This is a genomic window from Flavobacterium ardleyense, from assembly GCF_042686085.1.
GTDB lineage: Bacteria > Bacteroidota > Bacteroidia > Flavobacteriales > Flavobacteriaceae > Flavobacterium > Flavobacterium ardleyense.
On sequence record NZ_JBHUOL010000010.1, the window covers coordinates 57672 to 115342 of the forward strand.

At 31.4% G+C, this 57671-nt stretch carries 44 protein-coding genes and 1 CRISPR repeat array (1 of these 45 only partly in view); of the genes, 29 read left to right on the plus strand and 15 right to left on the minus strand.

What is annotated here, in order from left to right:
• Positions 1-67: 67 nt before the first annotated feature.
• From ACFSX9_RS04230 to ACFSX9_RS04260, 7 genes are all read left to right on the plus strand, one after another.
• Positions 68-631, plus strand: coding sequence for a hypothetical protein (locus ACFSX9_RS04230; protein ID WP_379804814.1), 564 nt, complete (start codon positions 68-70; stop codon positions 629-631).
• A 1209-nt stretch (positions 632-1840) separates the two neighbouring features.
• Positions 1841-2536, plus strand: a complete 696-nt coding sequence (locus ACFSX9_RS04235; RefSeq protein ID WP_379804816.1) for an SLATT domain-containing protein — start codon at positions 1841-1843, stop codon at positions 2534-2536.
• A gap of 649 nt (positions 2537-3185) precedes the next feature.
• Positions 3186-4454: a Shedu immune nuclease family protein gene (locus ACFSX9_RS04240; protein ID WP_379804818.1), complete on the plus strand. Its 1269-nt coding sequence runs from the start codon at positions 3186-3188 to the stop codon at positions 4452-4454.
• 194 nt (positions 4455-4648) lie between these two features.
• Positions 4649-5620, plus strand: a complete 972-nt coding sequence (locus tag ACFSX9_RS04245) for a hypothetical protein (protein ID WP_379804820.1) — start codon at positions 4649-4651, stop codon at positions 5618-5620.
• Between the two features lie 296 nt (positions 5621-5916).
• Positions 5917-6489 carry a DUF6705 family protein gene (locus ACFSX9_RS04250; RefSeq protein WP_379804822.1) on the plus strand — a complete coding sequence of 191 codons (573 nt, stop codon included), beginning with the start codon at positions 5917-5919 and terminating at the stop codon, positions 6487-6489.
• A gap of 158 nt (positions 6490-6647) precedes the next feature.
• A complete protein-coding gene (locus tag ACFSX9_RS04255) occupies positions 6648-7457 on the plus strand; it encodes a hypothetical protein (protein ID WP_379804824.1) in 810 nt (269 codons plus the stop codon).
• Positions 7458-7977: 520 nt separating this feature from the next.
• Entirely contained in the window at positions 7978-9027 is a 1050-nt protein-coding gene (locus tag ACFSX9_RS04260) for a CNNM domain-containing protein (protein WP_379804826.1), read from the plus strand.
• A 534-nt stretch (positions 9028-9561) separates the two neighbouring features.
• Here the strand turns inward: ACFSX9_RS04260 and ACFSX9_RS04265 are convergent.
• Both ACFSX9_RS04265 and ACFSX9_RS04270 read right to left on the minus strand, forming a co-directional pair.
• Entirely contained in the window at positions 9562-10293 is a 732-nt protein-coding gene (locus ACFSX9_RS04265) for a DUF3891 family protein (protein ID WP_379804829.1), read from the minus strand.
• 144 nt (positions 10294-10437) lie between these two features.
• Positions 10438-10626, minus strand: a complete 189-nt coding sequence (locus tag ACFSX9_RS04270; protein ID WP_379804831.1) for a hypothetical protein — start codon at positions 10624-10626, stop codon at positions 10438-10440.
• Between the two features lie 418 nt (positions 10627-11044).
• On the opposite strand from ACFSX9_RS04270, the gene cas9 reads away from it, so the two are divergent.
• From cas9 to ACFSX9_RS04290, 4 genes are all read left to right on the plus strand, one after another.
• Positions 11045-15646: a type II CRISPR RNA-guided endonuclease Cas9 gene (cas9, locus tag ACFSX9_RS04275; RefSeq protein WP_379804833.1), complete on the plus strand. Its 4602-nt coding sequence runs from the start codon at positions 11045-11047 to the stop codon at positions 15644-15646.
• The gene (gene cas1 / locus ACFSX9_RS04280) at positions 15643-16539 is read left to right on the plus strand and encodes a type II CRISPR-associated endonuclease Cas1 (protein WP_379804836.1); all 897 of its coding nucleotides are present in this window, start codon (positions 15643-15645) and stop codon (positions 16537-16539) included. Before cas9 ends, cas1 begins: the two co-directional genes overlap by 4 nt.
• The gene (gene cas2, locus ACFSX9_RS04285) at positions 16532-16879 is read left to right on the plus strand and encodes a CRISPR-associated endonuclease Cas2 (RefSeq protein ID WP_379804839.1); all 348 of its coding nucleotides are present in this window, start codon (positions 16532-16534) and stop codon (positions 16877-16879) included. Before cas1 ends, cas2 begins: the two co-directional genes overlap by 8 nt.
• Positions 16880-16994: 115 nt before the next feature.
• Positions 16995-19239: a CRISPR direct-repeat array (repeat unit 46 nt; unit sequence GTTGGGAATTATAAGTAAAAATACAATTTTGAAAGCAATTCACAAC).
• Between the two features lie 430 nt (positions 19240-19669).
• The gene (locus tag ACFSX9_RS04290; protein ID WP_379804842.1) at positions 19670-20518 is read left to right on the plus strand and encodes an RteC domain-containing protein; all 849 of its coding nucleotides are present in this window, start codon (positions 19670-19672) and stop codon (positions 20516-20518) included.
• A 121-nt stretch (positions 20519-20639) separates the two neighbouring features.
• On the opposite strand, the gene ACFSX9_RS04295 is transcribed toward ACFSX9_RS04290, so the two are convergent.
• Entirely contained in the window at positions 20640-21344 is a 705-nt protein-coding gene (locus ACFSX9_RS04295; RefSeq protein ID WP_379804844.1) for a hypothetical protein, read from the minus strand.
• A 368-nt stretch (positions 21345-21712) separates the two neighbouring features.
• Here ACFSX9_RS04295 and ACFSX9_RS04300 point away from each other — a divergent pair, with 368 nt between their 5' ends.
• From ACFSX9_RS04300 to ACFSX9_RS04320, 5 genes are all read left to right on the plus strand, one after another.
• The gene (locus ACFSX9_RS04300) at positions 21713-23383 is read left to right on the plus strand and encodes an AraC family transcriptional regulator (protein WP_379804846.1); all 1671 of its coding nucleotides are present in this window, start codon (positions 21713-21715) and stop codon (positions 23381-23383) included.
• 105 nt (positions 23384-23488) lie between these two features.
• The gene (locus tag ACFSX9_RS04305; RefSeq protein WP_379804849.1) at positions 23489-23812 is read left to right on the plus strand and encodes a helix-turn-helix domain-containing protein; all 324 of its coding nucleotides are present in this window, start codon (positions 23489-23491) and stop codon (positions 23810-23812) included.
• 65 nt (positions 23813-23877) lie between these two features.
• Positions 23878-24750 (plus strand): transcriptional regulator, encoded by an 873-nt coding sequence (locus ACFSX9_RS04310; protein ID WP_379804852.1) that lies wholly within the window; start codon positions 23878-23880, stop codon positions 24748-24750.
• 140 nt (positions 24751-24890) lie between these two features.
• The gene (locus ACFSX9_RS04315) at positions 24891-25517 is read left to right on the plus strand and encodes a P-loop NTPase family protein (protein ID WP_379804855.1); all 627 of its coding nucleotides are present in this window, start codon (positions 24891-24893) and stop codon (positions 25515-25517) included.
• A 338-nt stretch (positions 25518-25855) separates the two neighbouring features.
• Positions 25856-26473, plus strand: a complete 618-nt coding sequence (locus ACFSX9_RS04320; protein ID WP_379804858.1) for a hypothetical protein — start codon at positions 25856-25858, stop codon at positions 26471-26473.
• Positions 26474-26549: 76 nt separating this feature from the next.
• On the opposite strand, the gene ACFSX9_RS04325 is transcribed toward ACFSX9_RS04320, so the two are convergent.
• The 6 genes from ACFSX9_RS04325 to ACFSX9_RS04350 form a co-directional block, all read right to left on the minus strand.
• The gene (locus tag ACFSX9_RS04325) at positions 26550-27527 is read right to left on the minus strand and encodes an FAD:protein FMN transferase (RefSeq protein WP_379804860.1); all 978 of its coding nucleotides are present in this window, start codon (positions 27525-27527) and stop codon (positions 26550-26552) included.
• 9 nt (positions 27528-27536) lie between these two features.
• Positions 27537-29735 carry a PepSY domain-containing protein gene (locus ACFSX9_RS04330; protein WP_379804863.1) on the minus strand — a complete coding sequence of 733 codons (2199 nt, stop codon included), beginning with the start codon at positions 29733-29735 and terminating at the stop codon, positions 27537-27539.
• 12 nt (positions 29736-29747) lie between these two features.
• Positions 29748-30230: a DUF2271 domain-containing protein gene (locus ACFSX9_RS04335; protein ID WP_379804865.1), complete on the minus strand. Its 483-nt coding sequence runs from the start codon at positions 30228-30230 to the stop codon at positions 29748-29750.
• A gap of 6 nt (positions 30231-30236) precedes the next feature.
• The gene (locus ACFSX9_RS04340) at positions 30237-31700 is read right to left on the minus strand and encodes an ankyrin repeat domain-containing protein (protein ID WP_379804868.1); all 1464 of its coding nucleotides are present in this window, start codon (positions 31698-31700) and stop codon (positions 30237-30239) included.
• 84 nt (positions 31701-31784) lie between these two features.
• Positions 31785-33143, minus strand: a complete 1359-nt coding sequence (locus ACFSX9_RS04345) for a hypothetical protein (protein WP_379804871.1) — start codon at positions 33141-33143, stop codon at positions 31785-31787.
• 13 nt (positions 33144-33156) lie between these two features.
• Complete coding sequence (locus ACFSX9_RS04350) at positions 33157-35556, minus strand: TonB-dependent receptor (protein WP_379804873.1); 2400 nt, start codon at positions 35554-35556, stop codon at positions 33157-33159.
• An 887-nt stretch (positions 35557-36443) separates the two neighbouring features.
• On the opposite strand from ACFSX9_RS04350, the gene ACFSX9_RS04355 reads away from it, so the two are divergent.
• The 6 genes from ACFSX9_RS04355 (at position 36444) to ACFSX9_RS04380 (ending at position 47108) form a co-directional block, all read left to right on the plus strand.
• Positions 36444-38069 carry a T9SS type A sorting domain-containing protein gene (locus ACFSX9_RS04355; RefSeq protein ID WP_379804875.1) on the plus strand — a complete coding sequence of 542 codons (1626 nt, stop codon included), beginning with the start codon at positions 36444-36446 and terminating at the stop codon, positions 38067-38069.
• Positions 38070-38498: 429 nt separating this feature from the next.
• On the plus strand, positions 38499-41432 hold the full coding sequence (locus ACFSX9_RS04360) for a hypothetical protein (RefSeq protein ID WP_379804877.1): 2934 nt from the start codon (positions 38499-38501) through the stop codon (positions 41430-41432).
• Positions 41433-41481: 49 nt separating this feature from the next.
• A complete protein-coding gene (locus ACFSX9_RS04365) occupies positions 41482-45069 on the plus strand; it encodes a DUF6443 domain-containing protein (protein WP_379804880.1) in 3588 nt (1195 codons plus the stop codon).
• A gap of 11 nt (positions 45070-45080) precedes the next feature.
• On the plus strand, positions 45081-45806 hold the full coding sequence (locus tag ACFSX9_RS04370; RefSeq protein ID WP_379804882.1) for a hypothetical protein: 726 nt from the start codon (positions 45081-45083) through the stop codon (positions 45804-45806).
• 245 nt (positions 45807-46051) lie between these two features.
• Positions 46052-46294: a hypothetical protein gene (locus tag ACFSX9_RS04375; protein ID WP_379804885.1), complete on the plus strand. Its 243-nt coding sequence runs from the start codon at positions 46052-46054 to the stop codon at positions 46292-46294.
• Positions 46295-46352: 58 nt separating this feature from the next.
• Positions 46353-47108, plus strand: coding sequence for a hypothetical protein (locus ACFSX9_RS04380; protein ID WP_379804888.1), 756 nt, complete (start codon positions 46353-46355; stop codon positions 47106-47108).
• Positions 47109-47638: 530 nt separating this feature from the next.
• On the opposite strand, the gene ACFSX9_RS04385 is transcribed toward ACFSX9_RS04380, so the two are convergent.
• Positions 47639-47839 carry a transposase gene (locus ACFSX9_RS04385; RefSeq protein WP_379804890.1) on the minus strand — a complete coding sequence of 67 codons (201 nt, stop codon included), beginning with the start codon at positions 47837-47839 and terminating at the stop codon, positions 47639-47641.
• Between the two features lie 105 nt (positions 47840-47944).
• Between ACFSX9_RS04385 and ACFSX9_RS04390 the strand changes: the two genes are divergently transcribed.
• From ACFSX9_RS04390 to ACFSX9_RS04405, 4 genes are all read left to right on the plus strand, one after another.
• Complete coding sequence (locus ACFSX9_RS04390) at positions 47945-48178, plus strand: hypothetical protein (RefSeq protein WP_379804892.1); 234 nt, start codon at positions 47945-47947, stop codon at positions 48176-48178.
• Positions 48175-48666, plus strand: a complete 492-nt coding sequence (locus ACFSX9_RS04395; RefSeq protein WP_379804895.1) for a hypothetical protein — start codon at positions 48175-48177, stop codon at positions 48664-48666. Before ACFSX9_RS04390 ends, ACFSX9_RS04395 begins: the two co-directional genes overlap by 4 nt.
• A gap of 1580 nt (positions 48667-50246) precedes the next feature.
• A complete protein-coding gene (locus tag ACFSX9_RS04400; protein ID WP_379804898.1) occupies positions 50247-50744 on the plus strand; it encodes a DUF6882 domain-containing protein in 498 nt (165 codons plus the stop codon).
• Positions 50745-51521: 777 nt separating this feature from the next.
• Complete coding sequence (locus ACFSX9_RS04405) at positions 51522-51941, plus strand: DUF6943 family protein (protein ID WP_379804900.1); 420 nt, start codon at positions 51522-51524, stop codon at positions 51939-51941.
• Positions 51942-52023: 82 nt separating this feature from the next.
• On the opposite strand, the gene ACFSX9_RS04410 is transcribed toward ACFSX9_RS04405, so the two are convergent.
• From ACFSX9_RS04410 to ACFSX9_RS04425, 4 genes are read right to left on the minus strand one after another with little or no spacing between them, the layout of a single operon-like run.
• Positions 52024-52239, minus strand: a complete 216-nt coding sequence (locus tag ACFSX9_RS04410) for a hypothetical protein (RefSeq protein ID WP_379804902.1) — start codon at positions 52237-52239, stop codon at positions 52024-52026.
• Positions 52190-52465, minus strand: coding sequence for a hypothetical protein (locus tag ACFSX9_RS04415; protein ID WP_379804905.1), 276 nt, complete (start codon positions 52463-52465; stop codon positions 52190-52192). Before ACFSX9_RS04415 ends, ACFSX9_RS04410 begins: the two co-directional genes overlap by 50 nt.
• Positions 52466-52485: 20 nt before the next feature.
• Positions 52486-52878, minus strand: coding sequence for a DUF5675 family protein (locus tag ACFSX9_RS04420; RefSeq protein WP_379804908.1), 393 nt, complete (start codon positions 52876-52878; stop codon positions 52486-52488).
• A gap of 35 nt (positions 52879-52913) precedes the next feature.
• Positions 52914-53669 (minus strand): hypothetical protein, encoded by a 756-nt coding sequence (locus ACFSX9_RS04425; protein ID WP_379804910.1) that lies wholly within the window; start codon positions 53667-53669, stop codon positions 52914-52916.
• Positions 53670-54556: 887 nt separating this feature from the next.
• On the opposite strand from ACFSX9_RS04425, the gene ACFSX9_RS04430 reads away from it, so the two are divergent.
• The 3 genes from ACFSX9_RS04430 (at position 54557) to ACFSX9_RS04440 (ending at position 56893) form a co-directional block, all read left to right on the plus strand.
• Positions 54557-55408: a L,D-transpeptidase gene (locus tag ACFSX9_RS04430; protein WP_379804913.1), complete on the plus strand. Its 852-nt coding sequence runs from the start codon at positions 54557-54559 to the stop codon at positions 55406-55408.
• A 24-nt stretch (positions 55409-55432) separates the two neighbouring features.
• The gene (locus ACFSX9_RS04435) at positions 55433-56491 is read left to right on the plus strand and encodes a flavin monoamine oxidase family protein (RefSeq protein WP_379804915.1); all 1059 of its coding nucleotides are present in this window, start codon (positions 55433-55435) and stop codon (positions 56489-56491) included.
• Positions 56492-56578: 87 nt separating this feature from the next.
• Positions 56579-56893, plus strand: a complete 315-nt coding sequence (locus ACFSX9_RS04440) for an HPF/RaiA family ribosome-associated protein (RefSeq protein WP_379804918.1) — start codon at positions 56579-56581, stop codon at positions 56891-56893.
• A gap of 67 nt (positions 56894-56960) precedes the next feature.
• Here ACFSX9_RS04440 and ACFSX9_RS04445 read toward each other — a convergent pair whose 3' ends face one another.
• Positions 56961-57671, minus strand: the 3' end of a protein-coding gene (locus ACFSX9_RS04445; RefSeq protein WP_379804921.1) for a valine--tRNA ligase. It continues 1917 nt past the right edge of the window; 711 of the gene's 2628 nt are visible here — the last part of the coding sequence; its start codon lies beyond the right edge, outside the window; it ends in the stop codon at positions 56961-56963.

A 57671-nucleotide genomic window follows, 5' to 3' on the forward strand; every position in this document is an offset into this window, starting at 1 on the left:
CACTTTATAAAGCCACTAAACGTTGTAGATAAGTTTACCTCCGAAACCAAAAAAAAACTTTTAATCTATGAAACATTTAACTGATTCAGTAAAAAAGTCCTTAGAAACATCGAATTGGTATTCTGCAATTGCGATTAGTTTAGCCATTCCAGACATTTGCGTAAAAATCACTGATGGTACGAAAACTACTGGCAAAAAATATGCAAAATGGTTTGATAATTACGTTGGAGAGAATTATAAGACAAATTACAGTTCTAATCAGTTAGAAATGACTAAAAAATATGCTAGTATTGAGGAATATGAAAGGTTACTTAAAGGAACAAGATTAAGTGGAAATGATTGTTATGCTTTAAGGTGTGCTTTTTTACACGAAGGAAGTGGTGAAATTAATTCGCAAAGTGCAAGAGAAATTTTGGATGAAATAAAATTTTTAGAACCAAACTACCAAATGAATGTTCACGGGAGTATAATAAATAATAAACTTGTTTTACATACAGATGAATTCTGTTTGCATATTCTTCAAGGAGTAGAAAACTGGCAAAAAGAACTTACTGAAGAACAAAAAGAAAGGTTATATACTTTTCTTAAAGTAAAAAATGTTTTTGGCTTTATAAATGAAAAAATTGAATAAATAAAAAACCTACCTACAACAGCGGTAACCGTTGCACAACATCATTTTAAATCAAATTTCCTGATAAAAATAATAAAACCAACCTCTTTTAAAGACATTTAAGCGAGGTTGGTTTTTACGTTTTGCATTAATTGTGAACTGCTTAAAAAGGCTGTTTTTAGGTCATAAAAATGCGTTTTGAGTAAGCTGTGTGCTTTCTGCAGTGCTAGTTGCATTTGTTGCACATGTAGTGTGGGTTTTTTAACGTAAAATCGTGAATATTTCTTTAAGTTATAAGTCAAGGACGCCATCAAGACATTTTTGTTGGCGTTTTTGATTCCTCTAAATTACTGTCCTTTCAAAAATCTAAAAACCAGCATTAAAAACCCAACTAATGAGTGGTATAAATTGATATAGTTTATTAATAATGTACCAAGTCTACTAAATTAACAATACACCATAGTCCAAATTTAATTTTAAAATAATGCATTATATCGATTAAAGAAAGACTTACGTCGAAAAGTCTGATTTTCATTAGTTTACAACTATTTTAATATCGATATTCGGAATATTATTAATTATTAAACCAAGATAAAATGGCAAAAGTACGTGCTTTTAACAGCAAAAAACAAACTGTACACCACAACAATAGTAGCTGTACAGAAGGGAACAACATTGAAAAGATTAATTTACAATTAGGTACTGGAGGTAAACCTCTATGTAAACACTGTTCAAATCTCTAATAAAATAGCCACTTAAATTGAATGGCTATTTTATTAGATTTGGGTATATTTAGCCTACAACTTCAGAAAAAAGGAACAAGAGAAAATAACATACAAGTCAACATATTAAAAAATATGCAAACCCAGAAATATCTCGTTCTCATATGCTTTTTAAAACTGATTAATTACTAAAAATTAAAAGACATAGCATCATATCATTTTTTATGCTTTATAGTCAAATCTAAAAACCCAAAAATGGATAGTACTTGAAGGATGATTGGAAGCAGAATAAGTAATAAATGAAAGTTTCGGTAACTATAAAAATTTCAATTATAGACGTAAAGAATTTAGATTTTAAAAAATAACACGAACTTCGCTTTACCGAATACATTTTAATAATTAATTAGAAAGCAACTGTTTACGAATTTTTAATTTTAGAGGTTCGTGTATATATGAGTTAGCAACAATTATAAGAAAAACCGTATAAATAAGTAATTTAGTATAACAAATGATAAACTATATTTGTAATAAGTGGAAAGCTATAAAGAGAGCAAAAAATATACTAAAAAATAAAAACAAAATTCCACCATATCTTAAAAAAAATAGTTTTGAAGAAGAACTAAATTATAAACTATGGTCAACAAAAGGAGCTAGATTTTCAGCGAGTCACAGAAATCATACTTTGAACAAATTATCTTCTAAATCAATTGGATATTTATCAGCATATTTAATAATTATTGGAATTGTTAATTTGTATGATATTAATTTACTCGGCATAAAAATACTTAACAATCAAGTTGGATTTATTTCTACTGCATTTTCTGTTCTTATTCTTCTGTTTAGTCAACTTGAAAGTTCTGAAAACTTTTCTTTAAAATCAGAAAGATATCATAATTGTTCTCTAGATATTGCTGAACTATATACAAGAGCAAGATTTATAAAAAACTTCACAATAAATCCTATAACTAAACAAAGTGAATTACTGCAAATAAGTATTGATTACGACGCAATCCTTAAAAAATATGAAAATCATTTACCAATAGATTATTTACAATTTCAACTAACTAAACCTGAATATTTTGGATTGAATTTTATTAAAATAAAATGGATTTGGTTAAAATATTACATAAAGGTTTATGCTATTTATCACATCTTAATATTTGGACCATTACTTACCTTATTTTATATAGCATATCTAAAATAATAACTGTTGCTAACAGTGGTTCCTATGTAAAGCACCTTAAAGTAATTAACAACTTTTGAGAGGATTATATGTTAGTTTTTCTCGAGTGATTTTAATCGCAACAAGGCTTGCTGGTAAAGTTGGCAACTAACTTTTGTCCGCCAAAGGCAAGGACAGAAAAGTTAGGCTAACTTTATCAATGATGCCACGATAATTCTTCTCAGTTCTTCGAAGTATACCGACTTCGATTATAGTATTAGTTTTCCCAATATCATTGTTTCAATTTTGAATTAAATCAAGACAACCTTCCTTGATTTAAAAGCAACTATGGAGTGGTATAAAATAGTATTGATTATTCCGGTAATAATCTTGGGAGCTTATCTAAGAGGTAAACTTTATGAGCACAAAAATGGATATTATTGGAAGGATGATTGGAAGAAGAAAAATAAGTAGTAAAATAAAAATCCGATAACTATAAAAAAATAATTTATATTCGTAAAGAATTTATATTAAAAAAAATAACACGGATATCGCTTTTTTAAATATATTTTCATAAACAATTAAAAAACAAGTATTTACAAATTTTTAAATTTTAGAGGTTCGTGCATATATGAGTTGTGCGTCATTCTAAAACTTACCGCAGAAAAACAAATACAGTAACAAATAAATTATGGCAGACTTTAAAGGCGAAAAGCTAGTTAAAACGTTAGCGACAAAAAAGGTTTATGATTATATTGACACTGAAAAAGGAATTAATCAAATTTCGCGAGAAATATTTTTAAATAAAGACCAAATAGTTCACTATCCAAGAGGTTTTGATGGTGGTGAAAAATATAAAACAATTAAAAGGTTCACTTATAATGGGTTCAAAGGAAAGCTTCCAGTCGGAGTTTTCAAATCAGAAAATTATGGTTGGGGATTTACAAAACCATTATATCCATTTACTGATTATATTGACGATAATTACGATTTCGATGAAGTGGTAATTGAAAAAGGTGGAAAAGTCCAAATGGACTTAAAAAGCAAAAAATTATATTTAAATGAAACCAGTTTAGATGTATTACAAAACTCGTTTAAAAGCATATTTAAAAAAAACAGAGCGGAAGTTGATTTTGTGTTACAAATAAATCTTCATAAAATTTTTCCATCATCAATTGCACCACCTACAAAAACATACATATCTGATGCTTTAGCAAATTCATTAGCTTCTTGGGGAAACAGTATAGATGAGTTTTCAGACGCTGATAAAAATGCCATTAAAGATTTATTTGATAAACTCTCAATTGGAACAGATTTCCTAACAAGTGAAGCATTAGCTAAAACAAAAGAATTAGTTGATACAAAATATATTCAAGCGACTTTAAAAAAGTTTAAGGAATTGATGGCATTAAGAACTGATGGTGAAAGTTTAGAAAAACAGTGGCAAGTGTTTTTAAAAGACAATAGTTGGATTTTCTCATCAATATTTGCACAACCAGTTATTTTATTTCAAAGAGAAGCATATGTCGGAGGAAAAACAATTGATAACCATAACGGCAAATTCAATGACTTTTTAATAAAAAATAGTTTAAGTGACAACGTTTCTTTTTTAGAACTAAAAACCCATAAAACCAAATTATTAGAGAAAACGGCATATCGTGGTGACGATGTCTTCAGTACTACAAAGGACTTAACAGGTTGCATTGTTCAGGTTTTAAATCAACGTGACAATTTTCAAAAAGAATTTTATGCAACAAAAGGCAAAAGCAAAGGGAAAGGGAATTTTGAGACTTTTAATTCTAAATGCGTGGTACTCATAGGTTCGACAAAAGATTTAGACGAAAATCAAAAATATTCTTTTGAACTTTTTCGAAGCAACAGTAGAGATGTTGAGATAATCACTTTTGACGAACTTCAAACAAAAATAGAAAGTTTGCAAAAAGTAATGACAACTAAATAAACTGAAAAGAACGAACGCACAACATCAATTTGGCAAAATGGCGTGTTTTGTACTAAATTCAAGTTCCGTTTTTCAATTGAACTTTAGTGCAAAATTGAAGTTTTATGCTTCGATTTCCGCCACTTCGCCAAGCTGAAAACCGTTGTGCGTCAGCATAAAACGAAAGTGCTGAAAACAAAAAAATAGAATAATTTATGAAATATTACAATAAGGTACTTTTGACAATTATAGCTTTACTATTTATCCAAAATTTAGAAGCTCAAAAGATTTTAAAAGAAGAAGACCGTAAAATGATTGTTGAACTAATTTATGGTATAAATAGCGACATTTTAAAATTTGAAGATTCTAAATTTAAAACATCTATTTATAATCCAGAAGATTTTTTTTCAAAACCATTTTCTCTAGAAGAAGCAGATTCTTGTTACAAATTAATGAATGAAACTGCAAAAATTGAAATTCAAAAAGACCGAATATATTTTATTGCTAACATACTCAATTCTTTAAATAATGAAAAATTACGCAGTTCATTAATTGAAATTAACAAGTCAGAAAATAAACTTTTTTACGGTAAAGACTCATTAGTAATAAAAAACTTACAAGGAGGAGGAAATAGAAGCGGAAACGATATTTACCAAATTACTCGTAATTATCCTTTAAATAACGAACAATCGGATTACAAAAAAATTCACGGTTCTCTAATTATGAAAATTGATTTTTTAATTGGCTACAACACTATTAATTTGACAAAAAACGAAATCGGAAAAAATTTAACTATTGGTAAAGATGTAATTGAAATAATTAATATAATTGACAATTCAATCGTATTGAAAGGTAGTACTGATAATGTTAATTTAATAAATTTTGTATCAAAAAATAAAGTTTCAAAACCTTTAACTATGAATGATAAAGGGTATGATATGGAAAAATCATTTTCATTTTTTTCAGTAGGCATGTATAAATCCATTTATGAAAATATAGCTGTTAAAAAAATAAATTTTGAAGACTTTGACAAACTGATGACAATGGACAAATTGAACGAAGTCCAAAAAGAAGAGCAATATAAAATAATAAAAAACGTAGCTAAAATTGGTGAAAATTTTATATTATATAAACCTATTTATAAAACTTATTATTTAACGGTGAATTACAATAAAATCGAAAAATAATGCCGAACGCACAACAGCGGTTCCTATGTAAAGCACCTTAAAGTTATTAACAACTTTTGAGAGGATTATATATTAGTTTTTCTCGAGTGATATTAATCGCAACAAGGCTTGAATGATATGGTTCATGGGAAAGAAAAGGATATGCAAAATACTGGTTTTTTAAAACTTACAAGAAAATTTGATATAGGCATTGAATATTATGAATCAGATAGTAATTTCGAAAATTGGGAAAAAATCGAGCTTGGATTATCACCCGGTGATAATATAATTAAAAAACCTTGTTAAACTTAAACACTATGAAAAATATTTTTTACACATTATTTATAGGATTATTTTTTAGTTTTTCTAATGCACAGACAATTGTTGATATGGCTGGAAAAAGACAAAATGAACATTATGAAAACGGTACTTATTACATCAAAGATATTAACAATTATATGCTTCCTTATTTGGGAACATGGAAGTATGTTGATGGAAATAAAGAGTTTAGAATTACTTTAACAAAAGTTACTAAACACCATGTAGTGTACACTGATTACAATATAAATCATTACATTGATGGTTTGCGGATTCAATATCAAAAATATGAAAATGGTCAATTGATATATAATTCTATTGTTAGGCAAAACCCGACAGGAATCATCAAAGAATTTAGGAAACTCAATATGTCTTTTACAGATTACGAGAGAAATAATGAAATCTTTCCTGTTGATTTACTTTTAATCCCTTTAAATAATATGGGTACGCCTCAATATAAATTAAAGTTCAAGCTGGATAAGTTTGAACGAAGAAATACCTACTACGAACAACACCCTAATGAACCTTACTTTAGTGTGCCTGATAATATTGAGATGATAAAAATGAATTAATACAGCCTACAACCGCGGTTTGTAAATATTGTTTTATTTGGTTGAATCACCGTAATCAATTACATTTACGATAAACAAATTAAGAATTGTTTTCATAAGAAAACAACATTCACAAGCCACAAAACGTTATAGTCAACCTTAAAAAAATCAACGTACATATGAGAAACTTTACACTTTATGGACTTAAAAAAGGTTCCAAAATTAATCTTATATATGATGCCAAAAGGAAAGAGGTTACAACAGCAAATGGATGTGATTTAAATACAGATATCATAGAGATTTCAGAAGAAATTTCATTTTCAATTCCTACTTATATATCAATAAATGGAATTCCATTTTTTCCAACAAAATATGAATTTATAAATAGTGGAGAAGTTATTTATTCATCGATAAATCCTCCTAAAGAGAATATATTTCTTGATGATGACAATTTTTTAAATCTAAGAGCTAAAACGAAACTAAATACAATTGCACCTAATGATCTTAACTTATATGACATTAATGGAAGAAAGAGATATCCTCAACAAAATCAAATTATGAAAGAAAGTGCGAGAGAACACGCCCAAAAATTGATTGATATAGGAATACTTAAAATTCCGGAAGAAATAGCATCGAAAATTCAATGGCATTGGTGCCATATGATTTCATTTAGAATGTTACCAACTGAAAAAGCCCAGAAAAAAAATAATTTATTTTGTGGAACTTCAGCATGTAATGGTCATATGACAAATATTGAAGCAGCGGTTAAGAAATTCATCAAAGAATTTAAAAGACCTTTAGGATTAGAAGTTACTGTAACAACATATAAAGACAGTCTTGTGGCAAAAAGAATAAGATATAGAGTTTATGATAAAAAAGATTCAAAGATTAGTCATTCAGAATATTTTGATGCTTTGACAGATATAAAAACTGATGTGCTTGATTTCTTCACAGTTTATGATAGATTAGTGGAAAACTTTAAATGTTGATAGAAAGCCTGCCTATAACAGCGGTGACCGTTGCACAACATCATTTTAAATCAAATTTCCTGATAAAATCAATAAAACCAACCAAATTTAAAGACATTTAAGCGAGGTTGGTTTTTGCGTTTTGTGTCGTTTTAATAAAAAGTGAATTACGCTTTTCAATGGTTTTTAGTAGAAAACTGAAGTCGAGGGAATCCCCTACTCATCTATAAAAATTATCCTGTAGCACAAAATCGATTAGGTTAACAGAAACGAATAATTGGGGAGCGAAATTCTTTTTTCCTCGCCTGATTAAAAATACAAAAAACATCGTTTTTATCCAAATATTTTTAGGTATATTTGATAGTTGTGCAACGGTCACAGCCGTTTTGCGAGATTGGAGTTTTGATGGAATTAGCGCTTTTATCATATCTTCGTCTCGGCAGAAAAAACTTTGCTATAAAGCCATTAAACGCGCAAAGCCACAAGAGTTGGCATAAAGGTTTTAAAATTGCCCGCTTAAAAATAGATAATAAAACACAATATGACATTATTACTAGTATATCTTTTCATTGCTCTTTTCGTCTCCTTTATGTGTTCAATAGCGGAAGCCGTTTTACTATCCATACCTATTTCATTTTTAAAATCAAAATCTGAAATGGGCGACAAAAATGCAAACACAATGATGTCGCTTAAAGAGGACATCGATAAACCGCTATCAGCCATCCTATCTTTAAATACCGTGGCGCATACTGTTGGAGCGGCTGGAGTCGGTGCCCAGGCTACGGTTGTGTTTGGAGCGGCTTATTTTGGCATTGTTTCAGCCGTTTTAACAATTTTAATTTTAGTGGTAACCGAAATAATACCTAAAACTTTAGGAGCGAACTATAATAGGGAATTAATAGGCATTACCTCAAAAATCATCAAAGGAATGATTTTTATAATTTACCCTTTGGTTTGGTTATCTTCTATACTAACAAAAATGCTTTCAAGAGAAAAATCTCAATTAACAACCAGCAGAGAAGAGATTTCGGCACTGGCAAGTATAGGAACACAAGAAGGTGTTTTTGCCGATAAAGAAAATAAAATCATTCAGAACTTAATAAAGCTAAAAAGTTTAAGGATTAAAACTGTGATGACACCTAGGATAGTAGTTGTTACGGCAAATGAAGATATGACATTGCAAGAATTTTTAAAAAATAAAGAATTTTTACATTTTTCAAGAATCCCAATATACCACGACAATAGAGACAATATTACGGGCTATGTTTTCAGAGAATTAGTGTTTGAAAAATTAGCAGAAGACCAGTTTGATTTAAAACTAAAAGACATTAAACGTGATATCGTAGTATTTTCAAAAAACATAACGTTATTTGATGCGTGGGAAGAATTACTTCAAAAGAAAGAACATATTTCATTGGTTATTGATGAATACGGTGGTATGGACGGTATAACAACACTTGAAGATATTATAGAAACCCTACTGGGTTTTGAAATTGTAGATGAGAAGGACAAGACAGAAGATATGCAACAATATGCTTTGAAAAGGTGGCAAGAAAAGCAAAAGAAATATAAACTTTTAAAAAATGAATAATAGCAAATCCACTAATCGAGTAGAATGCCCCGATAGAAACTATTAGGTAGAGCCTCTCACACCAACGTTTGTACAGGTCACGTAGTCGGTGGTTCGAAAAAAGAGATGGATTTAATGTCTTTAAAAAAAAATTAGGAAATGAAAATAGAAAATGAACTCATTAAAACGCTTAATGATAAATAAAAGCACCGCGCTATAGTTGCAATATTCGTTCTATAGAATTGAAAATAACAACTGGAAATTTGAAGTTACTATAATTTTATTAGAACGCGCATATGGTTAAAATATAGCGACGAATCAGCAATGATAGCTAAAGGAAGCTTTCCTCTCTCAGTTTATAATAGAAATTATTTGCATTTTCAAAAAAATAATCTTTTATTGAGTTCAAGTCATCCTTGAAGGATAATTTAGAATTTTTTATAAAACATAATGAATATTAAACACTTGACCAACTTAGGGATAACGCTAATAACTAGTTACTTATTTTTTTAATTTATTTGAGTTTTTTACGCAACCTTAATAATATTATTTAAATCATTTAGAAAAAGTGAACTCTTCTCTTTGGACTGGTGTATTTTTGCAAACTTCATTAAATTCTTCGACAGACTTAAACTCAAGTTGTTCCACAATTTTATATTCGTAAAACACTTTAAAAGTTTCGCTTTTAAATACCCACGGTTCCACTCCTACCACATTTTCAGCTTTGTAGAACGTTTGATTCATTTCACCATCTGGACTTTCAGAAATTTCCATCTTTCTGCCTTCAGGCTGAATTTTGTCCAAGCAAATTAGCAAAGAAAAAGCATCACACCATTCCACCAAATGATACAACCTTTTAGCGTACTTGTCGTCTATAGCTAAATGCTTTAAAATTGCCCTGCGATTTCTTTCCTGCTCTTTTAAAAATGCATCTAATTTTTTATCGGAACCATCATTGTTTTTACCAAACAAAAATTCGATATGCAAAGACGTAAGCAACGCATTTAGCTGACTCTTCGAAGTAGCCATTTCCATTACATTAAACTGTTGCTTCAAATCTACAGTATTTGATTGATCATCGACCAAGAAATGCCGAGGAGCACCTACATCGGTAAGATTTTTATTTTGCAATGTTTCCGCAACCCCATCATCATGCTCAGCAATCGCAATAAGTGTAGGAAGCATTATATCATTTGGTAAATCAATTGCGTACTGATAACCAATCATTGCCGCGAGTAGTCCGTGTGATCGCTGGTTAATAATTTTCCAACCCTTTTGATGAGACATTACAATCATAAAATTTATTGCTTAGAGAGTTATAATAAATATAAAATTCAGAGGAAACTAAAACAGATAATGACCAAAAAACAACCAATTGACAAATAAAACGATGCAAAGCACCTAATCAATAAACTTAAAATCAGTAGTATTCTATTTAGCACCCTTTTTCAATCTTGCTTTTCTAGGAGTACTATAAGTAGTTGCAGGACTTTTCTCAGCTTTCTGCTTAGTCACGTACCTTCCCGACTCAGCACTTCTATATTGTTTTTGTTTTTTCCCTTGCGCTTCAGCAGTTGAAAAAGCGAAAATAAATGCAATAATGAAGAATAGATTTTTCATAAAGTATTTGTTTAAAATTGTCAAAAAATATAAATAGGCATAATAACTATAACTTCAACAACAACTCAATTATTCATTATAAACTCGAATAAAACAACAGCTAGCTAACTAATTATTAATCAAATATAACAAATTCAACATACAAAATAATCTTTTTAATAATTTAAAAAACATTTAGCTGTTTTTATGTTAAAATCGTAATTCCCGAAATAAAACCTATTCTTTTTTCAAACTTAATATAAATAAAAAAAGCGACAAGTCTTAGTTGCCGCTTTGAATGTTTTCACAACGGAATAATCCTTATTGTGAATTGCTTCAAAATTGTAATACAATTATACAAAATATTTTTAACATATACGCTTCGTATCTATATTTTGACTAAATTTAGTTTTTGTTAAAATTTAAAAAGCTTTGAAGAATGAAAAAAATATTAGGATTAGATTTAGGGACAAACAGTATTGGATGGGCTTTAACAAATATTGATTATAATAATAAACTTGGAAATATCGAAGGATTAGGAAGTCGAATAATTCCTATGAGTCAAGATGTTCTTGGTAAATTCGACAGTGGAGTGTCAATTTCACAAACCGCACAAAGAACAGAGTACCGAGGAAAAAGAAGGTTAGTACAGCGCTTTTTACTAAGAAGAGAAAGACTTCATAGAGTATTAAATATCCTTGATTTTCTGCCCAAACATTATTCAGAATCTATTGATTTTGATACGAAGCTTGGACAATTTAAACCAGAAAGAGAAGAAAAATTGTCTTTCTATAAAAATGAAAATGGTAAAAACGTGTTTTTGTTTACGGATAGTCACCAAGAAATGCTTTCTGAATTCAAATTAAGACATCCTGATTTAAAACAAGTTCCTTATGATTGGACTATCTACTACTTGAGAAAAAAAGCATTAACTCAAAAAATATCAAAGGAAGAATTAGCGTGGATTTTACTCAACTTTAATCAAAAAAGAGGATATTATCAATTGCGTGGAGAAGATCAAGAGGAAAATAGAAATAAACTCGAAGAGTTTCATACGCTTACCGTTATAGATGTAATTGAAAGAGAAAAAGGAAAATTTGGCATTTGGTACAATGTGATTCTTGAAAATGGTTGGATTTATAAGCGAGAAAGTAAAATTGCATTATTTGACTGGGTTGGCAAACGAAAGAATTTTATTGTTACCACTGAATTTAATGACGATGGAACAATAAAACTAAATAAAGAGAATGAAGAAAAAAGAAGTTTTAGATCTCCAAAAGAAGACGATTGGGGTTTAGTAAAAATCCGAACAGAACAAACTATTAATCAAAGTGGTAAATCAGTAGGTTCTTTTATTTATGACAATTTACTTAAAAACCCAAATCAGAAAATAAAAGGCGAATTAGTCCGAACGATTGAGAGACATTATTATTATAGCGAATTAAAACAGATACTTGAAACTCAAATTGAATTTCATAAAGACACTTTAAAAAATAAAAATCTATATAAAAAATGTATTGATGAATTATACAGAAATAATGATTCTCATAAAGCTAGCATTAAAGACAGAGGTTTTGATTATTTATTCATAGATGATATTATTTTTTATCAACGTCCATTAAAAAGCAAAACTTCATTGATTAGTGATTGTAGCTTAGAATTTAGACCTGTAAAAGATAAAAACGGAGTTTTGGTCAAGGATGTTAATGAAAAACAAATAGTAAAACCATTGAAATGTATTGCGAAATCAAACCCGATTTTTCAAGAATTTAGATTATTACAATTTGTAAAAAATCTAAAAATTTTCAGAAAAGATATTGTAAATGATTTAGATGTTACCAGTGATTATTTAAATACAGAAGAAGGTGTAATAGAACTGTTTAATTGGCTAAATGATAAAGCGGACATAAGTCAAAAACAATTTTTAGCGTATCCGAAATTTAAACTAAAAGAAGATAAATTCAGATGGAATTTTGTAGAAGACAAAATCTATCCTTGTAACGAAACCAGAAATCAGTTTTTAAACGCAATTGCAAAAATAGATGTAGATAAATCTTTTTTTAACACTACAAACACGCAAGATTTATGGCATATTTTATATTCGGTTACTGATAAAATTGAAATTACAAAAGCAATTACAACTTTTGCGAAACGACATAGTTTAACAGATGACTTTATTGTAAATTTTTCAAAACTCAAACCATACAAAAAAGATTATGGATCCTATTCAGAAAAAGCAATAAAGAAATTATTGCCATTAATGCGTTTTGGAAGTAATTGGAATGAAAACAATATTGACACCAAAACAATGGCTAGGATTGACAAAATACAAACTGGTGAGTTTGATGAAAATATTAAAGATCGTGTTCGAGAAAAAGCAATACATTTAAATACTCTTTCAGATTTTAAGGGTTTGCCTTTATGGTTATCCTCTTATGTGATTTATGACAGGCATAGTGAAGCTAGTGACAATTCAAAATGGAAAACTCCAGCAGATATTGAATACTTTTTGAAACACGACTTCAAACAACATTCGCTCCGCAATCCAATTGTGGAACAAGTTATTACCGAAACATTACGTGTTGTAAAAGATATTTGGCAAAATTATGGAAAAGGAAAAGAAAATTTCTTTGATGAAATTCATATAGAACTGGGTCGCGAGATGAAAAATAACAAAGCAACTCGTGAACGAATGAGCAAACAAATTTCTCAAAACGAAAACACAAACCTTCGAATCAAAGCGATTTTAACAGAACTAAAAAACGATGGAATCAATGATATTCGTCCTTTTTCTCCAAGTCAACAAGAAATTTTAAAAATTTATGAAGAAGGTATATATAGTAGTGAAAGTAGAAAAGAAGAATTAGAAAAAGTTGATAAGATCAGGAACAACGCAAAACCAACAACTGCTGAAATTAACAAATACAAACTTTGGTTAGAACAAGGTTACATATCACCTTACACAGGACAACCAATTATGCTATCTGAATTGTTTACAACCAAATATCAAATTGAGCATATTATACCACAATCAAGATTATTTGATGATTCGCTGGCTAACAAAGTTATTTGTGAATCCGAAGTAAATGATTTAAAAGGAAATAAAACTGCTTTAGAGTTTATCTTAAAAAATGAAGATAGAATTGTTACATTATCTGGTGGAAAAACAGTCAAAATTCTCACTAAAGAAGCATATAAGCAACATATAACCGCTTATTACACCAAGAACAAGAACAAACAAAAAAGATTATTGAGTGAAGACATTCCTGAAAAATTCATCGAAAGACAATTAAATGACACTAAATATATTAGCAAAATTGTAAAGAATATTTTGAGTAAAATAGTTCGAGAAGAGGATGAACAAGAAGTAACGTCTAAACATATTGTTTCCTTGAATGGTTCAATAACTTCAAAAATGAAACAAGATTGGGGCTTAAATGATGTTTGGAATAAAATAATTACACCACGTTTTGAACGTTTAAATGCAATTACAAATTCTATCGATTTTGGAAAATTAGAACTCAAAAAAGATGAATTTGGAAATACCGGAAAGCAAGTTTTTCAAACTACTGTACCAGATGATATTGCAAAAGGGTTTTCTAAAAAAAGAATTGACCATCGTCATCACGCTTTAGATGCTTTAGTTATTGCTTGTGTGAACAGAACGCACATCAACTATTTGAATAATTTGAATGCTAAAGATGAAGATGATAAAACTATCAAACACGAATTAAGAAACAAACTTTGTTTTAAAACCAAACCCGATGCAAATGGAAATTACAAATGGGAGTTTCACAAACCTTGGGAAGGCTTTACCAAAAGTGCAGAAGATGAATTGAATCAAACTATTATTAGTTTTAAACAAAATACGAGAGTTATCAATAAAACCGTAAACAAATACCAAGTCTGGCAGGAAGAAGATGGATTAATGAAAAAAGCAATAATTAAACAAACAAAAGGAGATAATTGGGCGATTAGAAAACCGATGCACGCCGAAACTGTCAGTGGAAAAGTTTTCTTAAAGCGAATTAAACAAAGTCATATTACGATTGCAAATGCAATTCAACAAATAGAATTAATTGTTGATAAAGATGTGAAAAAACAATTAAAAGAAAAAATCAAGAAATATCCAAACAATGATGTTGGCTTAAAAAAACATCTCCAAGCTTTTCCTGTAATGATTGATGGAAGAGCTATTGATAAAGTTCAGATTTATGAAAATTTAGAAGCAACAGCTACTAGAGAACGAAATCATTTAGATATTACTTTTGATGAAAAGAAGATAGAAAAAATAACAGATACCGGCATTCAAAAAATTCTTTTAAATCATTTGAGACAAGAAATATATCAAAAAGCTATTGATGAAAATGGAAAAAAAATACCAGCTAATGAAGTAGCTTTTTCGGAAGCAGGAGTAGAAGAATTAAACAGAAATATTAAAATTCTCAATAATGGTAAAAATCATCAGCCAATAAGAAAAGTTCGAATTTTTGAAGAAAGTAAACGATTTCCACTTGGACAAACAGGAAACAAAGTTGATAAATATGTTGAAGCCGCAAAGGGGACAAACTTATTTTTTGCAATTTATCAAGATAAAAAAGGAAAACGGAACTATAAAACTATTCCTTTTAATGAAGTAATTGAGAGACAAAAACAAGGATTAGCTTCTGCAGTAGAAATAGATGAAAACGAGAATCGTCTTCTATTTACACTTTCACCTAACGATTTAGTTTATATACCGACAGAAGATGAAAAAGAAGATTTAACAAGTATAGATTTTCCAAAAACAAATAAGGATCAAACAGAGCGTGTTTATAAATTTGTAAGCTGTACTGGAGGAGAGGGACATTTTGTACCTCATAACTATTCAAAAGAAATAATTTCTAACGAAAATGGTTCAAATAATAAAAATGAAAGAATGTTGGAGTTTAATAATTCAAATACGATTTATGATGAAAAAGAAAAACCAATAATGATCAAGTCTATTTGTTGGAAATTAGAAATCGATAGAACTGGAAAAATTAAAAGAATTATGAAATGATAAAACGAACCCTTTTCTTCGGCAATCCGGCTTATTTGAGCACTAAAAATGAGCAAATCGTCATTGCTTATCCCAACCAGGAACAAGAAACCAAAATTGTGGCTATCGAAGATATTGGGGTTATCGTTTTAGAAAACCAACAAATTACCATTACCAATGGCTTGTTAGAAAAATTGACTAATAATAATGTGGCATTAATTAACTGCAACCAACAGCATATGCCTATTGGACTTTTAATGCCTTTGAGTGGGCACACCAAGCAAACCGAACGTTTTAAACATCAAATTAATGCTTCTGTTCCTTTAAAAAAGAACCTTTGGCAACAAACGATTGCATCTAAAATTAGAAACCAAGCGGGACTATTAAGAGAAAGAGGAATCCCAATGCGAAAAATGGAACTTTGGGCAAAGGAAGTAACCTCCGGTGACGCATTGAACCATGAGTCAAGAGCCGCAGTTTATTATTGGGAGAAACTATTTAAACTTGATGATTTCACAAGAGGTCAGAAAGAGTTACCTCCAAATAACCTGTTGAATTACGGTTATGCTATTTTAAGAGCCATAACAGCCAGAGCCCTTGTAAGTTCGGGTTTGCTACCCACACTAGGTATTTTTCATCACAATAAGTATAACGCTTATTGTTTAGCGGATGACATTATGGAGCCTTATCGGCCGTATGTAGATTTGATCGTTTGCCATATTTTAGAAACGGAAAACAACGTAGAAGAATTAACGATAGCCATAAAAAAAGAACTGTTGAGTATTGCCAGTATTGATGTAGTAATTGATGGTAAAAACAGTCCCTTAATGGTAGCAATGAGTAGAACAACTAATTCACTGCAGGAATGTTTTGAAGGAAGCTCACGGAAAATTTTATACCCATTTTATGTATGAGGACCATTACACCCGTTTAAACCAATATAGAAGTTTGTGGATATTAGTATTTTTTGATTTGCCAACTGAAACCCGTAAGGAACGTAAAATAGCTTCTGGCTTTAGAAAGAAATTATTAGGCGATGGTTTTTCTATGTTTCAATTTTCTATTTACATGCGGTTTTGTGCCAGCAGAGAAAATGCAGACGTACATACTAAAAGAATTAAAAACAACCTTCCTGAACATGGAAAAATTGGCGTAATGCAAATTACGGATAAGCAATTTGGAATGATGGAACTTTTTTATGGAAAAAAACAAGTAGAAACAGACAAACCTTCACAGCAATTAGAACTTTTTTAAATATTTAGGATTTAAAAAACTATCTAACCTACTGTATTTTAAAACAAAAACGATAGTTTTCATTTTTAAATCAAACTCATAACTACCAACATATCAAACGATTAACTCGCAGTACGTTGGGAATTATAAGTAAAAATACAATTTTGAAAGCAATTCACAACTTACCACTTGGTTTTCTCTTAATGCCATGAGTTGGGAATTATAAGTAAAAATACAATTTTGAAAGCAATTCACAACGTAACGTTATGGTAAAAGCAGTTAAATTTAGTTGGGAATTATAAGTAAAAATACAATTTTGAAAGCAATTCACAACCTGGACTTAATCCCATTAAATACAACCGATGTTGGGAATTATAAGTAAAAATACAATTTTGAAAGCAATTCACAACAAAGGAATAAAGATAGAATATATCCAGAAGTTGGGAATTATAAGTAAAAATACAATTTTGAAAGCAATTCACAACATAACCTCAGAAACACCACCATCACCAACAGTTGGGAATTATAAGTAAAAATACAATTTTGAAAGCAATTCACAACATTGTTCCTCTGTTAAATCGTAGTTCTCAAGTTGGGAATTATAAGTAAAAATACAATTTTGAAAGCAATTCACAACACATTAATTTCTGTCTTTTGGTCTAGTTCCGTTGGGAATTATAAGTAAAAATACAATTTTGAAAGCAATTCACAACGTAACCAGTCAACTGGATCGACTTCAAACTGTTGGGAATTATAAGTAAAAATACAATTTTGAAAGCAATTCACAACGAGTTCCTGAAGCATTCAAAAGAGTTTTTTGTTGGGAATTATAAGTAAAAATACAATTTTGAAAGCAATTCACAACTGGAAACCTTGAACAATCGCACCTAATCTTGTTGGGAATTATAAGTAAAAATACAATTTTGAAAGCAATTCACAACAAGATTTAAAGCATCTTCCACAAAATCAAGGTTGGGAATTATAAGTAAAAATACAATTTTGAAAGCAATTCACAACTAATTGGATCTCTATACTCATCATAATATCGTTGGGAATTATAAGTAAAAATACAATTTTGAAAGCAATTCACAACTTTATTCAGTGAGTAATGATTTTACCATACGTTGGGAATTATAAGTAAAAATACAATTTTGAAAGCAATTCACAACGCGAGTATTGAGAGAGTTTGGCAGTTTAACGTTGGGAATTATAAGTAAAAATACAATTTTGAAAGCAATTCACAACTAGATTCTTTTGCTGGTTTAGCGTTTTGGGTTGGGAATTATAAGTAAAAATACAATTTTGAAAGCAATTCACAACAGTGGTCAACTAATAGATATAGTTTAAAATGTTGGGAATTATAAGTAAAAATACAATTTTGAAAGCAATTCACAACCCCTGTGTTGGTATTAACAATTCTGCAAGTGTTGGGAATTATAAGTAAAAATACAATTTTGAAAGCAATTCACAACAATGTGATGCGTGGTCCCATATCGCTTTTGGTTGGGAATTATAAGTAAAAATACAATTTTGAAAGCAATTCACAACGCAGTAATAACCTCACTGGATGTGGTGTTGGTTGGGAATTATAAGTAAAAATACAATTTTGAAAGCAATTCACAACCCGCCGAACCTTCTCCAGCAAATAAAATAGGTTGGGAATTATAAGTAAAAATACAATTTTGAAAGCAATTCACAACACAGTTTTAACTCTATTTTCATATCTTTACGTTGGGAATTATAAGTAAAAATACAATTTTGAAAGCAATTCACAACTACTCATTTTGATAGATATTAAAGATTAAAGTTGGGAATTATAAGTAAAAATACAATTTTGAAAGCAATTCACAACCACTTCCTTATCGGCACGTGCTAAATCTTGTTGGGAATTATAAGTAAAAATACAATTTTGAAAGCAATTCACAACATTCCTCAGCTACTTTTTTCGCTTCCTTCGGTTGGGAATTATAAGTAAAAATACAATTTTGAAAGCAATTCACAACGAGTTCCTGAAGCACTCAAAAGAGTTTTTTGTTGGGAATTATAAGTAAAAATACAATTTTGAAAGCAATTCACAACATATTGCTGCTGTTGATTCTTTCGCTCATTGTTGGGAATTATAAGTAAAAATACAATTTTGAAAGCAATTCACAACCCATATCTTTTATTATTAATTATTTATAAAGTTTGGAATTATAAGTAAAAATACAATTTTGAAAGCAATTCACAACGTGTTTTTGGTTTGATAATTCTAGTTGTGGTTGGGAATTATAAGTAAAAATACAATTTTGAAAGCAATTCACAACTACACGAGAGCCGATGGGACTATTCATAAGTTGGGAATTATAAGTAAAAATACAATTTTGAAAGCAATTCACAACATATACGATGATTATAAACATCTTCACTATGTTGGGAATTATAAGTAAAAATACAATTTTGAATTAAAAATCATCGAACTCAATTAAAAAATAACATCAAGTGAGATAAAGCAATTCACAACACCGACCAACTTCTCTATGTCGCCGATCCCGTTGGGAATTATAAGTAAAAATACAATTTTGAATTAAAAATCATCGAACTCAGCTAAAAAATAACATCAAGTGAGATAAAGCAATTGCAATGAAGAATGCGAAACGAATTCATATACTTATTAAAAAAAGAAAAAAATCGCACAACCACTACCCCACTAAATCACTACACAATTTTGGAAAAGTAGTATTCAATTCGGGAATTGAACACACAACTGTTTTTAAAAACAATTCTTAAAAGATAGATTTGTACACCTACTAATTAAGAAACGCAAACAAAATGAAAGATTTCTCAACCAACTTAATTTCAAATTTAGAAGCGCAATTAAGTACAATCCAATGGCAAAACGAAAATACAATCAAAAACGCAGAACAGGCAGTAAAACTTACAATTAACTCTTTGGAAGAATTAAAAACATTTTTCAAGAAAAATGAATTCAAAAACAAACAAGAAGAAATTGAATTCTTTAAAAATGTAAAACCAAAACTTACCAGTAAATTAATATACTACAACGAAATCTATAACATAGAAATAAGCAAACCAGCGATTTCTAAAAAAGCAGAGCTGAAGCATTACGATCGCGAACTCGCAAAGCTAAAAACTTACTTTACAGATAATTTAGAATTCTTCAAATATTACAGGTCAGGAAATACAGCACTAGATAAAAAATACTTTCTTAGGCGCAAGCACGACATCAAGCTGTCGCTTGACAGCAGTTACTTTCAGTCAGACCTCAACTTTACTACTTCTCACGATTATAAAGTAGCGAAAATTATTGCCAACAACGAACTGCAAAAATTCATAGAAAATAAACGTGCAAACAACCAACAACCTGCCCATGGTCATCAAGTTCATGCCGTAGATCCAACATCTTTAAAATGGACCGGCTCTAAAGTGGCATTAGTGGAGTTAATGTACGCTTTACATACAGAAGGAGTGATAAACAATGGAAACATAAGTTTAAACGAAACAGCCAAGCAATTAGAAATATTATTCAATATAGAAATAGGACAGTTCAACAGAGTGTTTTCAGAAATTAAAAACAGAAAAAGCATTCACAAGACAAGCTTCTTAAACAGCTTAAAAGAAAATTTAATAAAAAGAATCGACGAAGCAGATGCTAAATAAAAAGGCCACCTTATATAAAGTGACCTTTTATACTGCAGAAGTGCTCTAATTACTACCTGAGTAGCAATTTCTTTACACAGCTTCTCTCCTATTTCATTATACAGATTAGTAGTAGAATTATCTAGTTACTATTGCTTACAACACCACAAATTAAGGACAGCACAACAGCATCTTCAATACTTTCAGTCCTGCCTTCAACACCTCCTATAATAGCCCATACCATCAAATCCCATTCAGGATCCGTATTCTTTTTAGGCCTCTTCTTACTTTTGTAAACAGCATACCGTATAATGGAAGTAGTTGTCAATATAATTTTCTTATCACTGACACCTATATGCTGAGACGTTAAAACATCGCTCTCAAATGAAACGATAAAAGAATGCAACACGCCATAAGTTTCTTCGGTAGCATACAAAGGAAGTAATGACGAAATAAATGTATTTAATTGCTGTTTGGCTTCAATAGTTTCTAAAGAAGATGCTACAGTTGCAGCTGTACTTCCATCTGCAAGCAAATAAGCTGCCTTATCTTTCGAGCTAAATAAATAAGGAAAACCAGAGAAGGAAATAAAATTTGGATTTTCATTAGCTAAAAAAGTTACACGCTTAGAAACAGAATCTAACGTAAAAATGGTTGCAGACCCATCATAGTAATCATCAAACAACTCAGAGTACACCTGGCCCACATAGTCATTGGGATTAAGACTGTTTTCTGGAAAAGACTCTGGCCCTACTGCAGCTCTGGAAACGATAGCGGTAGATGGTGCTGCTACGGTGATGAAATCCGTAGAATCGGTACAGGAAATAAAAAAAAGGAAAACGATCAAACATAAATTAGTAATTTTCATAAGGTTAATTTTAAAAATGGAACTGATTACTTTGTCAGTTCATTTCACCCGGGCTAATCTGAACAATACATGTTTACATGCAAAACGATTATGAATTCGAAACAAAACTACAGGCAGTTAATCCATATTGCAAATCTTGTAGTGTTCAATTCACGAATTACACACGGTAAATTCGCGAATTGAACACACGAAAGTTGATACTAAATAGTGTAACTACTTATTTATTTTTTTTCCTTTTAGTTGATTTTGAGTACAATATGACAGTCTTTAATTATATAATTCTTATTTTTATTCCTAGAAAAGCTATTAAAACAAATCAAGCGTTGTTTTTTAGACATCACCCTCTTATGAAAAATAACCTACAATTAAACTGGCTACTAATTTTAGTAGTACTTAGCAAGTCGTCAGGGGTATATGCAACAAGCGCTCACATAGCGGATAGTCTTGCAAATAAACCGTATTCTTATCTGGAAAAAGCTTCGAACAGTAAAAAGTTGAGAAAGGAAAAAGCAATTACCTATGCAAAAGCCTGGATAGCATTAGCTAAGTCAAAACAGAATTGGATTGAACTTACAAAAGCGTATAAAACCATAATGTTTCTAGAAGACAAAAAGAAACTAATCAATTATTCAGACAGCCTCCTCGCAACAGCCAAAAGCTCAAAAGAACACAGGCTACTTGGAAGTGCCTATCTTACAAAAGGTATTGTTCACTACGAAAAGAAAGAATTAGATAGCGCATTAGACAATTACATACTAGCGCACCAGCACATTTCAAAAACAAAGGACGATTACACCATACATAAAGTAAAATACGCAATAGCAAATACAAAATATTACCTTGGTTTTTATGATGAAACAATTGATTTACTGCAGGAATGTCTAGTCTATTTTGAGGAAGAAAATGATCGAGCTTACTTAAGTACAATCCATTCTTTAGGGCTTTGCTATAACAAAATTGGAAACTTCAAACGCAGTACGCATTACAATAATTTGGGGCTACAAATGAGCCAAGAACTTGAAAATTCTGATATGATTCCTTACTTTAAACAATCCGAAGGAATAAATCAATATTATAATAAAAGGTACTCAAAAGCTCTTAATAATTTAAAAGCAATTGTCCCTAGCATAATAGCAAAAAACGACTTTGCGAACGAAATACTTACTTATTTCTACATCGCTAAAAGCTACTGGGCGTTAGATCAAAAAGAAAATGCAATTCCATATTTGATAAAAGTGGATGAAGCTTTTGTGCAGGAAGGATATAGCAGACCGGATATAAGGGAAAATTACGAACTACTTATCAGCTGGTATCAAGATAAAAAGGACATGGAGTCGCAACTAATCTACATCAATGCGCTCATTGAAGTGGACAAATTGCTCAATAAAAACTATAAATATTTATCTAGAAAAATTTTTAAAGAATTCGATACGACAAAATTGATTGCTGAAAAGCAGGAAATTGAAATGAAAATGAAACTTAGAAGTAATATGCTTTCCATAATACTTTTTATAGCGGCCACAATAATCATAGCATTAATGATCAGGCATCGCAGAAATAAAAAACGATACAGACAAAAATTCGAGGAATTAATGAAAGGCAAAGTGGATTTAAAAATACCGACCAGCAAAACTATGGAAGCTGATCTCGAAATAAATCCAGAGATCATAGAGTCTGTTTTATATAATTTAGAAAGATTTGAGAAAACAAAGAAATATTTGGAAAAAGACATGAACTTAAACAAAATCGCAGTACATCTAAAAACCAATACAAAATATGCTTCAAAAATAATAGCAAAATACAGAGGAAAAAAAACAATCGATTATATAAATGCCCTTAAAATTGACCATGTTATAGAAGTATTAAAGACTGAAAGAAGATATAGAAATTATACGAACAAAGCTTTAGCAGAAGAAATTGGTTTCGGCTCAACACAAAACTTCACTAGAGCTTTCAAAAAGAAAACGGATATCTCTCCTTGCTATTTTATAGAACAATTAAAGGAAGTAAACCAATAATTTTGACATAAAAAATGCTTTTTCCTTCACAACTTCTGAGGTACTTGTGAAACAAATCAAATCAAATACCACAATTTTGTCCCATAACAAATTAAAACATACGTTATGGCTAATGAAAACGACAGGTTCACGAACACAACTAACAACAATAGAATGTTTCGTGAGCAAATTATCACAAAAGAAGACTTAAATGAGTTCAGATATTTATTACTAAATGAGTTAAAAGAGGTCCTGTCTGAAAAACCACAAAACCCCAAGAAGTGGCTCAGATCAAACGAAGTCCGCAAGCTCTTAAACATCTCCACAGGAACACTCCAAACCCTGCGGATTAATGGTACACTATCCTTTACAAACATTGGAAATACATTGTATTACGACGCGCTAGAAATTGAAAAAATTTTAAACGCTAATAAATCACTTGCCAAGTAATTTCAAAGTATCCGCCGAAAAACCAATTGCCTCCTCCTTTTACCTAATCCCTTTTTCCTTAAATAATGAACTACATCAAACACCTAACCGGCTTTTTTGAGAAAGTAGCCACAGACAGAACATTAAACCCAACCCATATAAGTTTATATATAGCATTATTTCAATTCTGGAATTGCAATCGTTTCAAAAATCCAATCAGCATCAATCGCGATGAGATAATGCGAATAAGCAAAATCAGCTCTAAAGCAACCTATCACAAGTGTTTAAAAAATCTACATAGTTTAGGATACATTGATTACCAACCATCATTCAATCCATTCAAGGGAAGCCACGTTGTTTTATTCAACTTTTCCGAAGATTTAAAACCAATTCCAAGATCGGAAAGAAAACCAAAAAATGAACTTCTTTTTGAACAAGGTAATGAACAAGTTGTAGACAAGTCTTGTACCGGTAACGAAACAAGTACTGAACAAGCACTAGTATCTTCTATAAACTATATAAACAATACAAACATTGCAAACAATAAAAAAATTGCAAACGTAAACCAGCAAGCAAAAAGTTTTAAAGAAGCAAATAGATCCACGAATAAAAGTGGCATACCGACGGAAATCGAGCACATTCAAGAAGAAAAAAGTTCCGTAAAAAAAGAAGAAAAAAAAGCTATTATCACTTCTAATGAAGTAAAGAAGCCCACCATTGAAACGTTAAAATCATATTTTCAAACGGAAAACTTTCCAGAAATCGAAGCCCAAAAATTCTTTAACTATTTCTCTAGTGTCGGCTGGTTAGTAGGCGGTAAAACACCAATGCAAAACTGGCAAGCTGCTGCACAAAACTGGATGATTAATGCACCAAAATTCATTTCAAACAGCGAACAACCCAGCAGAGCAAAACAGTTAAACACCACAACAGACAAAGACTACTCAGAACCATTATAATTCCCCTCCTTTGGAGGGGTGCCCATAGGGCGGGGTGGAAAATAGTATCGGATTTTATGAGAATTTTACACTCACATTAGTTAAAAATATCATGCTTACCTGTTAAAACCTTGTAAGCTGCATTCCTAAAAGACTATCAAATGAATGAAGACATAAAAACGCACTACAATTACCAAGAAGTAATCCAATGGCTACAAACTAAGGGTAAAGTACTCTATGGAAATCATTTTACAATACACGAAACCGACTACACAATCGTTTACAAACTCATTGCTTATTTCCTTCAAGATGAAGCAACTTGTTTTCAATATGGAATAAACCTCAACAAAGGAATTTTACTTTCTGGACCAATAGGTAGCGGTAAAACTTCACTAGTAACATTAATGAAATACTTAGCAAAAACCGATCATAAATTTGCCATAAAATCTTGCCGAGATATTAGTTTTGAATTCATTCAAGACGGCTACGAAGTTATTCACAGGTACTCAAAAGGAAAATTATACCAAGCAGAATCAAGAAATTATTGTTTTGACGATTTAGGTACAGAAAACAACCTGAAATATTTTGGAAACGAATGCAATGTAATGGCCGAAATTTTATTATCCAGATATGATCTATTCATTTCAAAAAAATTAAAAACCCACATAACCACTAACCTATCCGCTTCCGAAATAGAAAACAATTATGGAAACAGAGTCCGGTCCAGATTGAGAGAATTATGCAATCTAATAGCTTTTGACAATAACATAAAAGACAAACGAAAATAAAATGAGAATATCCACTTTATCAAAAAATGTAGAAAGCCCTTAAAAAATCAGTGTAAATCCGCGTTGCGAAGCATCAGTTTCATCTGCGTTCCAAAAAAAGCAGGAACAAAATAATAAATCTCTGGAAATACTTCCAAGATAGAGAAAACAATTAGAAATAGTGTCCGGTCTAGATTGAGAGAATTATGCAATCTAATAGCTTTTCACAATACCATCAACGACAAACGAAAATAAAATACAAATATCCATTTTATTAAAAATACAGAAAGCACTTAAATAAAATCAGTATAAATCCGCGTTGCGAAGAATCTATAGCATCCGCGTTACAATAAAAAAACATGAACACAACAATCAATTTCTGGAAATGGTTCCAAGATAACGAACGAGCAATACTTCAAGCTTATACTTTAGATAAAAATAAAAAAGAATTGTTCTTTCATCTAAAACGAAACCTCAATTACATTTCAAAAGGGATACATTTCATCATCATAAATAAAAATGATAACAACAAAATAAACTTATTCTTTACTACTTACGGAAATACAAAATTATTTCAACAAGTAGCTAATTTAAAAGATCTAGCGCCACCCTTAAAATACTTTTCAATCCACTCTTTTATTAAACCTTTTACAATAGAAACAGAAAATTTGCTAAATGAGAAACTGCTAACACTTATTAAACAGACACAAATAAAATTAGATGATTACAATATTGAATCAAAGAAAATAACAGTAACTCTCTTCCTTCCAAAAGCTGCATGTAACGAAACAAAAACAGCCCTTGAAGATCTAGCAGAAACAATACTGATTTTTACTTTAGGAGAAGTGAGTTTCAAAAGACACATCCATAAATTTAAAACAGAGCCTGTGCCTAAGCAAGCTATTGGTTTGCTAGCTGTTACAGAACTACATGAATTCATTCATTATTTAACGACTATTAACTGTAGTAAAAAATAGACAGTCTAGTAAAATAAAACGATAGTAATATAATCAGAAAAGACTTCCCTTAAAAAAGCAAAATGATCTTAAATATTTATGGTATGTTATTTTTTAGAATTTCCCTAGTACTTGTAATAATTATGTACTTATACTCCGGAAACTTTTCAATCATCTCCAATCCATTTGCTAATCCTAAAACCATAACGGAAGTACTAAAGCCATTACACATTGTTGCATTTTCGCCAATTACTGTAACACTTATTAATTCTGTGGACGGATAACCTGTTTTCGGATTGATAATATGGGAATACCTCTTATCATTAATCTCGGCATACTTCTCATAGTTTCCCGAAGTAGTTACTGCATTATTTCCTGAAAACTCTAAAACAGCAATTGTTTCGCCCGTTTCTAAAGGGTTGTTTACACCTATCCGCCAAGGTTTTCCGTTTATTTGTGTTCCCCAAGTGGCAATATCACCCGCAGCATTTATAATACCAGCTTTGACACCTAATTCTTGCAAAAGTTTACTTGCTTTGTCTGCAGCATAACCTTTACCGATGGAACCAAAACCTATTTTCATCCCTTGTTTGGATAGAAAAATTGTTGAGTTAATAGAATCCAAAATTATATTTTTATAATTTACATGGACAACAGAATTTTTCACAGCTTTTTTTGAAGGTATCTTTTCCATCGTTCCGTCAAATTTCCAAATTTTGTCCATAGCGACTATGCTTATATCAAAAGCACCATGTGAAAGATCAGAAAACCAAATTGCCTTCTTCGTAAGTTCAAAAACTTCCTTGTCGACCTTAATTGGTTTTATTCCCGCATTTTGATTTACTTGCGAAATTTGAGTTTGTGGTCGCCATTCAGAAATTAAATTTTCAATCCATTCAATTTCTGCAATAGCTTTATTGATGTTTTGTTGTGCTGAAACACTATCCGAAGCAACCAAAGTGATTTGGAACACGCTTCCCATCAAATTTACAGTCTTAGTTTGTTCCACTTGAGCAAAAGTGAAAAAGGTAAAGAAAAGTAAAGTTGTAGTGATACTGAAGTGAGAAATTTTCATATTATAAATTTAATAACAATCCGCTAAAATTTGGTCATTTGCTTTGAATGTTTGAAAATCACAACCGTCTTTTTCGAAAATACATTTTAATACCGACTCAACATCTCTTTGCATTTTTAAAGCACCACAAATCATAATAACACCATTGTTTTTCAATAATGTAAGAAAAAATGCTTGATCGCGAAGTATCAAATCCATTACATATTGTGCGGTTTCTTCTCTTGATAAAGCTAAATTAAAAGTAGAAAGTTTTTCCTCGGAAATATGCTTTTGTGCAATTTCTGAATATTTATTGGTAAGTATATTATTAGTTCGAAAGCCACAATACAAATGAGTTTCAACCTTACTATTATTTTCGGCTAACATTCCTAAAAATGGTGCAATGCCTGTTCCATTTGAAATCAAAGCTACTTTTGAAGCTTTCTTCGGAAAATGAAAGTGAGAATTCTTAATAATTCGAGCTTTAATTGAATCGCCATTTTGTAGCTTGTATAAAAATTCTGAACCTAATCCGTTTGGATGCAATCGGACAATTAATTGTACCGAATTAGCAACTTTCCCGATGGAATAAAAGCGTTCGACAGCATCGTTTTTTGGATAAATAGCTAATAAATCACCCGATTTGAATTTAGTGAATGCAGTAGGTTTCAAATTTAGCTTGAAAGTAATTACCTCATCCGAATTTATTTCTGCACGATCCACAACTTTTAAAGTTTTTAATTTTGGTGCTTTTTGACTGTATAAAGAAGGTGCTGTTGCAATGGCAAGACTATTTAGATTAGCCCAGACTGAAACCCATTGTGTAAATTCTTCCGCTGATTTATCGTTAACCGTATGAAGTTTTACTGATTTTTCTGCCCAACGTTGTTGAGACAATAGCACATCAACTTGATTGGCATAAGCACAGAAATCAGGATAAGATTTAGATCCAAATCCTACAACTGAAAACTGAATTTTTTGTTTTTGAGGAAATTCAACCACTAGTTTTTCGAACTTTTTAGCATTAATCGGTGCTTCACCTAATCCATAAGTTGAAGTAAAAATTACGAGTTGCTTCGCACTTGGAAAATCGGTATAATTATTCATATCCGTTAGGTAGGATTTCTTTCCATTTGCTATTAATTGCTTGTGAATCTGATTTGCAAATCCTAAAGTAGAACCATTTTCTGAACCTACTAAAAGTATAAATTCGCATTCGTTTGCTTTATATTTATTCTTGATTCTTGTTTTTGTTCGCTTTAATGTAATTGCAAATCCAGAATATATAAAAAGTAAAATATTGACAGAAGCTAAGGCCAAAATTATAGCCCAAGTCCAATTTATTTGTCCCGTATGCAAATCAAAACTAAACTTTTCTAGTACTTGTGTGATAGGATATTTAGTTTCTTTTACGATTTGACCCGTTATTTGATTTACTGTTATTTCTCTATCTTTCAACTTTAAGATGTAAAATTCTTCCGGATCATCTTCCATAAAAGGAAATTCGATCTTTACAACTTCGGCCAATTTTGTATCTTTAAATACAGAAAAATCAGTTAATGGGACTTTTTTCAGTTTTACATCTTCCGTATAATTAATCGCAATCGCTTTTTGTGCAGGAATAATTTCGAATCGAAGTAAAAATAAATACGTTCCGGTTAATGCAATAATCAAAACGGGAAGTAACATAATTCTTCCGGTTACTACATGAAAATATTGGGCAAGCGAATCGTTATTTACCTTTGAAAAGAATTTTTTAATACCATTTTGTCGTTTAATCAGCAGAATTGTGCCAGAAATACCGATTAAAAAAAATAAAAACGAAGCCAATCCTACAATAAATCTTCCTGTTTCGTGCAGAAATAAGGAACGATGTAAAGCCAAATTCCATTGGATAAACTCATTTTTGGGTTTTGGTATTCCTAATTGTTTGCCTGAAATTGGATTGATATAAGCTTTGATTTCATTACTTTCTTCATCAAAACCTTTCAAAGTTACGAATTGGTTGTGATCAACTGAAATATTAGAAATTTCAGGATAAACTTTGCGTAATTCGGGCAAAACTTGAACCAGCGTTATAGCATTGAAATTGTCTATTTGATACGGATTTGTTTTCTCATTGGCTACATCAACAGCAAGAACAATTCCTGTCAAAGAAGCAATAATAAGTACAAGTGAAGCCAAAAGAGCTAAAACCAAATGGGCATACCGCCAAATAGACAATGTCATCTTATATTATTTTTAAATTTTGTTCAGCTTTACATAGCGAATAAAACCTTTTCCTTCTGTTTTCTTTGTGATTTCCTCAGTTGTCAATGCAATTTCTACATCTTGAACATAGTAATTATTATCTTCAACAGCCGATTCAAAACGAAGTTTATATCCTTTATTTATTTTCGATTCATCAATAGAAAAAGTCGTAATACTTCTATCGCCTGCTGCTATAGATGCACCTGTAATTCCATTAAGATTTTCTTTCTTTTTTGCGAACGTTTTATTCCATTCTTTAAAACCATTATACCATTGTTTATCTGGCCCCATTACATATAACGTCTTTTCATAATTCCCTTTAGGATCAATTAAAGAAACTACAACGTAAGCCTCTAAACCATCATAATTTGTCATTTGCAACATACATTTATACTTGGCTTGTTGTGCAACTGCCTGCGGCGAAAACAATAGACTAAATAAGCCTATAAATGTTAATTTTATTAATTTATTCATGGTTTATTATCTTAAAAAATCTATGGCAGTTTTACTTGCTGTTAATGATTCATTTTCTTTTGCCAAATCATAAGCGGTTTCATCAAATTCTGTTTTGATGTCTTTATTAGCACCTGCAGAAATTAGGTAGTGTAAGAGGCTATCATCTTTTGCAGTTAATGCTACTTTATGCAAAGCAGTCATACCTTCGTCGTTTTTCGCATTAATGGCAATACCAAAGCCTGTAATTTTCTTGAACAAATTCAAATCATTTTTAGCAACTGCTAAATGATATAATGTATTGCCGTCTTTTTGTGGCATTGTGATGTCAAAACCAGAATTTTTCAACAAATTTAATTTTTCGTCAAATCCGTCTTTCCCATCTCTTCGCACTGATTGAATCAAATAATACGCTAAATTATTTCCTTTTGAATCAATTACAGTACTCTTTGCTCCTTTGGCTAATAAAAATTCAACCATTTCTGGTGAACCATTCTCTACAGCAAAAGATAAAGCAGTCATCCCCTTTAAATTAGCAACGTTTATATCCTTAACCTCAGCGATAAATGGTTTTATAACCTCGATATTTGCTCTAGTGGCATTCATTAAAATGCTATTTTCTGCTTTATCTTGGTGATTTACATCAACACCTTTAGCTAAGAAATAATCAATAATATCTTCTTGTTTTTGTTTTCTAACTAGATTGTGTAAAACATTTTCACCTTCATCACCTAAAGAATTTGGATTGATCTTTAAATCTTCAACCAAATATTTATAAGCTTCTAAAGTTGCTGATGAAGCTCTTGTTCCCTGAGAAGCAATAATTAAAGCCCTTCCATCATATTTAACTCCCTTTTTTAGGAGATTTTGCAATAGTTTCACATCACCACTTCTAGAAGCATAATTAAATGCCGTATTCCCTAAATCATCCGTATCTTTTAACGACAAACCTTTAGTAGCAAGATAATCGGCTAATTTTAGTTCTTTGTCGTTTGGAATGGATAAGAGTAATAAATTGGCTCCGTTTTTATATTTTTGTTTTGGATTGTTTCCGGCTTTAAAAAACAACTCATATAATTTAGGATTAGCTTGTCCATTAGCTGCAGCAAATGCAAGTGGAATTGCTCCTTTATCATCAGAAAGATTAATAGCTGCTCCTTTTTCCAATAAAATTTTTACTAAATCAACATTTCCTTTATTAGCTGCCCAATGCAAGTACGTACGACCATCGTGCGTTAATTTTTTCACACTATTCCCATCTTGTTGAATAAGAAATAAGATGCTTTCTAATGACGCATCACTATTAATAGCCATAGTAACGGCGTCAAAATTACCACCGTTTGCTTCAGAAGGACTATTCCCTTTTGCTATGGTTTCTTTAATAAGAGTTAAATCTGGTTTTTTTTTCCAAAAGTCAGAACTTAAAAGTGTATTCTGTCCATTTGCAATACTTGCAACTAGCAGTAGTGTACTAAACAATATTTTTTTCATTGCGGTTTTGTTTTAAATGAAACTTTAAAATAAAATATAAAAATTCCGTGTTGCAAAAATACGACACGGAATTTATACTATAACTTAGAATGCTCCAATAAAGTGATTTCCTGGTTTATTTGTTAATTTAGCACCAGTTGTTACAACTCCTGTTGCACTGTTGATTATATAAATACGACCGTCTTGTCCAACCGGTGCTGCAGTTACATAAACATCAAATCCATCAACAACATAACCTTGATATTGGAAGAAATACATATCTGAATTATATGGTAAGTCTAAAGTTTGTGCTGTTTTTGCAGTAAGATCTACAAGTGCTAAAAAGCTTTGTGATTGACCTGAAAGAGCAGAAACTGCTGAACCGCTATGAGTATAAGCTACTACAGCTTTTCCGTTCCCTGCATATTTCCAGTTTTCAATATAAGTACCAGTTAAGCCTAATGCAGTATCTAAATTAAATACGTAAGAATTATCATATTGATTACTTGAATTAATACGTAAAATGTGAGAACCAGAAGCGTCTCTTTGTGTAGCTTGATAAATATTTCCATCGTCCCCAACAAAACTATTAAAACTACGGTAACCACTAGTGTCACCAAATCCTACAGTAGAAGTAATTACAACCGGATTATCTAATGAAGGATAATCAACAACTACTGATTTAGCTCCTAAGTGAGTAAATGTACTTTCGTTTGTTCCCGTAGCTGGGTTTGTTTTACGCATCCAAGTACCAATAATTAATTTATTTCCTGCTTTATTTAAAACTGGTGCATCTAATCTAAAAATATGATGTCCTTGTGCTTCTTCCGTTGCGCTCAAAGCAATTTCATAATTTTTTGTGCCTGAAATTAGTGAATTTTTCATGTCTAATGCTAAAACTGTAGCGGTTCCTCTAGTATGTTTGTAGCTTTCATCAGCATTAGTAACAACCGTTGGAGAAGTAACATTTACAGCAATTCCAGTTTTATCACCATCATATAATTTAACCCATCTTGGACTTGTTCCAGCATATTGTGAGATATTCACAACACCTCCTGTAGGGCTATAATTTTGTCCGCCATTTACTGTGTATTTTGAAAATTCACCACCATTTGTTCCAGTATAAGCGATATTGAAAAGCGTAGCCCCATCTTCTGAACTTTGCAAACGGGCTGTTCTGTTAGAAGGTACTGCGAATCCATTTTCGAAAACATCATAAGTTTTAGAAGGATCTTTAGCATTTTCTTTGCTTATAGCGTATACAAGTGTCCCACCATTTCCGTCTCCTGGTCTAGGATTATTAGTTCCCATTACAGCTCCTGCCACAGTGATATATCTGCCTTCTGTTATAGGCGGTTCTGTAGTTCCACCACCAGTATTATCATCATCGCTGCAGCTTGTTGTTAGCGCAAATACTCCAATAAGTGCGGTAAAAGCCCATAAATTTAAAAATCTGTTTTTCATTATATTTATATATTTAAAAGTTATTGATTATGTAATTAAGTTTCAAGTAAAATGCTCTTCCGGGTTTTTGTACGCCCATATTGTCGTAACTCTGCTTGTTAAACATGTTCTTAGCATCAAAACTGGCTATAAAGTTTTTCTTAGGAAAAACATAACTCACACCCGCATCTTGTATAAATTGTTCCGGGACATTAAAAAAATCTGTTCCGGCGGTATTGCTATATAATTTTCGGTTGTAGTTAAAAGTATCTACGAACATGAAATTATAGAAAAGATTCAATTGTGACTTTTTAGCAAACACATCTTTGAACGAATACTGTGCACTTACGTTAGCATTTAAAAAAGGCTCATTTGGCAAGTCATATTTGATACCGCCTGTAACGGTAGTAAGTTCAAATTTTGAGGCTCCCATTGTAATGTTTAGGTTATTATTATAACTATAATTGAATTCCAAATCAATACCTTTCGACTTAACATTTCCTTGATTTACAAAGGGAAGTGTTTGAATATTTGTATTAATAGCGGTTTGTACGGGTGTACCAATTCTGTCTGTTATATCTCTAATAAAACCATTAGCAGAAATTACTAATTCATGTTTTTTAAACTTAAATTTTCCAAATCTAAAACCGAGATTATAATTCTTACTAGTTTCCGCTTTAATGTTTGGATTTTCAGATATGTTATCACCCGAATCTCCAAATACTTCATTTTCAGTAGGTAATCTCACTGCTTTTTCGGCAGATGTTAAGAGCGTTACCATAGGCAGAACAGCATAAGAAAATGCTCCACCGTAACCCATAACATTTTTATCACTACTAACGACATCTTCAACTCGCGTAGGCACACCATTAATATTTTGTACTTTCGGATTCATTCGTTCAATCCTTTGCTGATAATATTTGCTAAAAACACTAGCTTTTAACCTGTTTTCATGAGCAGTCAATTCATAAGTCAAAGCACCGATGTTTTTGTTTAAATCTCTTGTTCCAATAAATTTTCGTTCTAAAACAGATTTCATTTCATCATCATCTTCCCTATTCACAATCGACATTGTATAATTTAATAAAAATTTATGATTGGCATTGAATTCATAAGAAATACCAGTTCTTATAGCACCAACTTCTCTTTTAATATTTGATAAAGTTGGAGCTCCTTGTTGTGCCCCTGACCGTGGAATTGGCTGACCGTTTAAATCTAAACTCAGATTTCCATTCCAATCATAATTCCATTTTACGGTATCACTAACTATGCGATTTCTTTCACCATATAATCCGTGAAAATTAAATTCTAAACCTTTTACAAAGAGATCTTTCTTATTGTAGGTTAAACTCATTAATGCTGCATCTGATCGTAAAAACCTACCTTTATAGGGAGTTGACATAAATGTTCCGTGCTGCACTTCTTTATACGAATCTGAACTAGTATAACCAATAAAGAAATTATCCGCCCATTTAACATCTGTAAATCCAACTTCTACCACACTTCCTGTTGATCGAAAAGCATCTTGAAGTCTTTTAGCTTTAATGTAATCGTATCGACCGTTAGGTAATATGTTATAAACTGTTTTCCCCCATACTTCATAATCGTTATCTGAATAATTGTTGAAAAAAGAAGTTTTAATCGTAAAACCCGATTCTTTGAAACGATACAAACCATTAAAATTCACTTGTGATGTGTTAAATGAACCATAAGAAGCCGACGCGTTGAAAGTATTTCTAACGCCTTTTTTCAATACAACATTAATAGCACCTCCTAAAGCATCATCAGATAAATGACCTGGAACAACACCTTTATAAACTTCGATACGATCAATGATTGATGGGGGAATACTATTTAAATCAAAAGAAGAACCATATGTTGAAATAGGAATGCCATCGATAAAAATTCGGACAGAATTACCAGACATTCCATTAATATTGTAATTAACAGCAGAGCCCAAACCACCATTTTGGCGAATGCGGACACCAACCGTCTTACTTAGTAGCTCATTAGTCTGCACATTTCGTACAGCCGCTGCTTTGGTTTCTATAACATTTACTGCAAAACCTTTAGTTTCAATTTTAGTTTTCTCAGTTGTAACCTTAACCACCACTTCATTAAGCTCAACGCTTGTTGCACGCTCAATTATTATATTTACATTTTTAGTGGTAGCATTAAACTTTACCGCTACAGTCTTTTTATTTGCTTCTATTGAACTAGTTTCAAGAATATAATTTCCATAAGGAACATTGTTTATAATGTAGTTTCCGTTTTCATCTGTAACTGCGGATTTAGTAGTTCCTTGAAGAAAAACTAAAACATTTGAAGCAGGTTCGTTTCCTTCAAATTGAATACTTCCTTTAAGAGTTGTGTTTTGAGCAAAAGAGGAAAAACTAAAACACAATATGAGATAAAAGTAACGATAGAATGACATGTTTTTTTTGTAATTATTTCGACAAAGATATTCTTATTTGTAATAAATCCAAATAAGAATAGTGAGATTCTATGTTAAAATTTTTACGGCAACCAAAAATAAATTTGTAAGATATTGATTACCTGCTGTATTACTATATTAAAAATAATTTACGACAACAACTAAGAGTTTAAAATAGCAAAAAGTTTAAAAAACAGACGAATAAAAATCATAAAGCATTGATTATCAAAAACAAAAAAACAATAAAGGCTATAAATATTCTCAGGAGAAATTGAGAAAAATAGTATAAAGTGAAGCTATTTCAAAATTCGTATAATTTATTTAAATAAAGTAATCGCACTGAATTACGTTTCCAAAAACCAAACCGATGGCCCGAATTTGCAATCCTCGCCCACTCGATGGCTCGAATGTCCCCAACATTATTAGCACCTCGTATGCCTCCTAAATAAAACTAAAAATTAGAATTAATAGTAAATTTAAAGATGAATTTTTTCACTAGAAAAAAATCTTGCTTGAATAAGGAAAATAATTCTGTACTACTAGTTATTAGATATTTCAAGTAATAATACAACTACCGACTGATAATCACACCTTTTTTTTTCCTTCAACAAGCAACACAATATTCTCTTTTTCTTTTAATGATCGAGTCAAAAATTGACATATTCTTATTAAGGATAATCTTATGCTAATAGTAAATCGTAAAAGTCGAAAAACGCGCTTTACATTTCTAAAAACTTCTAATTAAATAGTAAAAAACCAGTAAACATTGAGAATTAAAAATAAAAATGTACAGAAAATCTGTAACAATTAAATAAGTATTTCTCTGTACGTTTGGCGCGTTCAAGAATCGATGTCAGATTTTTAATGCAACAATCAAATATGTTTATATGAAGAAATTATTACTTTTTTTTATTAGCCTTATTTCGCCAGTAAATTCATTTGCTCAAGATGTTCTTTGGGAACACTCCTACGGCGGCAAACATGCAGAATTTTTATCCGATGCAATTCCAACACCTGATTATGGTTTTTTGTTAGCAGGAAGCTCTATTTCTAATAAAAATGGCAATAAAGCTGAGGCTAACAAAGGAGACCTTGATTATTGGATTTGGAAAATGAATGAAAAAGGTACACCTGAGTGGCAAAAAAGCTTTGGCGGAGATGGAGTCGATTTGCTACAAAGCGTACAATTAACAAATGATGGCGGTTTTATACTTGCAGGAACTTCAAGCTCTAAGCTTAGTGGCGATAAAACAGAAAACAGTAAAGGACAAGAAGATTTCTGGATTATTAAGTTAGATGGTAAAGGAAATCAAATGTGGCAAAGAACTATCGGAGGCACCGGGCAAGAAAAATTATTTAGCATTGCGCAAACTACAGATGGTGGCTATATACTGGGGGGTACTTCCAGTTCTGATAAATCTTTTCCAGATGAAAAAGGTTTAGAAGACAAATATGGTAAGACAGATGACAGCAGAGGGGGTTTAGACTACTGGGTAGTAAAGTTAAACAGCAAAGGTGAGATCCAGTGGCAAAAAACGCTTGGTGGCAAATACACAGATGAATTAAAATCAATTAGTGAAACGCAGGACAAAGGATATGTTTTAGGTGGTTATTCTAATTCACCAATCTCAGGCGATAAAAAACAAGATTGTTTTGGATTAAATGACTATTGGATTGTGAAGCTGGATGACCAAGGAAATGAAGTATGGCAACATACATTCGGCGGAGATAAAGACGATACTTTATTTGCCTCAATAGAAACAAAAGATGGTGGCTTTATGGCCGGCGGAAGTTCTAATTCTGGAGTTTCAAATTCAAAGTCAAAAGCAAATAGTAAGGGCACTGATTTTTGGATATTAAAATTAGATAAAATAGGAACTATAGAATGGCAAGAAACTTACAATTATGGTGAAAAAGACATCTTGTGCTCTATTGTGGAAAATCCTGACGGTACATTTTTAATAGGCGGCTATGCACAGTCTGAATTAAAAGAAAATTCACAAAAAACAATGGGTAAATCACTTAAAGGTGATAAGGAAGGTATTAATGATTACATCGCCTTAAAAATTAAAGCAACGGGGGAAGAGATTTGGACCCAAACCGTTGGAAGTTCTGGAGATGAAGTAATGCGTAAATTATTTGAAACCAGAGACGGTGGTTATATTTTGGCTGGAACTTCAAAAGGTCAAGTGTCAAGAGATAAGCAGTCCGCAATTGGCGGTGGCGATTTCTGGGTAGTTAAGCTAAGAGACAAAGACAAAAAGGAAAAAGAGCGTATTGCACTTGAAGCGGTCCCAAACCCAGCAAGCAACTTTACAAATGTAATTATCACATTTGAATACAACCACGGAACCGCCGTGCTATATGATTTAAGTGGCAGGACTTTAAAAACTGTAGAAATTTCTGGAGACCGTACCGTTCCGATAGATATGAATGGACTGCCTCAAGGAATTTATGTGATTGAAGTTAAAACCAACACCGAAAAAGGTGGTGTTAAAGTAATAAAAAAATAAAGTGATGAATTGAGAAAATTTTATAATGTATTTGATGAAACGTTTTGTTATTTTAACAGATCGACCCGAAACTACTAATATAATAAAGTATTCTTCCAATATTATCAATATTAATGAAATTTAAAAAATTGTCTATAATTTACGGAACGTGTATAGTAATTTTTTTATTTTACTTTTAAATTGACTACAGGTTCAAAAAAAATCAATCAAATTAATTCTTTTGGGATATTAGATTGGGATTGTATTATATAAAACAAAAAAAAAGTGCACAGCATTGCTGAAATTACAACAGAATAATAAATGAATACAAAAATGACAAAAATTACATTTAAGAAGAAATTGTTTTTTTTTATAATAGTATTACAGCCAGTAATATTGATTGCCCAGATAGGTGATTTGAGCTCATATACCAACACTACTAGGCCTTCAATGGCTAGTTATCAACATGCACCAGTGGACTATTGTACAGGAATTCCAGGTATTAGTTATGATTTATTAAGCTTACCCACAACGAGCAGTGATTTAGGATTTACCTTCAAAATTAGTTACCATCCAAATAATGTAGCAATTCAACAAAAAATTTCGCAAGTTGGGAAAGGATGGAGTTTAATAGGAATTCCTAGTATTTCCAAAGATGCTAATGGACAACCTGATGAAGAAGTTCCCTTTAGAGGCCCGAACCCATTTAGCAGAAAAGTTGATGATATTTATTATTATAATATTAATGGTGAAAATGGTAGATTTACTTTTGAATTTGATCTAATAACAAAAGTAGCCTCATTAAAATTTTTAGATAAGACACAATTGAAAATAGAGTTTAATTATAATACTGAATATAATTTTAAAGTTAATTCATTTCTAGTTACTGATACTAACGGTCTTAAATATTATTTTGATTTATTTAATAATGATGAAGGAAATGTACGGTCAACTTTTTTCTTAACCAAAGTTCTTGATTCAAGTAATAAATTATTAAGCACATTAAATTATCAACAGGTATTTACACAAAATTCAGTTAGACGTCTTCAAACAGTATATGCATTAGATGAAATTATAGCAACAAATATTGGTAAATTAAAATTTAATTACACTATTGATTCTAAAAATATTGATAAAAATATTGAAATTGCTAGGTTAGATAATATTTCTCTAAGAAATTTGAATAATACTTTGATAAAAAAGTGCCTATTCGGCTACAGCGGTGATCACGAATTAAACTTTTTGCATCATTTAGATGTTAATAATACAATTGTTGAAAAATACAAGTTTTTGTATGAAGGCAATGTCTATTCAGATGATCCAGATCCATATAATTATGTTGTGGGTGGTAGTGGCAATGGCGGTAATTATTCGCGAGGTTATGATTATTATGGCTTTAGAAAAATTGTTGAAAATTGTAATCTACGTGATAGAATTATTGAAACTCCTATCGAGATTGCAAATAAGAATTCTGTAAAAGCAGGCTTGTTAAAAAGTGTTGTTCTACCTACTGGTGGCAGAGTAGATTATGAATTTGAGTCAAACACTATTGATCCATTGGGCTATGTAGGTCTACCTGGATTTCATCTAACTAATCACGATTACCCAAAAGACTATGATTTTTCAGATTATGATTATTTTTCAGAATCTTATTTTACGGGGCATAATTTCGAAGATTTTACTTTAAAACCAATAGACCCTTTATATGAAGAACTTCACCTTAGTTATAATCAGGACAATTTTTATATAGAGACTGTAAGATCGGATGCATATAATGTTGAACCAAATCAATTAACGAGACCTTTTAGGATCATGCAGGATACAGAATTGTACATTTCATTTAGTGGTCAAGGGAACCCATCTCCTTACATCGAAGATCCCTCTGCACAAAATTTAAATATTGGCTATCAACTTTTAGATGCAAATTTGAAAGTAAAAGCAGCTTCTGGCGTATCTAATTCTGAAGCGCAAAATTGCTATAATTTAAGTGAAAAAATATTTTTACCAGCAGGTTATTATACTCTTAAGATTATTGCTCCATTTGGAGGTAATATAAGTTACCAGATGTATACTGTGAGACAGAAAGCGGAGAAGAAATATTTTTATTATGCTGGAGGAGTTCGGATAAAATCTATTAAGCACTTTGAAGATGCAAATTCTAATACTCCTATTAGAAATCTATCTTTTTCTTACAATGATTTCACTATCCCTTCCAGATCTTCAGGAACACTTTTTGAGACAGGAACTGCAAAATTTATGCCTAGTGTGGGATATATATCGGGAGCATTTGTTTTATACAAGAATGTAAAAGTTAGTGAAGATAATAATGGTTACACTAAGTATTCATATTACACTCCTACCGATGGTATTAATTATGATATTTCGGGTGTTTCTACTTTTTATTATGGGAATGTTTTAAAAACTGGATTGTTACATAGCATTAAAACCTTTGATAATGAAAATAATTTATTGACTACTGATAGAAAATACTATCTTTTGGCGCCTACTAACAACTATCAATATTATTCAAGTATAGACAATTTAAGTGGATACTCTAGTGGTGATTTGCTTATATCATATATTGGTAATTATAAAGTCAGAAATTATTATATTGAAAGGATATATTCTAAATACACAAGGCATTTTCCAACTCTTTCTTTGACTTCAAAATCTATTTATAGTTATAACAATTGGAATCCTAAGCCTTCTATAATGATGTCTTTTAATTCTCAAGATAAGATGTCGAGAACATCGTTTTTTTATCTAAACGAAAGACCCAATACTCCTTTTGCAACAGAATTATTAGCTAAAAATATGGTTTCTGATGTGATTGAAACAGAAAGATACTATGATGGTGAATTGCTCAATAAAAGTAAATCGGAATTCGCTTATTTTGGTAACAATTTGTATAAGAATAGTAAAGAATTTACTGCTAAAGGACAAGGGGATTATACCCTTGAAAAAAGAATTTCTGTAGTTGATAATATAAGTGGTACAACTAATGAGGTAACTAACGATAAGGGTTCATTTACAAGTTACATTTGGGGATACAATTTAACTAAGCCAGTGGCTAAAATTGAAAATATTCAATATGCGGCAATTCCTACTAATCTTATTTTAGCAATTCAAAGTGCTACCAATGTTGCAAATAATGATCAAAACATACTAATCGCACTTACTAATCTTCGAAATAATATGGCTTTAGCCAATGCTATGATAACAACTTATACCTACAAGCAATTAGTTGGTATTAGTACTGTTACTGATCCCAAAGGGGATAGACAAACTTATCATTATGACGAATTTAATCGTCTTGAATTCGTAAAAGATAGTCAAGGTAACATCTTGAGTGAAAATAAATATCACTACAGAACACAAAACTAAAGTAAGATGAGATCGAATTCACAAAATTTTAAAAATAAAAATTAAGGCTATGAGTAATAAATTAGTATATATTTTATTCGTCTTACCGTTTATCACTTTAGGGCAAAGTTTAGACCAAAACCATATTAAATCTACCACTTATAAAAAACCAACTACGCAAGTAAATGTGGATACCGCCAATCCTGCAGATGCTGTGGTACAAATAGGTTATTTTGATGGAGTGGGAAGACCAATTCAGCAAATTGCTTACAAGCAATCCAATACAGGCAAAGACATTGTTACGTATATAGAATACGACCAATTTGGAAGACAGATAAAAGAATATTTACCCTATGCAACAACGACATTCTCTCTAAATTATATTGATAACGCCACAGCACTTAGTAATTTAACTGATTTTTATACCGATTACAACGGTGGCACAAGTTATCCTTTCAGCGAAAAGCAATTTGAAAACTCGCCATTAAATAGAGTGTTCAAACAAGCTGCACCGGGAGATACTTGGAAAATCTATGGAGGAAATGAAATTAAATTTGATTATCAAACCAATCAAGCTTCTGACGGAGTTAAGCTATTTAAAGCAGTAGCCAGTTGGAATGGATTATATAAAATATATGATGTTGTTATTTCTAATCCAGGAAATTATGCAGAAAATCAATTGTATAAAAATATTATAAAAGATGAAAATTGGAAACCTTCAAATCTAAAAAATAACACTACAGAAGAATTCAAAGATAAAGAAGGTCGTGTCGTTTTAAAAAGAACGTACGCCGACATGATAACAGATGGAGTTACTATTGAAACTGCAGCAAAACACGATACCTATTATATCTATGATCAATATAGTAATTTAAGTGCAGTTATTCCGCCATTGGCAAATGGGATTGCGACAGTACCAATTTTAAATAATCTAGGCTACCGATACAAATATGATTACCGCAACCGCTTAGTGGAAAAGAAATTACCAGGTAAAGATTGGGAATTTATAATCTACGATAAATTAGATCGTCCCGTAGCCACAGGACCTGCTTTTACTCCTTATGGTGGTGACGCCATATGTTGGATGATTACAGAGTATGACATATTTGGAAGAGTCATACAAACAGGATGGAAAGAAATGCCAGTATCCGAAGTAGACAGAAATAATAATCAAGAATCTTTAAATTTAGGTTCCAACATTTTTGCATTAGCCGCAAATAATATTTTAACCAAAAACTATTACGACAATTACACTTTTCCCGGAGCTCCCTCGCCTACAACTACTTTAACCGATGTTAACTTACCTCTTGCTACAAATGTAAAAGGAATGCCAACAGGTTCGTGGGTAAAAGTGCTTGACAATCCAAGTAGCACTACAGGCGAAACCTCATACACTTTATATGATAATAAATACAGACCCGTTCACTCAAATACTACCAATTATTTAGGAGGTTATACAAAAGTTACCAGTAATTTAGACTGGTCAGGAAAAACACTATATACCGTAACCAAACACAAACGCACCGTTGCTGATACGGAATTGGTTGTTAAAGATAAGTTTACCTATAGCTCGCAAGACAAACTAGTGCTTCACAAACAAAGAATTAATCAATTACCCGAAGAATTAATTACAAAAAACAGCTACGATGAATTAGGCCAACTAATTGCTAAAAATGTTGGCGGATTGGCTACTGCAGAACCTTTAGGTTTGCAAGAAGTAAATTATAGTTACAACGTAAGAGGTTGGCTAAAAACTATAAACAATGTAGAGAATATTGATTCAGATTTATTTGCTTTTAAAATAAATTACGACACACCAGATTCAGCAACTCCATTATTTAATGGTAACATTTCCGAGACGCTATGGAAAACAAGTACCGATAATAAGTTGAGAAAGTATGATTATCAATATGATCAATTAAACCGATTATTAAAAGCAGATTATAGTAAAGAGGGAAATACTAGATTTAACAGCTATTTGGAGCAATTGAGCTATGACAAAAATGGTAATATACAAACATTAGTAAGGAACGGAGGGACTGATGCTGATAGTCAAGATGTACTACCTATTGACAATTTAAAATATTTTTATCATCCTTTTCAGCAAAATTTGCTGGAAAAAGTTTTAGACAAATCAAACTCGCCACAAGGTTTCAATGAACAATACGATATTATCAATAGCGATAGTAATGGACTTGTAGACAATACAAAGGATTATACTTACGATGCAAACGGTAATATGAAAACAGATGCCAACAAAGGTATTTCAGGTATAACCTACAATCATTTAGACTTACCTGTCCAAATCACATTAGCAAACGGAATAATTAATTATCTTTACAGTGCAACAGGACAAAAAGTGAGAAAAAAAGTAACAGAAGGTAGCACAGTAACTACCACCGATTATTTAAGCGGTTTTCAATATGTAAATACTAATTTACAATTTTTTCCACACGCAGAAGGGTACGTGAATGTTGTTGATGGTTCATCAAAAATATATAACTATGTTTACCAGTACAAAGATCACTTAGGAAATGTTAGAGTAAGTTATGCAGCTACAACTAATGCTTCCCAATCCCAATTAACTATTTTAGAAGAAAATCATTATTACCCTTTTGGACTAAAACACTCTGGGTATAATACTACTCAATATCAATTTATATCACCCATTAGTGGAAATAATATAGCACAATTAGCTCCTGGTGAAACTGAAAATAACAAGTATAAATACAACGGTAAAGAACTCCAAGACGAGCTGGGGCTTAATATATACGCAATGGATATGCGACAGTATGACCCTGCAATTGCTCGGTGGATAGTTCAAGACCCTGTAGTGCATTTTAATTATTCTCCTTATAACGCTTTTGATAGTAACCCTGTCTTTTGGGCTGACCCAAGTGGAGCGGATAGTGAAAGCACCCAAACTGATATTTTTGGTAGAAACCGTTTTCTTAGTAATGGAATGTTTATACCTATGTATGAAAGAGGTAATGTAGCGGATATTAATAATAGCTCTTGTGCTACTTCTAGTGATGATAATGTGAATTCAATAACGCATGATGATATTTTGAATTTATATAAAAATGCAGAACAAAATAGCGCCTCATTTTATTTCTTTGATGAAACTGCTAAGTTTGCTGCTGTGATGAATGCGTATAATCTAATAATGAAATTTTCTATGATAAATGAAGCAGCCAGTATTGTTTTTGCAAATGATTCAGATGAATTAAGAAAAAATCTCATTAGTATTAATGTTTCAATGAAAGGAGTTAATAAAGTTACAGGAGATTATACTTCATTTTTACATGGCAATGTAAAAATTGACAAAAATTATAATGTTATAGGTACTGGCGGTAAAGATTATTTTATTAATTATTCTACAAATACAACTATTTTAGCTTCTAAAAAAGACGGTTTCATAGGAACAAATTCAGAAACGGGTAAAAACATGTATGATAACACTACAACATGGGGTTTAGGTCAGGATACATTTTTAGCAGGACATTATGCTGTTAGTTTTTCTTCAAAAAAAAATAGAGGGGCAAGTGGTTATGATATTAATTTTATTGGTTTTCGTACTAATGAATTAAGAATTCGTTATGTAGAATACTGGCGAGAAAAAATAGATGAATATGTTAAAATTTTTCAATCAAAATAAATAATTATATTATGAGATATATTTTAGTATTAACAACTTTTTTGGTAATATTTGGATGCTCTTCAATTCAAAAAAAAGAAAATCTAATTGGAAACTGGAGTTCAATTAATAGCTCAAACGAAATTAATTTAGAGTTTTATAATGATTCTTTAATTATCGATCAATGGAGTGTTAGGAATAATTTTAGATGGTATGTTGACGACTCTTATGTTTATTTTGATAGTTCGAAAGTAGAAAATAATGAAAAGGGAAAAAGATATAATTATAAGTTAGTTAATGATACTTTGTTTTTAAGAGAAAATAAAAATAATTTTTTGAAATTTTTAAGAATTAATAATGCATTTGATTATTTCAATAAATCTTTAAAATTGAATTTACCACGTAAATTAAGTCTTATTCCTGTTTTAAATGAAGATTTCGCTTATAAATTATATGTTTACAGTGACAATAAAAATATTGTTAATTTAAAAACATCTGATAATATTTTTTTAGACATAAATGATTTAGAAAGGGATATTAATGTACATATTGCAAATACCGATTTAAGTAATGTTCATAAAATAATTGTTATTCTATTTGCAGATACAAATGTTTCTAAACCCGATATATTAAAAATAAAAAAAACAATTAGTGAAGTTAATGATATAAAAATTTTTCAAATTTTTACTAATGATGATGTAGATTATGAGAAATATAATTGGAAACAAAAAATCAAATGGTATGGTGTTTTAGAATAGAGGTTATTGTCTTGTCCAGTCATTGCTCGGTGGATAGTTCAAGACCCTGTAGTGCATTTTAATTATTCTCCTTTTAACGCTTTTGATAATAACTCTGACGGTGCCGATATCTCCCCAATGTCTTGTCCTAAAATAGGTTTAAACTTTTAGTGTAAACCTATTTTAGGACAAGACAGGGAGCCGTTGCATTCGAAGTTAAGGCAATGAATGGCAGGCTTTACCTATCCTCAAATACAAATCAGCTGATGGGGCATATTGACAATTTAAGTGATAAGTTTAGATTTATGACATCATATGGAAAACCTCATTTAACACTTGCAACAACTTATGATGTGAATATTGGTGCTTCAGTTACAAATAGAGCGGCTGAAAAAGGTGTAGGTTTAAATCAAGTAGTGTCGTATTATACAATGGTAAATAATCAAATGATTATTACTTTTGGGCCAAGAGTAAATGCAACGGAAATTCAGAACGCAATTAAAAATTAGAGTTATGAAATTTGTATATAGCATTTGTATAATAGGTATAATTTTAAGTTTAAATTTTATGAAAAAGGAAGAGGTTAATGAATATAAACAGGAAAAAGTAAGTTTTCTTATTGACTATTTAAAGAAGAATAAAAAGAAGATAGATAACTATAATTATCAATTAGAAACTAACGGTGCATTTGTTTATATTTTAGGCAGTAGTGAAGTTGTTTTATTACCCGGAAACTTATCATCGTATGAAAACGGACTAATAATTAAAAATGAGCAAGTTCTAAAAAAAATGATTAAGAATGATTATTTTCCTGTGGATGCAGTGGACTTCTATCAATATGAAATCTATAAAGATAAACTTGTGAACTTACCAGATCATGTAAATGAAAATATCACAAGTTTAGAAAGAGATTTAGATATTGAAATATTGAATAGAGTAAAGTATGATGAAGAATTCTTTAAAACATTTAATGAAGCTATTAAAAAGATAGACTTAAAAAAGAATAAAGATAAATATACCTTATCATTATCAATTTTATTAGGCGAAATTATTATCAAAAACAAGGGAGGTTATTGGCAGATAACTAAAGAATATGGCACATACAATCCATATTATGTTCCTTTTGTTGTCTTAAATGACAGTAAAATTGAATTAGCTGTTATGGAAAAAATAATGAGTGATTTAGAGCAACCTCAATTTTTTGATCTAAAATATTCATATAATTATTTAACAGACCCAAGATTTAATATGCAATTAAATCCTAGTGCGCAAAAACTATATCAGGATATTAAAAAAGAAAGATTTGGTAATACTGAAGATTAATTTTTAAGTTAAACTAAAATTTCCTAAAGTAAAGAGCACTTCGAATTGAAGTGCTCTTTATCCCGATCGCGCGGATATCTTACCACTGTCTTGTGCTGAATCCCCGATTGCGCGGATTTCTCCCCACTGTCTTGTCCTAAAATAGGTTTATACTAAAAGTGTAGAAATAAGGAAAGATTTTCTAAAAAATCGTTATCTAAATGGCATGATCGTTACAGTGAAGAATTTAAAAGATTTGTTTGTGAAGAGTTCTTAAGAGCTTCTGCAACAAAACAAGAGATTGAGTATAATATTGGTAAATCACGACTAACTTATTGGTTGAGAGAAAGAGGATATGATATTAAAAAGCCAGGTATTGTATCTTTACCCAATATGAAAAAACAAGAAAACAAACTGTCTGGATATGCAAATAAAAATTACAGGTTAAGCTAAGCATCATTTTTGTAAATATTGTTTTGAGTAATAAATTCTTCGATTGCTTTGTACTTTAAAGCACCGTGTCGTCTTTTTTCTAATTCGTGAACCTTCTCTTACTCTCGTGTTAGTTTGAGATTTCCTTTCCATAGAAAACTGTCTGCTCCAAATTCTTCATAATCTTTTCGCCATTTGTAAAGCAGGGTGGCTTTTATACCTAGTGCTCTAGCCAATTTTGAAATAGTAGCCCTCTCGCTGCTTAATTGGACTGCTTGTATATTAAAAGCTGGATCATAAATTTTTCTCTCTCGCTTCATAAGTTAAAAATAAACTTTTATTCTTATCTTTAACTGGAAGCTAAATTAGTATATCCAGTAGTAATTAAAATACAATCATCCTCAGCTGAAAAGGGAGAAAAGGAAATGAAAAAACAGGCATTGAGTAAATATTCACTTATTTTCAATAATTGTGGGCAAGCCGTAAATGAAACCTTAAATAAATTGGGTATAAGAACGTTTTACCCTGACAGATATAAAGGATATGGAGGCTATACTGCAGGAGCGGTTTTATATAATGGAGTAGTTCCAAATGAGATGTACTATTCCGTAAAACAAGTAAATAAAAATGTGCCACGAACAATTTTGTCAAGAAAATGAGAAAGAAAGTTTTAATTAGTATATGCATCATAGCGTTAATGTGTATTAGTTGCAATGAATTCAGTACTGCAACACCTCAAGCATCTTCAACAATTTTAAATTCAAAAAAAAATGGTTTTTATATCTTCACAGCAAATAAATTGCAAACTGGAGATTTAGATATTATTGATTCTGTATGGATTGAAAAAGTTTGGCATAATAAAGTTATAAAAGGAGAAAAAAGAAAAGTTGCATTATCTTCAAATAATCAAATTGTCTTGAAATTAAAAAAAACATGCAAAGAGTTTAAGAAAAGTGAATACTTATTAGAATGGAAAATAGAGGAAAAACATTTTGGTAATTTAGGTTCAGGCAATGACGTTTTTATGAAAAGATACCCCAAAAATATTAAAATCGATACTCTTCATTTTTTATTGCATAAAGTAAATGATAAGTCAACTATTGATATTGGATCATTTGTTAATGAATCAAAGTTAGTGATAAAATAGGCAATGCATCAGATGTGTTAGTGGTTAGCAAAGCCTGATGGTGCGGATATCTCCAACAACGATAGCGCGGATTTATAGCCCCGAACGTCCTTGAAATGCAACTAAATCTCTCGGTTGGGATAGCGCAGATTTGCAATCTGTGCCCAAACACTAAGGCATTGCAAAGGAATTAAAACAAGAAACCACTTCATTACGAAGTGGTTTTTTTAGTTTATATCAATAAAAACGAAGGATACTATTTTAGATTCTTAAGTACGCCACGTAAGTCATCTATTTTAGCCCCTTATATATTTGGAGTGATATTTTAAATTTCATATAGTACATTTGAGATTATAAAACAGCATCGTTATTTTTGTAATTCCTCCTACTGCTTCATACGATTTTCAGTTGGCACACCTTCCCTACGCATAAAAGTATTTTGTATGCTCAATCACATAAGTAGTAAACAAAAACAACTAGTTTAGGAGCAACAAAAACTTTTTCCCAAGCTATATTTACATAATTGCGCATTATGGTTCAGCACAAAACGGTACTATTGTTTTTTGGCTTTTGTGCTGAAAGCCATAACAACAACTATGTAAAATAGCCGCTCCACCCACCGCACAGCGAGTGACTCAGCGGCAACATTTTTGATAGCCTTCCGCTGGGTTTTCACCCGCAGCTTTTCGAAAGCCGGCTATCAAAAACACCGCCACTTCGCCACTCCCAATAAACACAAACAGTTTTTCAGTTGATAAATAGTTACCTTAGTAGTTTTAAAAACTTTCACGTTAACTATTTTAAAATCGTTCCGGCTAAATCGGTTAGTAATTGCATTGTTTTTTGAAGATGCTTTCATTTTTCATAAGGCATTCACGCGAACTATCCACTCCGTCGGAGCACTCCCTCAGCATCCACAAAAATCAAAAAAAGCCAGCAATCGTGTTTATTTTATTTTGCCACATCATCCCAAAAATTGTTTTTAAGCGGAGTAGCTGCTATATTATTTCATGAACATATCATTTGCACACTTCTTAAGAACCACCTCAGCAGCCGCCCACAATAAAAACAATCACAAAACCCAAATCAGCAAAATAAAACCACACCCTTGCCACGCTACTGCCAGCGCACTCGGATAGTATTTGCTTTGTTTTTTGAAGATGCTTTCTGTTTTCAAAAGTAATTTACTTCAAACTGAACACTGCGACTGACCACTTCCTCAGCATCCTCAAAAATCAAAATCAATAAAGCGTATCAAATTTCCCAGCCGGATAAAAAGCCTTTATATTGTTTTCTTTGATTTTTATCCGTCCTACAAAAATTTGATACCCTTTAAGAACGCCTACATTTCATAATTACGTAAGGTGTTCAATAATCAAATTTCAGATTGACATAATATAAATAATGGCATCATTAAAAACCATTAAAAAACAACAAATAATTACAATTATATAATTTCTAAAGCATATTTTTATATATTTGAATTTGTATTGCTTTATGATATAAATACATGCAGAATTGGATTGCTTTGTATCATTTAGTGATACATAGAAATGAGTTACCAGCAATATTACCACAAAATCGCATAAACAACTGAAAATATGAACATTGAAGATGTAAATTTAGAAAAACCTAATAGAACTTCAGAATTCGAAATATTAAGAAAAGAAGCATATAATTATTTAATTGAACAGCAAAAAATTATTGAAGATACTTATGGAATTCATCAGTATGAAGATTGGTTTTATGACCAAGGAACTGGAATTCTTACTTTCTCAAATACTGATACAAAAGATAAAATTATAGAAATACAATATGAAGAAGTTGGAAGTATTTCGACAATTAGCAAAACTTGGCTTTGGAGTTGGGCAAATCCACATATAGAACCAAAAGTTAAAACTGAAATTGAAATCGTGAAAAATTATGGAAACGAAAATAATTTAGAATCTTTAGCAAAAAGCAAATGGTTTGCAGACGAATATGATGCTTGGGAAATGACTGCTATTTCAGCCTATTTAATGAAGGCTAAAGGTGCTTATAGATTTCCATTAGAAAATACTTTGTCATTTGTAATCTATAAAGAAATAATCCAACCGTAAAAAATACTGCTGGTAACAGCCGTTTGGCGAGATTGGGGTTTTAGTGGAATCAACGGTTTTTATCATATCTTCGTTTCGGCAGAAAATACTCTGCTATAAATTCCCCAACCACGCCAAGCGCCAAGACGTTCGTAATTTTAAATATTCATAAATTTATAATAGAAAGCATTTTCATTGATTTTGAAGATGCTTTCTGTTTTCATAAGTCATTCACTGCAAACTGACCACTGCGACTGAGCACTTCCTTAGCATCCTCAAAATTCAAAACCAATAAAGCGTGTCAAATTTCCCAGCCGGATAAAAAGGTTTAGATTGTTTTCTTGGTTTTTTTATCCGTCCTACAAAATTTGATACCCTTTAATCACGCCCATAATTCTTCATCAAGTTTTTTTAGTAGCTACCATCTTTTCAGTTCCTATTGGGTTAGGCAATTTTATGCAAAAATAAAAAAACGAAAAAAAAGAAAACAAAGCATTGTTCCACGTATTCAAAAAACAAGTTCAAGCCCTTATGGGTTTTTCAAAAAATCTCCACCCTTAGCATTCCAGTTCACTTAACTACTGCATACTAAATACTGACCACTGCTCACTAATAGGTTGGGTAGTATTTTCTTGAAAAAAACTGGTTTTATTGAAACCCTCCACATAAATATCGGCTTTCTTTTTTCTCCTTTTTTCTTTTGCTAAAAATTTGTGTGAAGGGTCGCGTCTTTCCATTTTTTCAGTTCAAATATCCAAAAGGAGGAAAAAGGATTTTTAATCCTTTAAATCCGATTGTATGAATTTTATCATCAAAACACATCAAAATGGTATAAGCTACCAAAAACCTTATTTATTCATCTTAAACAAGGGGTTAAACAGCGGAAAACCGCAATTCGAACCATTTACAAATTCTTTTGTCATCATTTTTGAAAAGCAGGAGGATAGAGAAAACCTGTATTATGTGGCTTACAGCTTATGGCGTTCAAAATACTGGATGCAGCACCTGGTAGGTTCCGTCATTCCGTTTTTACGAATTACTGATTTTAAACACGAATTTTCGGCTAAGGCTAAAATTATGATGGAGGAACACGAAGCGCACGTCAAGCACGTGGCAGCGCTAAAACTTTTGGACTTGAAAGAAAAGCAATTTAATGAGAATTTGAATCTCATTAATGACTTGCGAAGATCTATTGTCCACCGCTTCAGTAACAAATGATTTTTTGAGCAAAAAAAAAGCCTGGTCTAAAAATAGACTAGGCTTTTACACACTCGGAAAAGGTTACCAATCATAACCGAGTTTATTTTTTCTTTGCTGTAAAATGTTTTAACAACAACGTTACAGTAAAGCTGACAACTGCTCCAACAAAGGCCAAAACAATGGTTTTTAAGACATCAGCTGAGGTTAAATTGGGAATAACACTCAAAGCCAATCCGCCAATTGTTCCGGTCTTCAAAGATAACGAATTATCCACTCCGTCCAACAGACTTGGTGGAACTTGCTTTATATTTTTCATCAGTTGTTTTTTGTTTTAAGGCGCTATCATCGACTGTAATTTGACTTACTGCCGATAAAACACCACCAACAACGGCTGCATAACCGGCAACTGCTACCACTACAGCAGGCAAAGCCACTGGAGCAGCCACAATGCTTCCGCTTACTGCTAATAAAGCCAATCCAATGGTGCGAAGTATTTTAAAAAACTTCGGTGTGGGTGCTTGTGCACGTTCTAATACATTCATAATTTCTATTTTTTTTGGAACTATTGAACAATCAATTCGACAATTTCTTTTCGGTCTAAAGCATTATAGACTAGGTCTTTTAATGCGGTGAACGCTTTGCGCGACATCAAGCCTAAACCAGGACCAGAAAGTTTTGTTACGGGACCAATACAACCTTGCAATTCTTTAAGCGCATTATTAGCCGGATGAAATAGAATGTATTTTCTATTGGAAACATCCATTACTTCTAAATGCCACTTAAATTTTGAGCTGTATCGCTTTCTAATAAAATATTTCCCCTCCGGAATACAGGAAACTCCTCTTTCATTTTTCTTCCAAGGCAATTCAATCGTTTTACAGATGATTTTGCCCTCACATTGGAGAATTCCGTTGGTTCCTTCGGGGAAATAAGTTCTTGTTAAAAATAAAATCATTTTCTAAATTGTAAATTCAAAAGCCAAATTTCATCTTACACGCCAGATACCTTAGCAATCGATAACGGGTTGAAAGCACCGTTTTTAAGCGGATACATTTGCCCATTAATCTCTTGGTAGAACTCAACACCCAATGTTAAAAACAACGGTTTAGTAGAGTTCGCAGTAACCACATTCACTTGACTAATTGCAGTTGTTGGTGTTGAATCCCAAGGTAAAATTGCCGTTTCAGAAGTAGCCAAAACAAAAGTTTCTGCCTCAAAATCCACAGCTGCACCACCAGAAATAATCTTAAAGTGAGTAGTTCCACTCGGGGCTGCTAACATATTTGCTGGAATAAAAGACGCAATATCCACTTTAATTTCGCCCGTAACGCGGTCAATGCTTGCCACAAAAGGGGCGTACAGTGAAGTACCCAACTTTCCACGAATATTGAACTCAAAACCAAACAACAATTCGGCTTCTCCATCAACAACATTTCGTAAACCTCTTACACTCACTAAATCCGCCTGGATAACTTTTACCATTTTTTGAGTCAAACGGCTCACCATTCGACCATCCGCAGCATTCAAAAGCAAGGGTCTAAAAGCGGTTCTTAAAAGCTTTCCAGCTTTCCCTGCTCTACCAAACTCTGAACCATTCTCACGCGTCCGCTGAAACGCAGGATCACTAGCAATTCTACTAGCGTCAATGCCGCCTTTTTCTCGCGCTAAATGCCCGTCTTGGGTTTTGTAAAAAGTAATATCCCCTATAGTACCTTTTAACTTAATTATGCCTTTCTGTCTAGCCATAACATTATAAATTTAGATTAAATAATCAGTTAAAACTCCCTCAATCATCATCTTGTTGCAACATTTTTAATTGATTTCAATTCAAATTTCAGACATAATTAAAAGATTTAAAAGACCTTCATTTTATAAACAAACAAAATCATAAACAATCGACTATTTTAATAACCTATAATGTTTAAAAATTATTTAGATTTGTACTAGTCATCATAACAATATCAAAGCCTAGTCAAAGGCATAGATAAAGTATTAAAATATTTTTTAAAGTGATATTTAATAGCACAAGGGTATGTATCTATCCAAAAGACGTGCAACGAATCATGGGAAAAGAGTATGCTCAAGCAAGATTATACTTACTGAAGATTAAGAAGCATCTTAATAAAGAATCGCATCAACTTATATCAATTGAGGAATTTTGCGAGTACACTGGACTAAAACTAGAACATGTAGCGCGTTGTATAGTAGGATAAAATTTAATCAACTAAAACGTTGCTGCACTATCGATTTTAAATCAAACTAGTATAAAAAATAGTCCGCTAGATATTTGTAGATTATAAATATTATAAGTACTTTTATAATAATAAGATTTAGACAAGTTTAAAGTATTTGATAGGGTGCAAATTCGGGGCAATCAATAAATGAACCTTCGGATTACGCACTAAAATAAGGTGAAAGCAGAGTGAGTTCGATTCTCGGCGACTCCACAAGAAATAATCGTAATTACTCTTAAAAGTAGTTACGATTTTTTGTTTGTACTAATTCTGACACCTTCTAATCTTAAATTTTGAATCCTTGAATTTCAATCCCTACTATACATCTTATAACTTTTTGCAAAAATCATATAAGACGCAACTGTTTTAATAAGTGCAATTTTACAAAAAATTAAAACTATGAATAATACATTAAAAGCAATTGCCTTAGCCGCTAGTATATTTTTCCTTTCATGTGAAGAGAAGAAAGAAGATAAAAATAAAGTAAGTAAGAAACCAGTAATAGAAAGAAACCAACCGAAAGAAGTTGCGTATACTTTTCAAAAAAGTGCCGATTGGTTAAAAGAACAGGGAACTGACTCAAAAGCGATGGATATCGTTTTAGCCTTAAATCGTGTGGATGAAAAGAACTTAAAAAAATTAGACTCAATATTAGTTCCTACAGATGCAACTGGTGATGTTGCTTTTTATATGCCGTTTCCATTAGAAGTTAGTGCTTTAGACGATGTAAAAAAAGCAATCTTATTTTCATATACAACTCAAGTTTTTGCCGCTTATGAATATGGAACTTTAGTTCAAGTAGGTCCAACAAGTATGGGTTCGAAAGTACACAAAACGCCTACAGGATTGTTTTTTACCAATTGGAAAGCAGAAGAAACAAAAAGTACATTTAACGATGAATGGGAATTAAAATGGAATTTCAACATTGAAAATGAATTGGGTGTTGGTTTTCACGAATATGAATTACCGGGATATCCAGCTTCGCATTCTTGTTTGAGATTGTTAGAAAAAGATGCTAAAATACTGTATGAGTTTGCAGATCAATGGGAGTTAGCAGATGCCAATACTGTAAAATTAAAAGGAACTCCAGTAATTGTTTTTGGAAGCTACGATTTTGAAGTTAAAAAGCCTTGGAATGCTGTAAAAGAAAATCCGAAAGCTTTAAATATTTCTGAAGACGAATTGAATGCTATTGTAGAACCTCATTTACAAGCAATAATACAAGAACAAGTTAAAAGAGAGAAAGAATAAATTCAATTTTACTAATTTTGCTAAATGGTAGTAATAATTGGTGCAGGATTATCAGGTCTTTTGACCGCTTATCGTCTCAAACAACAAGGAATTGCTTTTAAAATTTTAGAGGCAAGAGATCGAATTGGTGGAAGAATCAACACGGTTTTAGGAGCTAAAAATACTCCTGTAGAAATGGGCGCGACATGGTTTAATGAGCAACATTATAATCTAATTGGACTTTTAGAAGAATTGGAAATTGGAGCTTTTGAACAATATATGGATGATTCCGTATTTTATCAGCGTGAAGCTAATTTACCTACAGAAAAGATTCAAATTCCAAAGCAGTCGCCAAGTTATAGAATTTATGGCGGTACAGCGAATCTGATTAATACTTTGTATGAAAAACTAGATAAAGAGTCTATTTTACTAAATCAAGTTGTTACATCGATTAGACAGAAAGATGATAAAATTGAAGTAATTGCTGAAAATATATTTGAAGCTGATAAGGTCATTTTAGCTATTCCGCCAAAATTATGGGCGAAAAAGATTCAATTTGAACCGGCTTTACCTGATAATTTAATAGCTATCGCGAAGCAAACACACACTTGGATGGAAGATTCAATCAAAATTGCTTTGAGTTTTGATAAACCTTTTTGGCAGGAAGAAAAGATTCCAGCAACATTCTTTAGTAATGTGGGTCCGATAACTGAGTTTTATGATCATTCCAATTACGAAAGATCTAAATTTGCGTTATGTGGTTTTATGCACAGTCCGCTAAAAAGTTTGACAGATGCCGAAAGAAAAGATATCGTTCTTAATCAGTTGAATCAAGTTTATGGTCCAAAAGTAACTTCTTATATTTCGTATGAAGAATGTATTTGGAGTAAAGAAGAGCATACGTTTGAAGCATCAATTGAATTGCTTTATCCACATCAAAATAATGGTAATCCGATTTTTAGCAATACGTTTTTTGAAGGCAAACTATTAGTTTCAAGTGCTGAATCAAGCTTAGAATCTGCTGGGTACATGGATGGAGCAGTTTATGCAGGAAATGAAATTGCTAGAAGAATAATAGAAGAATACAAAACACTAAAACAATAAGTTAGGCTTTTTTTAACACTAAAAACCTTGCGTAGTTTATAAAAAACATCTAAATTTAGATAGTATTAATTTAATAAAAGAGAAAGTATGTTAGTTCAAATTCACACAGACAAAAATATTGAAGGCGGTAGTCGTTTTTCAGAATATTTCACAACCGAAATCAACGAACAATTAGCTCGTTTTAACGAAATAGTAACGCGTATTGAAGTACATGTTACAGACGAAAACGGAAGTAAAACTAGTCCAAATGACAAAAAGTGTGTCATTGAAGCAAGAATTGAGAAAAAACAGCCTATTGCAGTTACTGCTCACGGTGATACTGCAGAGAAAGCGTTTTTTGAGGCTTTGGAAAAAGTACGACGTCTTTTAGAAACTACAGTAGAAAAAATTAAAACACATTAATAGCTCTATAAAATAACAAACCCGATTAGCTTCACAACTAATCGGGTTTTTCTTTTATAATAGAGTCTTATTTTAGACTAGCTAAACTTTGCTCAATTGTTGCAATTTTTGCCAAAGCATCTGCTTCTTTCTTGCGTTCGTTAGCAATTACTTGCTCTGGAGCGCCTGCCACAAATTTCTCGTTTGATAATTTTCCTTGAACTGATCGTAAGAATCCTTTCGTATAATTCAATTCTTCTGTTAATTTAGCGATTTCTGCTTCAACATCAATATTTCCTGTAATTGGAATAAAATATTCATTCGATTTTACACGATAAGATAAAGCACCATCAACTTTTTCAGCAACGTAAACCAAATCTACAATGTTTCCTAATTTTAAAACTACCGAATCAAAGTAAGTTGAAGCGTGCTCGTTATTCACAACGCGTAATTCGATTACATCTCTAAACGGAATGTTTTTATCTTTTCTGATGGTTCTAATTCCTGAAATTACTTCGGTTGCGAAATCAAAATCGGTGATTAATTTTTCATCAAATGGCTTTGATTTTGGCCACTCTCCTACTATTAACGCTTGCTCTGGCGTTCTATCCGCAATATGATGCCAGATTTCTTCCGTTAAGAAAGGCATGAACGGATGCAACAATTTCAAGTTATTTTCTAACATTTCAATTGCTTTGTCAAACGTAGCTTTGTCAATTGGTTGTTGATAGCCTGGTTTGATCATTTCTAAGAACCACGAACAGAAATCATCCCAAACCAATTTATAAATCGACATTAA

Bases quoted from the DNA above. Each gene is read 5' to 3' on its own strand.
- ACFSX9_RS04230 (WP_379804814.1), top strand. From the start codon at position 68: ATGAAACATTTAACTGATTCAGTAAAAAAGTCCTTAGAAACATCGAAT.
- ACFSX9_RS04235 (WP_379804816.1), top strand. From the start codon at position 1,841: ATGATAAACTATATTTGTAATAAGTGGAAAGCTATAAAGAGAGCAAAA.
- ACFSX9_RS04240 (WP_379804818.1), top strand. From the start codon at position 3,186: ATGGCAGACTTTAAAGGCGAAAAGCTAGTTAAAACGTTAGCGACAAAA.
- ACFSX9_RS04245 (WP_379804820.1), top strand. From the start codon at position 4,649: ATGAAATATTACAATAAGGTACTTTTGACAATTATAGCTTTACTATTT.
- ACFSX9_RS04250 (WP_379804822.1), top strand. From the start codon at position 5,917: ATGAAAAATATTTTTTACACATTATTTATAGGATTATTTTTTAGTTTT.
- ACFSX9_RS04255 (WP_379804824.1), top strand. From the start codon at position 6,648: ATGAGAAACTTTACACTTTATGGACTTAAAAAAGGTTCCAAAATTAAT.
- ACFSX9_RS04260 (WP_379804826.1), top strand. From the start codon at position 7,978: ATGACATTATTACTAGTATATCTTTTCATTGCTCTTTTCGTCTCCTTT.
- ACFSX9_RS04265 (WP_379804829.1), bottom strand. From the start codon at position 10,293: ATGTCTCATCAAAAGGGTTGGAAAATTATTAACCAGCGATCACACGGA.
- ACFSX9_RS04270 (WP_379804831.1), bottom strand. From the start codon at position 10,626: ATGAAAAATCTATTCTTCATTATTGCATTTATTTTCGCTTTTTCAACT.
- cas9 (WP_379804833.1), top strand. From the start codon at position 11,045: ATGAAAAAAATATTAGGATTAGATTTAGGGACAAACAGTATTGGATGG.
- cas1 (WP_379804836.1), top strand. From the start codon at position 15,643: ATGATAAAACGAACCCTTTTCTTCGGCAATCCGGCTTATTTGAGCACT.
- cas2 (WP_379804839.1), top strand. From the start codon at position 16,532: ATGTATGAGGACCATTACACCCGTTTAAACCAATATAGAAGTTTGTGG.
- ACFSX9_RS04290 (WP_379804842.1), top strand. From the start codon at position 19,670: ATGAAAGATTTCTCAACCAACTTAATTTCAAATTTAGAAGCGCAATTA.
- ACFSX9_RS04300 (WP_379804846.1), top strand. From the start codon at position 21,713: ATGAAAAATAACCTACAATTAAACTGGCTACTAATTTTAGTAGTACTT.
- ACFSX9_RS04305 (WP_379804849.1), top strand. From the start codon at position 23,489: ATGGCTAATGAAAACGACAGGTTCACGAACACAACTAACAACAATAGA.
- ACFSX9_RS04310 (WP_379804852.1), top strand. From the start codon at position 23,878: ATGAACTACATCAAACACCTAACCGGCTTTTTTGAGAAAGTAGCCACA.
- ACFSX9_RS04315 (WP_379804855.1), top strand. From the start codon at position 24,891: ATGAATGAAGACATAAAAACGCACTACAATTACCAAGAAGTAATCCAA.
- ACFSX9_RS04320 (WP_379804858.1), top strand. From the start codon at position 25,856: ATGAACACAACAATCAATTTCTGGAAATGGTTCCAAGATAACGAACGA.
- ACFSX9_RS04325 (WP_379804860.1), bottom strand. From the start codon at position 27,527: ATGAAAATTTCTCACTTCAGTATCACTACAACTTTACTTTTCTTTACC.
- ACFSX9_RS04330 (WP_379804863.1), bottom strand. From the start codon at position 29,735: ATGACATTGTCTATTTGGCGGTATGCCCATTTGGTTTTAGCTCTTTTG.
- ACFSX9_RS04335 (WP_379804865.1), bottom strand. From the start codon at position 30,230: ATGAATAAATTAATAAAATTAACATTTATAGGCTTATTTAGTCTATTG.
- ACFSX9_RS04340 (WP_379804868.1), bottom strand. From the start codon at position 31,700: ATGAAAAAAATATTGTTTAGTACACTACTGCTAGTTGCAAGTATTGCA.
- ACFSX9_RS04345 (WP_379804871.1), bottom strand. From the start codon at position 33,143: ATGAAAAACAGATTTTTAAATTTATGGGCTTTTACCGCACTTATTGGA.
- ACFSX9_RS04350 (WP_379804873.1), bottom strand. From the start codon at position 35,556: ATGTCATTCTATCGTTACTTTTATCTCATATTGTGTTTTAGTTTTTCC.
- ACFSX9_RS04355 (WP_379804875.1), top strand. From the start codon at position 36,444: ATGAAGAAATTATTACTTTTTTTTATTAGCCTTATTTCGCCAGTAAAT.
- ACFSX9_RS04360 (WP_379804877.1), top strand. From the start codon at position 38,499: ATGGCTAGTTATCAACATGCACCAGTGGACTATTGTACAGGAATTCCA.
- ACFSX9_RS04365 (WP_379804880.1), top strand. From the start codon at position 41,482: ATGAGTAATAAATTAGTATATATTTTATTCGTCTTACCGTTTATCACT.
- ACFSX9_RS04370 (WP_379804882.1), top strand. From the start codon at position 45,081: ATGAGATATATTTTAGTATTAACAACTTTTTTGGTAATATTTGGATGC.
- ACFSX9_RS04375 (WP_379804885.1), top strand. From the start codon at position 46,052: ATGGGGCATATTGACAATTTAAGTGATAAGTTTAGATTTATGACATCA.
- ACFSX9_RS04380 (WP_379804888.1), top strand. From the start codon at position 46,353: ATGAAAAAGGAAGAGGTTAATGAATATAAACAGGAAAAAGTAAGTTTT.
- ACFSX9_RS04385 (WP_379804890.1), bottom strand. From the start codon at position 47,839: ATGAAGCGAGAGAGAAAAATTTATGATCCAGCTTTTAATATACAAGCA.
- ACFSX9_RS04390 (WP_379804892.1), top strand. From the start codon at position 47,945: ATGAAAAAACAGGCATTGAGTAAATATTCACTTATTTTCAATAATTGT.
- ACFSX9_RS04395 (WP_379804895.1), top strand. From the start codon at position 48,175: ATGAGAAAGAAAGTTTTAATTAGTATATGCATCATAGCGTTAATGTGT.
- ACFSX9_RS04400 (WP_379804898.1), top strand. From the start codon at position 50,247: ATGAACATTGAAGATGTAAATTTAGAAAAACCTAATAGAACTTCAGAA.
- ACFSX9_RS04405 (WP_379804900.1), top strand. From the start codon at position 51,522: ATGAATTTTATCATCAAAACACATCAAAATGGTATAAGCTACCAAAAA.
- ACFSX9_RS04410 (WP_379804902.1), bottom strand. From the start codon at position 52,239: ATGAAAAATATAAAGCAAGTTCCACCAAGTCTGTTGGACGGAGTGGAT.
- ACFSX9_RS04415 (WP_379804905.1), bottom strand. From the start codon at position 52,465: ATGAATGTATTAGAACGTGCACAAGCACCCACACCGAAGTTTTTTAAA.
- ACFSX9_RS04420 (WP_379804908.1), bottom strand. From the start codon at position 52,878: ATGATTTTATTTTTAACAAGAACTTATTTCCCCGAAGGAACCAACGGA.
- ACFSX9_RS04425 (WP_379804910.1), bottom strand. From the start codon at position 53,669: ATGGCTAGACAGAAAGGCATAATTAAGTTAAAAGGTACTATAGGGGAT.
- ACFSX9_RS04430 (WP_379804913.1), top strand. From the start codon at position 54,557: ATGAATAATACATTAAAAGCAATTGCCTTAGCCGCTAGTATATTTTTC.
- ACFSX9_RS04435 (WP_379804915.1), top strand. From the start codon at position 55,433: ATGGTAGTAATAATTGGTGCAGGATTATCAGGTCTTTTGACCGCTTAT.
- ACFSX9_RS04440 (WP_379804918.1), top strand. From the start codon at position 56,579: ATGTTAGTTCAAATTCACACAGACAAAAATATTGAAGGCGGTAGTCGT.